We start from the raw sequence: 56,146 nt of genomic DNA on the forward strand, positions 1-56,146 counted from the left end.
GCTGGCGCACCCGCGACCTGGTGCGGCTCTCGCCCCGCCCCTATGACTGTCCCTCGGGGCGGCGCGGCATGCGCAAGATCGGCCGCATCATCGGCCGTACCGATGACATGATCAAATTCAAGGGCGTCATCGTGTTTCCCTCGCAGATCGAGGATGTTATCGCCGGCATTCCCGGTCTCGCCAAGGAGGCTTGGCAGATCTATCTCGACAAGGAGGCCACCACCATCGGCAAGATGACGGTGGCGGTGGAGACCGCCGAAGGTGACACCCGCTCCGGCGCCGAGGCTGCCAGCGAGGTGCGCCGCGAGATCAAAGCGCGCCTCGGCATCAATGTGAATGTGGAGTGCCATCCGCAAGGAGTGTTGCCACGCTACGAGGCGAAGGCGACCCGCGTGCTGCACCGCCCCGAAGCGGCGCACTGAACCCGGCCCATGGAAACGGGCGGATGCCCGCCGACGCGCGCCCGGTGTCGTCCTGCCCGACGCGGGCGGGCGTCATCCGGTGAGGGGCCGCCGCTGGGGCTGCAAGGGGTGACCTGTTGTGACCGAAACCACTCCTTACGCGCAGGTGCGCCAACGGATTGCCGCGCTCACCGCCGCCTGGGCCGGGGGCATGAGCCTTCCGGAGATCCGGGAGAGCTTCGAGCGTTTCCTTGCCGATGCGGTGGCAGCGCCGCAGGTGCGGCGCACGGTGCTGTCCCTTGCCGGCCTGTCCGCGTGCGCCTTCGACCCGCCGGGCGCCACGCCTGACGGCCCGCTGCTCTATTGCCACGGGGGCGGCTTCCAGATCGGCTCCGTGCGCTCCCACGCCGGCCTCATGGCGCGGCTCGCCGCGGCCAGTGGCGCGCGGGTGCTGGGCTTCGACTATCGCCTCGCGCCCGAGCATCGCTTTCCGGCCGCTGCCGATGATGCCTTCGCCGCCTATGCGGCGCTGGTGGAGGCCGGTTCCACGCCGCGCGCGCTGGTGGGGGATTCTGCGGGTGGCGCCCTGGCGCTGGGCACGGCGTTGCGCGCCCGTGATGCCGGCATGCCGCTGCCGCAAGCGCTGGTGCTGCTCTCCCCCTGGCTCGACCTGAGCATGGGCGGGCAGAGCTATGTCACCCTGGCTGAACGGGATATCTTCTCCAAGCCCGCGCAATTGCGGGCCATGGCGCGCACCTATCTGGGGCGAGAGACCGCCGCCACCGATCCTGCCGCTTCGCCGGTGCTGGCGGACCTCGCCGGCCTGCCGCCGATCCTGATCCATGCGGGCGGCGACGACATCACCCTCGACGACAGCCATCTGTTGGCGCACACCCTCCCGCACACGGTGCAGCTCGAGGTGTTTGCCGGAATGTGCCACCATTTCCAGGTGTTCCCCGAGCTGCCGGAGGCCCGGCAATCGCTGGATCGGATCGGGGCTTATCTGCGGAACCTGTGAGGCGGGCCTCGGTCGACTGCCCGGCGTCTTCCCTCCTTCGGCGCTGGTATTGCCGGCTTCCCCGCTCCGGGGGAAGCCGGCCTTTTTCAGGGGCAGCAGCCATCGGGCTGGGGAGAGGGAATGCCCCATTCGGCCAGGATCTGGGCCCCGTGGGCTCCGGGCGCAGCCGCGCTTTGGGTGATGGCGGAGGGCGTGGCCGAAAAGCGGGGCGCCGGGGCCGGCTGCGTTACTCCATCCACGTCCACGAAGGCACTGCGCGCCTGCGCCTGTGGCTGGGCTGTGGCCTCATCCCAGTCGAGGATGGGGGTGACGCAGGCGTCGGTGCCGGCGAACAGGGCGGCCCAATGGGCGCGCGGCTGGCTGCGAAAGATGTCGGCAAGGCGTGTTCGCAGCGCCCCCCAGGCGCCGGGATCGGCCACATGGGTGAAGGCGTCGGCCTCAAGGCCGAGGGTGTCGATCAGGATCTGGTGGAATTTCTTTTCCACTGGCGCCACCGCCAGGAACTTGCCATCGGCGCACGCATAGGTCGCATAGAAATAGGCGCCTCCATCCAGCAGGTTCGTCGCCCGCTCGGTGCCCCACAGGCCGCCGGCGCGGAACCCCCAGAACATGGCGGCCAGCAGGCTGGCGCCGTCGGTCATGGCCGCATCCACCACCTGGCCGCGACCGGAGGCGCGGGCGTGGTGGATGGCGGCCAGCAGGCCGAACGCCATCAGCATGCCGCCACCGCCGAAATCGGCCACCAGATTGAGCGGCACCGGCGGTGGGGCATCGGCGGGGCCGAGGGCGGCGAGGGCGCCGGTGACGCCGAGATAATTCAGGTCATGTCCGGCGGTGTCGGCCAGCGGGCCCTCCTGGCCCCATCCGGTCATGCGGCCATAGGCGAGGCGCGGATTGCGGGCGAGGCACACGTCGGGCCCCAGGCCGAGGCGTTCCATCACCCCCGGACGGAAGCCCTCGATGAGGCCGTCGGCGCGGGCGATCAGCTCCAGCATCACCGCCGTGTCGGCCTCTACCTTCAGGTCCAGGGCGATGGAGCGGCGGCCGCGCGCCAGCACATCGAACCGCGTGTTCATGAGCGGGATCTCGGGCCGCTGCCCCTTCTGGTGGATGCGGATGACCTCGGCGCCGGCATCGGCCAGCATCATGGCGGCGAAAGGGGCCGGCCCGAGGCCGACCATCTCGATGATACGAAGTCCTGCGAGGGGGCCCGACATGGCACGCTCCGGCTGAAAGGGGAAAGGGGGGCGCAGAATGACGGCCGAGCTGACGCTCAGCCCTGCGCCTCGGGCAGGTGGACTGTGAGCCCGTCGAGTTCCGGCACCACCTTCACCTGGCACGAGAGGCGCGAGTTCTCGCGGACATCCTCGGCGAACTCCAGCATGTCGCGTTCCATGCCGGTGGCCTCGCCCACCACGGCGCGCCACGGGGTGTCGATATAGACATGGCAGGTGGCGCACGCGCAGGCGCCGCCGCATTCGGCGACGATGCCGGGGAGATTGGCGCGGCGCGCGCATTCCATCACGCTGAGGCCATCCGGCGCATCGAGGGTGGTGCTCTGGCCATCGGCTGAGACGAAGACAATCCGGGTCATCGGGGCTCCCCGCGGAAACTGTGTTGTGTTGCTGTGGATGGTGTGGGCCGGGGGGTCAGGCGCCGCAGCCCATGCCGCCGGAGACCCCCAGCACTTCGCCGGTGACGAAGGAGGCGCCCTCGGAGGCCAGGAAGGCGACGGCGGCGGCCACTTCCTCCGGCTCGCCCAGGCGCCGCATCAGGGTCAGGTCCGCCATGGCGGTCATGAGCTTGTCGCCCACCCCGGCCACCGCCCGCTGCACCATGGGAGTGCGGATGGGGCCCGGCGCCACCGCATTGGCAGTGATGCCCCACGTGGCGTTTTCCCGGGCGATGGAGCGGGTGAAGCCGATCAGGCCCGCCTTGGCGGCGGCATAGACCGCACCGCCCCTGGAGCCGAGGCGGCCGGCCTCGGAGGCGACGTTGACGATCCGCCCATAGCGGGCCGCCTGCATGGCGGGCAGCGCGCGGTGGGTGAACAGGAACGCGGTCTCGAGGTTGATGGCGAGCAGGGCGCGCCAGTCCTCCGGTCCGGTATCGGTGAAGAAGGCATGCTGATCGGCGCCGATATTGTTCACCAGCACATCGAAGGGGCCGTGGGCGGCGAACAGGGCGTCGGCGGCGGTCGCGTCGCGGCCGTCCATGGGTACGAAGCGCGTGCCGGTCTCCTGCGCCAGCGGCGCACCGGCAGGGGCGTCGCGGTCGCAGAAGACCACGGCGCAGCCGTCGGCGGCGAGTCGGCGGACGATGGCGGCGCCGATGCCGGCGCCGCCCCCGGTAACGAGCGCGCGGCGCGCGCCCGCAGCTGCGGCCGTGGTCATCGGCCGATGAACACCGGCTTGCGCTTCTCGATCACCGCCGCCAGGCCCTCGCGGGAATCCGCGGTGGCCGACAGCTCCGACACGGTGCGCGCCTCTTCCGGCAGGGCCAGTTCCACGTTGAGCGCGTTCCACAGGAGGCGCTTGGTGGCGGCCAGGGCGAGCGGGGCGCCGGCGGCATAGAAGCGGGCCGCCTTGCGCGCCTCCGCCTCCAGCTCCCCATCCGCCACGCAGCGGGTGACGAGACCGATCTCGGCGGCCTCGGCGGCGTCCACGATGCGGTTGGACAGCATCATCTCGCTGGCGCGGCGAAAGCCGATGAGGTGGGGCAGGATGGCGGAGGCCCCGCCATCGGGGGCCATGCCCACCCGGGTTGCCCCGGCCAGGAAGCGGGCGCCGGCGCCGGCGATCACGATGTCGGAGGCGCACACGAGGCCCAGGCCGCCGCCGCCGGCGGCATAGCCGTGCACCTCGGTGACCACCACGGCCTTGAGGCGGATCATCGCGCCGATGGCCACCTGGAGATAGGCCGTCACCTCGCGCAGGAAGTCGCCGAGCCCTTCGCCCTTGGAGGCGAACTCGCGGACATCTCCACCGGCGCAGAAATTGGTGCCGGCGCCCCGCAGATGCACCACCCGTACGTCGGGAGCGCGGTGGCAGCGCATGAGCGCCCGATAGAGCGCCTGCATCAGTTCGATATTCATGCCGTTGGCGGCATCGGGCCGATTGAGCGTGAGGGTGGCGATGCCGTCCGCATAGTCGAGCAGGACCGGTCCTTCGCCGATCCAGACCTCGGGAGCCGGGGGCGAGGACGCCTGGTGGGCGGATACCTGGTGGGCGGGCACCTGGTGGGCGGGCACCTGGGGGGAGGGGGTGCTGTGGGACATTGGGACCTCAGACCAGGAACGAGAGGGTGAAGATGGGTTTGTGGTTGTTCACCAGCGTGATCTTCTTGCGCACCAGGCGGAAGGCGTCGTCGATCATGCGCAGGCGATAGTCGTTGCGGGCGGCCCACAGGGTTTCACCACGCAAATTGTCTTCGTAGATGAGCACGTTGGCGCGCACGTCCACTTCGTTGTCGCGCACTTCCGCCACCTCGATGTTGGACACGACACGGGCGAGGGCGGAGCGGGGCGTCTGGGTATGGCGCCGGCCGGTCTTCAGCTGGCGGATGCGCACGCCGATGCGGGAGCGGTTGTCATAGAGCACGGACATCTGCGTTTCGGGATCGATGTCGGCGCCGTTGGCGGGAACCCAATAGATGGCGTCGTCGGTCCACAGCGCTTCCCAGCCGTCATAATCGTGGCTGTCGGCCAGGCGCGCCTCCATGTAGAGGAATTGGGCCACCTGATGCTGCAGGACGGCCGGGGCGAGGGTGGCGAGATCGGGCGCGGACATCGCCGCGAGATCCTTGGCGAGGGCGGTCATCAGCGGGCCTCGGTCATCAGGTTGAGATAGTGGCGCCAGATGCCGCGTTGCGGCGTCTCGTCGGTGGAATGGGCGACGAGGAAGCCGTTCTCGTCCACGCGCTCGCGGTGCAGCCCACGGGACAGCACCAGCCATTCCGGATCACGGATCTTCGCGCCCCGGTGGTTGCGCTCATACATCTCGGTATCGTCGGCGAGCAGAAGCCCGGCCGGGCCCACCGAGCCCATGGTTTGCTGGCGCAGCCGGCGGTTGATGTCCGGGGCATCTTTGAACTGCACCGCGGTGACGTGCTGAATGGTCTCGTCCACGGCCACCGGCTGCAGCACGAAGATCTGGATTTCAGCGATGAACAGGTTGGGGAAGATCATGATGTGCGGCGAGCCGTCGATCATGATCTGTCGCGCGCGCTCCTCGCCATAAGCGGCGTTCATGGCGCTCACATAGTCCGGCAGGCGCTCGGCGGTGGTGCCGAACCATTGCAGCGGCTTGTCGTGCCGGCGCCATTCCGGGCGCAGGTCGAATTCCGTGTGCCCGTTGCCATAGTCGCGGGTGAGCGCGGTGGAATCGGCGCCGTAGAGGCTGCCGATGCCCGAACTGGTGACCTGGAACACCGAGCCGTGCACGAAGCCGGGGTGATAGCCGTCGGTCTCGTTCTCCAGCATGAATTTCCAGTTGGCCTTGGTGCGGTGCTGCAGAAAGCCGGCGCTGAGGTCCAGTTCGCCGGTGGGCGAATTGTCGAGCAACTGGTCGAGCGCTGCCTTGGCGCCGCCCAGGTGCTCCTCAAGGGAGGGGCCCTCCGCCGCCATGGAGCCGAACACGAAGCCCCGATAGATGGCGATGCGCGGCACCTTGCCGAGATTGAGCCCGGCCTTGCTCTGGCCTTCATAACCTTCCGGCAGCGCATAGCCCATGAGGTCGCCGGTGGTGGAGAAGGTCCAGGAGTGGTAGGGGCAGGTGAAGCTGGTGCGGTTGCCCTTCTGATAAGCGCAGAGCTGGTTGCCCCGATGCGGGCATTTGTTGAGCAGCAGGCGAACCTCGCCGTCCTTGTCGCGCACCATCAGCACCGGCGTGGGGCCGATCGACTTGGTGACATAGTCGTTCTTTTTTGGAATTTCGCTGGTGTGCCCCACATAGACCCATGTGCGGTACCAGATTTTCTCCAGCTCTTCCTGAAAGATCTCCGGATCATAATAAAGGCGGCTGTTGACCCGCGCCGGCTCGATCAGGGCTCGGTAATCGGGGCTGGCTGCGGTTTCGGACACGGCGGCTTGCGGCATGGCGGTTCCCCCTGCGGCGATCTTCGATGTTTGCATAATTAGCCGAACGATCGGTCGAAATAATCATTCCTCAATGGGGCCTGTCAAGCGGTGGTTGTAGGGCGTCTCGCCGAAATCACGCCCGGTGTATTTCCGTCATTCTGCCCGTAGATATCGCGCAATGGCCTGAAAAACCCTGCCGAATGGGTTGTTGAAGGTTGCTGGATGGCGCCGCAGATTTCGGTGGAAATGCCATTTGATCTGAATTAAAAAGATCGAACGATCTTACGAAAATAGATCGGCAACGTGTGCCGCCCTGCATCGGCCATCGGCGTGTTCCCGCAGGGGATCAACGTCGCCGCCCTTGGGGAAGCGTCACCGGATATCTGGGGAGGACCGATGAAGAGAATTGCAGCGGGCGTGCTTGCCCTGGGCCTGATGGCCACCACCGCCAGCGCCGACATCAAGATCGGCGCCATCGTCGCCGAGACCGGCCCCGCCTCGGCACTCGGCGATCCGGAGGCGAAGACCATCCGCATGATGGTGGACGCGCTGAACGCCAAGGGCGGCATCAAGGGCGAGAAGGTTCGGCTCGTCCTCTATGACGACGGGGCAGACCCCAGCAAGGCCAAGACCTTCGCCACCCGCCTGGTGGAGGATGACGAGGTGGTGGCCATGGTCGGCGGCACCACCAGCGGGTCGTCCATGGCCATCCTGGCCGTGGCGGAGGAAGCCAAGGTGCCCTTCATCTCGCTCGCCGGTGCCATCGAGATCATCGATCCGGTGAAGCCCTATGTGTTCAAGACGCCCCACACCGACCGGATGGCCTGCCTCAAGATCTTCGCGGATATGAAGGCGCGCGGCCTCACCAAGGTCGGGCTGATCTCCGGCACCGACGGGTTCGGCGCCTCCATGCGGGTGCAGTGCCTCGCGGTGGCCAAGGCGTCGGGTATCGAGATCGTCGCCGACGAGACCTATGGCCCCAAGGATGCGGACATGACCCCGCAGCTCATCAACATGCGCAACACGCCGGGCATTCAGGCCATCCTGAATTCCGGCTTCGGCCAGGGACCGGCCACCATCACCCGCAACCATCAGCAGATCGGCCTGACGCTGCCGCTCTATCAGTCCCACGGGGTGGCCTCCAACGCCTTCATCGAGCTGGCTGGCGCCAAGACCGCCGAGGGCGTGCGGCTGCCCGGCACCGCATTGCTGGTGGGCGAGCTGCTCAGCCCTGATGATCCGCAGAAGCCGGTGGTGCTGGCCTATAAGGCGAGCTTCGAGGCGGCGGCCGGCGCGCCGGTGTCCACCTTCGGCGGCTACGCCCACGACGCCATGCGCATTCTGATCGATGCCATGGGCCGCGCCAGCTCCAGCAAGCCCGCCGCCCTCCGCGACGCCATCGAGGCGACCAGCGGTCTGGTGGGCACCACCGGCACCTATAGCTATTCGCCGACGGACCATCTCGGCCTCGACCTCTCCGCCTTCCGCATCCTTGAGATCCGTGACGGCGGCTGGAAGCTGGTGAACTAGCCACCGCGCCGGGCCGGCCGGATCCGCGCGATTGCGGGTCCGGCGCCACCGTCAGTCGCTTTCCGCGCCGGCGTTGGTTCGCGCGGCACCCCTCACACAGCTCAGGAGAGCCGCGCCCGTGGCTGCCAGCCGCCCCGCGCAGGCCGTCTCGAACCGCCCGTCAGGACGGAACGCCCATGTCTGATCTTGTGCCGTTTTCTGATCTACTGCAGTTCCTGGTGTCCGGGGTCACGGTGGGCGCGGTCTACGCCCTCGTCGCCCTTGGCTTCACCATCATCTACAACGCTTCTGACGTGGTGAACTTCGCTCAGGGCGAGTTCGTCATGCTCGGCGGCATGATCTCGGTGGCCGCGGTGAGCGCCGGGCTGCCCCTGCCGCTCGCCGCCCTCATCGCCATCGTCATCACGGCCGCCATCGGCGTGGCGCTCAATACCCTGGCCATCGAGCCGGCCCGGGGCGCGCCGGTGGTGTCGCTCATCATCATCACCATTGGCGCCTCCATCTTCATCCGTGGCGTCACGCAGATCGTCTTCGGCAAGGGCACCCATCGCCTGCCACCTTTCTCGGGAGATGCGCCGCTGCACCTGTTTGGCGCGGCCATCCTGCCGCAAAGCCTGTGGGTGGTGGCCGGCGCGGTGGCGATCTTCGTCGGCCTGTGGCTGTTCTTTACCCGCACCCTCACCGGCCGCGCCGTGCTCGCCACCTCCAACAACCGGTTGGCGGCGCAACTGGTGGGCATCAACACCGGCTTTGTGATGACCTTGTCGTTCGCTTTGTCGGCGGGCATCGGCGCCCTGGCGGGTGTGCTCATCACGCCGATCACTCCAACCAGCTTCGAGGTGGGGATCACCCTGGCCCTGAAGGGCTTCGCCGCAGCCATGCTGGGGGGCATGGGCAATCCCAAGGGGGCGCTGGCGGGCGGTCTGCTGCTCGGCCTCTTGGAGGCGCTCACCGCCGGCTATCTCAGCTCCCATTACAAGGATGCGGTGGCCTTCTTCGTCATTCTCGTCGTGCTGTTCGCTTTTCCGCGCGGGCTCTACGGCAGCAATCCCACGGAGCGGGTCTGACCCATGCGCCTCTCCTCCAAGCAAGCCACGCTGCTGGTGCTGGCGGTCCTCATCCTCGTCAGCCCGGCTTTCTTCCCCTCCAATTACTATTATCGGGTCGGCGCGATGGTGTTCGTGAACGCCATCGCGGTGGTGGGCATCGCCATCCTCACCGGTTATGCGGGGCAGATCAGCCTCGGTCACGCCGGCTTCGTGGGCATCGGCGGCTATGCCTGCGCGCTCATGCCCCTCCATTTCGGCGTGCCGCCGCTGCTGGCGGTGGTGCTGGGGGCCACCCTGTCCGGCGTCATCGCCTGGCTGGTGGGCCGGCCGATCCTGCGGCTGAAGGGCTATTATCTGGCGGTGGCGAGCCTCGGCTTCGGCGTGCTGGTGGCTATGGTGCTGGCCAACGAAGGGCAGGTCACCGGCGGGCCGGATGGCATCAAGGTGCCCGATCCCGGTGCGCGCGCCTGGCTCACGGGGCTGGGGCTGGAACTCTCCAACGCGCAATTCTGGTACGTCTTCACCGGGCTGTTCCTGCTAGCGGGCGCCTGGCTGGCCCTGAACCTCAACGACAGTGCCACCGGGCGGGCGCTGCGGGCACTGCACGGCTCCGAGGTGGCAGCCCGCACGGTAGGGGTGGACGTGGCGCGGGCCAAGCTGATGGCCTTCGTCATCTCGGCGGTCTACGCCTCGGTCGCCGGTTCGCTGCTCGCCCTGCAGAACCGGCTGATCACGCCCGATGTGGCCGGCTACATGCATTCCATCGAGCTGGTGACCATGGCCGTGCTGGGCGGGGCGGGCTCGGTGCTGGGCGCCATTCTCGGCGCCGCGCTGCTGACGCTGCTGCCGCAGGTGCTGACGGTGTTGCAGGATTACGAACACGTGGTGCTCGGGCTGGTGATGATGGCGGTGATGATCTTCCTGCCGGCCGGGCTGCTGCCGAGCGCGCAGCGCTTCATGCGGGGGAGGGGCGAATGAGCCTGTTGTCTGTCCAGGGGCTCGGCATCTCCTTCGGCGGGCTGAGCGCGGTGCGCGATGTCTCGTTTGCGGTGAACGCGGGAGAGATCGTGTCGGTCATCGGCCCCAATGGCGCCGGCAAGACCACCCTCTTCAACATGATCTCCGGCGTCTACCTGCCCAAGGCCGGGCAGGTGAGGCTGGATGGCGAGACGGTGACGGGCCTGCGCCCGGACCTCCTGGCCCGTCGCGGATTGTCGCGCACGTTCCAGAACCTGCAGATCTTCCAGCAGATGAGCGTGCTCGACAATGTGGTGGTGGGTTTCCATCTGCACGAGCGTGGGCCGGTGCTGTCCGACCTGCTCGGCCTGCCCGGCGCGCGGCGGCGTTCGCGGGCCTCGACGCAGGGGGCGCGTGAGCTGCTGGAGCGGGTCGGCCTGGCCCGGGCCGCGGAGCGCGAAGCGGGCGCGCTCTCCTATGGCGCGTTGAAGCGGCTGGAGATTGCCCGGGCCTTGGCGGTGCGTCCACGTGTGCTGCTGCTGGATGAGCCGGCGGCCGGATGCAACGCGGTGGAGACGGAGGAAATCGACCGGCTCATCGCCGAGGTCGCGGACAGCGGCGTCGCCATCCTGTTGGTGGAACACGACATGAAGCTGGTCATGCGCCTGTCCCACACCATTGTGGTGCTCGACCACGGCGAGAAGATCGCCGAGGGCGATCCCGCCACGGTCAGCCGGGATCCGCAGGTGATCGAGGCCTATCTGGGCGCCAGCGCGGAGGTGATCGATGCTCACGGTTGAGGGGTTGCGGTCGCGCTATGGCCGTATCGAAGTACTGCACGGGGTCGATCTCTTCGTGGGATCGGGGGAGATCGTCACGGTGGTCGGGGCTAATGGCGCCGGCAAGACGACGCTGCTGCGGTGCCTGTCCGGGGTGCAGCCGGTGAGCGGCGGCGCCATCACCTTCCGCGGCGAGGCGCTGGCCAGTGTCCCGGCCTATCGCCGGGTCCAGCGGGGGCTCGCCCAATCACCGGAAGGACGGCAGATCTTCACCAATCTCAGCGTCGAGGAGAACCTGCGGCTCGGTGCCTTCGTGTTCCGCGACGACCGGGTGGAGCGGGACATGGCCGATGCCTTCGCCATGTTCCCGGTGCTGAAGGAGAAGCGCAACCAGTTGGCTGGCGGGCTCTCCGGCGGTCAGCAGCAGATGCTGGCCATCGCTCGCGCCCTCATGGGCCGGCCGGCCTGCCTGCTGCTGGATGAACCTTCCATGGGGCTGGCGCCGATCCTGGTGGCGCAGATCTTCGATGTGGTGAAGAGTCTGAAGGCGCTGGAGGTGACGGTTCTGCTGGTGGAGCAGAACGCTTTCGGGGCCCTGTCGGTGGCGGACCGCGGCTATGTGATGGAAACCGGCCGCGTCACCATGGTCGGCGCCGCGGCGGACCTCATCGCCGATCCCCGGGTGCGGGAGGCCTATCTCGGAATCTGAGGCCCGCCCGGCGGCGCGGTCGGGTGGGCTTGATCGGCCTGGCGGTGCTGGCCATAACGCCGGCCATGGATGTGTCCCAGGTGGGGGGCGCTAAGGGGGCGTCGTCATGGCCGTGCGGCCGATCATCATGTTTCCGGATCCGCGGCTGCGGATGGCGGCGGAGCCGGTCCGCGTGTTCGATGCGGCGCTGCGGCAACTGGCGGACGATCTTCTGGAGACGCTGCGCGCGGCACCCGGTGTCGGCATCACCGCGCCCCATGTGGGAGTGCCACTGCGCCTCGTGGTTCTCGATCTGTCCGCCGAAGACGGGCCGCAGACCTACGTCAACCCGCAGATCACCTGGGCATCGGCGGACATGCTGCGCGGCACCGAGGGCAGCGTGTCCATGCCCGGCGCCCGCGAGGAGATCGAACGGGCCGCGCGGGTGCGGCTGCGGTTCCAGGATCTCGAGGGGCACGCGCACGAGGAGGCGTCGGAGGGCTTTCGCGCCGTCTGCCATCAACACGAGATCGACCAGCTCGACGGCGTGTTCTGGATTCAGCGGCTGTCGCGGCTGAAGCGGGAGCGCCTCGTTCGCAAATACGAAAAGGCGCGCCCGGCGCGGTGAGTGGGCCGGCTCAGCGGAAGGTGACGGCCACCAGATCCGCCACCCGGTTGAACGCCGCTTCCGCACCTGCCGCCGCGCGGGCTTCGGCCGCGTCATCCAACACCGTTGCGTCGAGGGCGGCGGTGAAGGTCTTCCAATGCAGGCCCCGGCCCTCGGGCGCGGCGGCGAGATGACGGGCACCGAGGGTCTCGGACAGGCCGAGCCCGGCCGCCGCCTTCAGCAGGAACGCCGCGCCGAGGTTCGAGCCTTCCGCCACATAGAGCCAGCCGAGGGCGGTGGGGATGTCCACCGCTTCGCCCACGCCGAAACGGGGGGCGGAGGTGGCCGCCGGCAGCGGCAGGCCGAGATCGGCGAGGTCCTGGGAGATGAGGTCGAAGCGCCGCCGGCCGGGCAGGTCCGGCAGCAGCCGGTCCAGCTCCGGGTTGCTGTAGAGGGCGTCGATCTCGCGGTGGAAGCCCCATTGCACGCTCAGGAACAGCCCATAGCGCTCACGGCTCTCGAACGGCCGGCCGGCCATGATGGCCTTGTCGAGACGCTCATGGGCGGCGTGGGTGAGGGCCTTCAGGGCCTGGGCACGGCTGGGGCGTTCAAGCACGGCGGTCATCGGCGGGCCTCGCAATTGGCAGGGGCGCCGCGGCGGGTGGGGCACGGGGTGCGTCCACGGCCGGCGCCGCCGGGCCGTCCAAGGCCGCGCGGGCTCGCCGCCTCTCCGTCGCGATCACCGGAAAAAGGGGTGTCGAACCTGGCGGAAAGTCCGCCCGATGCGCTCTGTCATGCCAGCTTCGCACCTTTCGCAGAAGCGAAAAAGCACGCCGCCGCAAAGGATAGAGTTGTTTTAGTTCCAAAGAAAAAGCGGGCGGGGCTCAGTGCCGTTCCATCCGGCGGCTGAGGATGGCCCCGGTCATCAGGCCGCCGATGACGGTGATGTGCTCCATGGCCACGTGGAAATGGGCGAGCCGCTCCTCGCCGGCCATGGTCCAGAAGGCGTGGGCGATCGGGATGCACAAGGCGGTGAACACCGCCAGCATGCCGAACCCCAGCCACGCCCAGCGGTTGAAGATGATGAGGGCGCAGCCGATGAGCAGCGTGGCGATGACGGCGGGCGCCCAGGCGGCTGCCGGTTCGAGCCCGAAACGCGAGAGGGTGGCGAGGGTCTCGCCATAATCCGCCAGCATGCCGAGGCCTGCGCTCCAGAACAGGAAGGTCAGCACCAGCCGGGCGAACAGGGCGAACAGCGGGTTGTCGAGAAGGGCTGAGAGCGGGTAGGGCGTCACGATGCGACCTCGGGCAGGTGATGGGACGCCGCGCCGGTGCTGTGGGGCGCGGCGTCTGTTTTTCTGCTGCGGCGCCGATGAACGGGCGCTGAACCGGCAGCGCCTCTGCGGATCAGAAGCCGACCGTGTCGCCGCCCTTCAGGTGCAGCAGGGCGCGGGCTTCGTCAGGGGTGGCGATCTCGTAGCCCAGCTCCTCCACCAGGGTGCGGATCTTGCGCACCTGCTGGGCGTTGCTCTCGGCGAGCTTGCCGCGGCCGATGAACAGGCTGTCCTCCAGCCCCACGCGCACGTTGCCGCCCAGCATGGCGCCCTGGGTGGCGAACGGCATCTGGTGGCGCCCGGCGGCCAGCACGGACCACTGATAATCGGAGCCGAACAGCTTGTCGGCGGTGCGCTTCATGAACATGAGGTTTTCCGGATCCGCGCCGATGCCACCCAGAATGCCGAAGATGAACTGCAGGAACACCGGCGGCTTGAACCAGCCCTGATCGAGGCAATGGGCAAGATTGTAGAGGTGGCTCACATCGTAGCATTCATGCTCGAACTTGGTGCCGTGGCCCTCGCCCAGAAGCCGGTAGATCCGCTCGATATCGGAGAAGGTATTGCGGAAGATGAAGTCCTTGGTGCCCTCCAGATAGGGCTTTTCCCACGCGTGCTTCCACTGGTCGTAGCGCTTCGCCAAAGGATAAAGGGCGAAGTTCATGGAGCCCATGTTCAGCGAGCACATCTCGGGCGCGATCTTGAGGGGCGCCGCCAGGCGCTCCTCCACGCTCATGTTGAGCCCGCCGCCGGTGGTGATGTTCAAGACCGCGTCGGTGGCCTGCTTGATGCGCGGCAAAAACTGCATGAACACCGCGGGGTCGGGCGTCGGCCGGCCGTCCTTGGGGTCGCGGGCATGCAGGTGGAGGATGGCAGCGCCCGCCTCGGCGGCGGCGATGGCTTCGGCGGCGATCTCGTCGGGAGTTACCGGCAGGTGGTCCGACATGGTGGGAGTGTGGATGCCGCCGGTGACGGCGCAGGTGATGATGACCTTGGACATGAAGGCTCCTCGCGTGGCGTTCCCCCGCTCCCCGGCATCGCCGCCCTTCACCGGGACGGTCGGCTGCTGCGAAGCTCCAGATAATATCTGTATCAAGCGCTTGTTCGTTTGTCCAAGCGATGCGGAGGCACAAAAAAGCCCCCGCGGGCGGTGCCTGCGGGGGCCGCGTCGAGCGGGCGCGAGGAGGCGTCAGTAGACGCTTTCGTAGATGCCCTCGATGTCGGCGCGGGTCATGTCCCGCGGGTTGCAGGCGATCAGCCGGCGAATGCCCACGTCCACTTCCTCGGCCATGGAGGGGATGGCATCGTGGGGCACGCCGAGGTCGCGCATGCGGATCTCCAGGCCCATGGAGGGCACCAGCGCCTCGATATCGGCCACCAGCGCCTCGGCCGCCTCCAGATCGGAGCCGAAGCTGCGGCCCGGCAGGGTCTGGCGGGCGAGCTCGGCATAGAGGGGGGCGGCCACCGGCAGGTTGAAGCGCATGATCTGCGCCATCACGATGGCGTTGGAGTGGCCATGGGGCACGTGATAGCGGGCGCCCAGCGGATAGGCCATGGCATGGATGGCCGCCACCGAGGCGTTGACGAACGCCATGCCGGCCAGCAGTGAGCCCTGCAGCATGGCGGCGCGCGCCTCCACATTCTTGCCGTCGGTGACGGCGGTGCGGATGTTGGCGGACAGGAGCTGCAGCGCCTTCACCGCCAGCGCATCGGCCAGGAGGTTCTTGGAGGTGCGGCTGGTGAAGGCCTCGATGGCGTGCACCATGGCGTCGAGGCCGGTGGCGGCGGTGATGCGCGGCGGCAGGCCCAGGGTGAGGTTGGGGTCCAGCAGCGCCACGTCGGGCAGCAGCTGCGGGGCGTAGATGGCCTTCTTGCGCCCTTCCGCATCGGTCACCACCGACACCCAGGTGACTTCCGAGCCGGTGCCGGCGGTGGTGGGTACCTGGATCAGCGGGGCGCGGGTGCCGGTGGCAAGGTTGGTGCCGTACATTTCGGCGATGGGCTGATCGGAGTTGATCATCAGCGCCACCAGCTTGGCGGTGTCGAGGGACGAGCCGCCGCCGATGCCGATCACACCATCGGCCGCGAACGCCTTGGCGCGGGCCACCGCATCCAGCACCACGGCCACCGGCGGATCTGCGGCGACGTCGGAGAACACGTCCACGGCGATGCCGGCTTCGGCGAGGGAGGCCTTGGCGATGTCGGCAAAGCCCAGGGTGACGATACCGGGATCGCACACGATGAGCACCCGGGTGGAGCCGAGGGGCTTCATCAGGCCGCCGAGGCGGGTGAGGCCGCCGGCTTCACACACAATGGTGCGCACGCTTCTGAACGTATAGTCCATGGCACTCTTCCAATGTTTGTCGTTATGTCGTGCGTGTGCGGGGCGCAAAATCAGCGAATGCCGCCCATGCACATGTATTTGATCTCGACGAAGTCATCGATGCCGTACTTCGAGCCCTCGCGGCCGACTCCGGATTCCTTGATGCCGCCGAACGGGGCCACCTCGGTGGAGATGATGCCTTCGTTGATGCCGAGGATGCCGTATTCCAAGGCCTCCGCCACCCGCCAGATGCGGCCGATGTCGCGGGCGTAGAAATAGCCGGCGAGGCCGTATTGGGTGGCGTTGGCCATGCGGATGGCCTCGTCCTCGGTCTCGAACTTGAACAGGGGCGCCACCGGGCCGAAGATCTCCTCGGAGAACAGCTCCATCTCCTCGCCCACGTCGGTGAGCACGGTGGGCTCGTAGAAATTGCCGCCCAGCGCGTGGGGCTCGCCGCCCACCAGCACCTTGGCGCCCTTGGCCACCGCGTCCTTCACCAGCCGGTCCACCTTGGAAAAGCCCTTGGCGTTGATGAGCGGGCCGGTGGTGACGCCGGCCTCGAAGCCGGACCCCACCTTCATGGCCCGCACCGCCTCCGCCAGCTTGGCGGCGAAGGCGTCATAGACGCCGGCCTGCACCATCAGCCGGTTGGCGCACACGCAGGTCTGCCCGGCGTTGCGATACTTGGACATCATGGCGCCGGCCACCGCCGCGTCGAGGTCGGCATCATCGAACACGATGAAGGGGGCGTTGCCGCCCAGCTCCAGGCTCACTTTCTTCACGGTGCCGGCGCACTGGGCCATCAGCAGCTTGCCGATGGGGGTGGAGCCGGTGAAGGAGAGCTTGCGCACGGTGGGGTTGGCGGTCATCTCGCCGCCCACCGCCGCCGCCTGCAGGGTGGTGACCACATTGAACACGCCGGCGGGAATGCCGGCCCGCTCCGCCAGCTCCGCCAGCGCCAGCGCCGACAGGGGGGTGTCCTCGCCCGGCTTCACCACGGCGGTGCAGCCGGCGGCCAGCGCCGGGGCCACCTTGCGGGTGATCATGGCGTTGGGGAAGTTCCAGGGGGTGATGGCCGCCACCACGCCGATGGGCTGCTTGATGACGACGATGCGCTTGTCGGCGCCATGGCTCGGGATCACATCGCCATAGATGCGCTTGCCCTCTTCGGCAAACCACTCGATGAACGAGGCCCCATAGGCCACCTCGCCGCGGGCTTCCGCCAGCGGCTTGCCCTGCTCGGCGGTCATGATCCGCGCTAGGTCCTCCTGGGCGGCCATGATCAGCTCGTACCACTTGCGCAGGATGTTGGCGCGCTCCTTGGCGGTCTTGGCGCGCCAGGCGGGCAGTGCCCGGTCGGCGGCGGCAATGGCGCGACGGGTCTCTTCCGCGCCCATGTCGGGCACGCTGGCCAGCGCCGTGCCATCGGCCGGATCGGTCACGGTGAAGCTGGCGCCGCTGTCGGCGGAGGTCCAGGCGCCGTTGATATAGGCCTTGTCCCGCAGCAGAGCGGCATCGGTCAAAGTGGGAAGCGACATGGGGTCAAGCCTTTTGGGTCAAACCTTTTGGGTCAAGCCTCGAAACGGAGCTGAGCGGCGCCGCTCACAGCACCGACTGATAGATCGCGAAGGCGTCGTCGAGGGTGACGACCCGCGGGTTGTTCATGAGCAGCCGCTCCACCTTCATAGCGTCCACGGCGAGGCGCTGAAGGTCGGCTTCCGTCACCCCCACCTGCGTGAGGCGCTGGGCGAAGGGCATGCGGGCCACCATCTCCTGCATGAAGCCGATGAAGGCATCGGCCCCGGCCTCCACGCTGGCGAAGCGACGGCCCGGCAGCACCACCTCGGCCAGCTCCGCATAAAGCGCGGCCGCCTCGGGCTTGTTGAAGTGCAGCACCGGGGTCAGCACCAAGGCGTTGCTGAGGCCGTGCGGCACATGGAAATGGCCGCCGAGCGGATAGGCGAGGGCGTGCACGGCGGCGACCGGGGCATTGGCGAAGGACATGCCAGCCATCATGGAGCCCTGCAGCATGGCCGCGCGGGCCTCCACATCGGTCCCGTCGGCGATCACCCGATCCATGTTGGCGGTGAGCAGCCGCAGGGCCTTGAGGGCGAGGGCGTCGGAAACGGCGTTTTTCTTGTGCTTGCTGGTGTAGGCCTCGATGGCGTGCACCATGGCGTCGATGCCGGTGGCGGCGGTCACCGCCGGCGGCAGGCCCACGGTGAGGCTCGCATCCAGCACCGCGATGTCGGGATAGAGCAGGGGGCTCACCACCCCCTTCTTCTCATGGGTTGGCGTGGTGACGATGGAAATGGGCGTCACTTCCGATCCGGTGCCGGCGGTGGTGGGCACCTGGATCAGCGGCAGGCGCGGCCCATGGGCGAGGCCGATGCCGTAGATCTCCGGTAGGTTCTGCGGCGCGCCGAGCAGCAGGGCCACCAGCTTGGCCGTATCCATGGAACTGCCGCCGCCGATGCCGATGATGGCATCGGCGCCGGCCGCGCGGGCGGCTTCCACGGTGGCGAGCACCACGGTTTCCGGCGGGTCGGCCTGGACGTCGGTGAACACCTCCACCTTCTGGCCGGCGGCGGCGAAGGCCTCCAGCACCGGGGTGAGGACGCCGAATGTCATCAGGCCCGCGTCGGTGACGATCATGGGCCGGGCGGCGCCGAGCTCGGCACACAGCGCCGGCAGGCGGGTGGCGCCGCCGATCTGCTGGATGACATAGGGCGTGGTTTCAAACGTGAAGTTCTGGGTCATGGTCAGCACCGTGGGCAAGCACCGTGGGCAAGCGCGTGAAGGGGCGGTGGGGGCGGTCCTTAGTGGGCCGTGACCACGCCCCGCTCGATATGGAACACCTGATCCACCAGGTCGGAGGAATGGGTGGCGTCGGATTCCGACAGCAGCACGCACAGGCCCTGGCTGCGCAGCTGGGCGATCACTTCCGTGAGCCGGCGCGACAGCACCGGGGCGACGCCCTCGAACGGCTCATCGAGCAGCAGCAGCCGCCGGCCCGGCATGAGGGCGCGGCCGAGCGCCACCAGCTTCTGCTGGCCGCCGGAGAGCTGCAGGGCCTTGCGATCGCGATACTGGGCAATCTCCGGCATCAGGGAATAGATCCACTCCAGCCGTTCGGGCGCATCCTTCAATTTGTTGGCCCAGGCCGGCATGAGGATGTTCTCCTCCACCGTCAGGGTCGGGATGAGCCGGCGATCCTCGGGCAGATAGCTGATGCCGAGGGCGGCCCGGCAGTGGGCTTCCTTGTCGCTGATGGATGTGCCGTCGAAGGCGATGGAGCCGGAGATGGCGGTGAGCCCCATGATGGAGCGGATGAGGGTGGTCTTGCCGGCGCCATTGCGGCCGATCAGGCCCACCATGCTGCCGGAGGGCACCTCCATGGAAACCCCGCGCAGAATGGGAATGCCGGCGATGGAGACGTCGAGATTGGCGATGGACAAGGTCATGCGACCGAACTCCCCTCCCGCGCGCCCGCGTTGGCCGCGGGCTTGTGATCTGAATGGCCCGTGACCAGCTCACGCACCCGCTCATCGGCGAGCACCGCATCCGGCGGGCCGTCGGCGATGATCTCGCCGCTGTAGAACGCCAGAATACGCGACACGTAGCGGCGCACCACATCCATGTCGTGTTCCACGAACAGCACGGTGAGGCCATGGTGGCGTACCGCCGCCATCACCGTGTCCATCAGGTCGCCCTTCTCGTCGACGCTGACGCCGGAGGTGGGCTCGTCGAGCAGCAGCATCTTCGGGTTGCCGATCATCGCCATGGCGATGTCGATCAGCTTGCGCGAGCCCTGGGGCACGGCGGTGACCCGGGCGTCGCGATAGGCCGCCACCTTGAACTCGGCCAGGATCTCCTCGGCCTTGGCCACCCGCGCCTTGGTGCGCAGCGGCTTCAGGAACGAGGGATGGGGGCTTTCCGCCGCCGCCAGGGCAATGACGAGATTGTCCAGAACGGTGAGCTCCGGGAACAGCTGCGCCACCTGGAACGAGCGGGCGAGGCCGGCGCGGGTGATGGCCCGCGGCGCAAGGCCCAGGATGGCCTTGCCATCCATCAGGATCTCGCCCGAGGTGGGCGGCAGATAGCCCGTCACCATGTTGATGAAGGTGGTCTTGCCCGCCCCGTTGGCGCCGATAACGCCGACGATCTCGCCCTTGTTGATCCTGACGTTGAGGTCCTTGGCGGCGGTGACGGCGCCGAACGTCTTGTTCAGCCCGCGGGTTTCGAGGATCGGTGTCATGCGCCGGCGCCTCCGGTGCTGGTCTTCTGGGGGGCGGCGGGGACGACGGGCGCCTCCGGCCGATGGCGGGTGAACAGGCTCCACAGGCCCTTGGGCAGGAACACCACGATGCCGAGCAGGGTGAAGCCCAGGATCATCTGCCAGGCGTGGGGCACGAACTCGATGGCATAGGTGCGCACCAGCGAGAACACGATGGCGGCGAGGAACGGCGCCAGCACGCTGCCGGTGCCGCCCAGCAGGGCGATGAAGATGAACTCGCCCGAGGTGGTCCAATAGGCCATGTCGGGGTCCACATGGCCGGCGGCAAGCGCCGTGAGGCCGCCGCCGAGGGCGGAGACGCCCGCCGCGGCCACGTAGTTCGCATACTGGATCCAGCGCGGCGACAGGCCGAGATATTCCACCCGGACCTCGTTCTCGCGGATGGCCTCGCAGGTCATGCCCACCGAGGAGCGGTAGTAGCGGTGGAGCAGGAAGGCCACCACCGCCGCCGCCACGACGGTGAGCAGGAACACCACGTGGGTGGCGGTCTCGCCGCCGGCGATGGTCTGGCCCAGCAGGGTCCAGTTGTTGACGTTGAAGCCGTCGGTGGAGCCCAGCTCCTGGCTCTTCACCAGCACCCCGTAGAGGATCATGGAGAAGGCCAGGGACAGCATGGCGAAGAAGATTTCGCGATAGCGCGTCAGCAGCAGGCCCAGCACCATGGCGAGCCCGACCGCCGCCACCACGCCGATGGCCAGCAGCACCAGCCCAGCGGAAATGCCGAGGAACGGGCCGCCCATGCCGACCGCATAGCCGCCGACGCAATAGAACAGGCCCTGCCCGAAGGAGACGAGGCCGGCCTTCATCTGCATCACCACGCCCTGCACCACCAGCGCCTTGGCGAGGGCGATGGTGACCAGGAAGATGAGCCAGCCGGGGGCGACCATGCCGCCCAGGAGCAGGAGGACCGCGAGGCCGACCAGCGCGAGTTCAGTCTTGTCGAGGCGCATCTCAGATCTTCCGTGCCAGAGTGCGGCCGAACAGGCCCTGGGGCCGGATGGCCAGCACCAGGGACATGACGCCGTAAATGACGAACAGCTCGAACTGCGGCGCGAAATGCACCGCCATGGCGCGCGACAGGCCCAAGAGCAGGGCGCCGACGGCGGCCCCCTCGATGGAGCCGAGGCCGCCCACCACCACCACGGCGAAGGCGAGCACGATGACTTCCACGCCGATGCCCGGCACCACCGAGATGGAGGGCGCGGTGAGCGCGCCGGCCAGGGTGCCGAGGGTGGTGCCGATGATGAAGGTGAGGAAGAACATGCGGCGCACGTTCACGCCCATGGCGCTCGCCACCTCGCGGTCATGGATCACCGCGCGCAGGATCTTGCCGAGGTTGGTGCGCTCCAGCCAGCCCCACAGGGCGAGGCCCACCACCACCGCCACGCCGATCAGGGCGAGGTCGTAATTGGAGACCTTGAGCCCGGCGATGGTGGAGCGGCCCAGCGCCGTATAGGGCTGGTAGGCGAAATAGGGATTGACGCCCCAGATCAGCTTCATGGCGTCTTCGAGGATGAGCAGCAGCGCGTAGGTGATGATCACCATCAGGATTTCGTCGCGCCCGTACATGAAGCGGAGCAGGCCGCGCTCCACCAGCGTGCCCACCACCAGGCCGGCGGCGATGGCGCAGCCGATGAGCAGCAGGAAGCTCATGCCGGCTGAGCCGGTGCCGTCCGAGAAATACCAGCCGATGGCGGAAGCGGCCGCATAGGCGCCGATGGCGTAGAAGCTGCCATGGGCCATGTTGAGGATCCGCATGACGCCGTAGATCACGGTCAGGCCCGCGGCGACCAGGAACAGCCAGGAGGCATAGATGGTGCCGTCGATCAGCACGGCGATGAAGCTCAGCATGGGAGCGGTTCCGTCATTGGGGCGAACGGGGGGCCGGAGGGGCCGGCAGCTTGATGCCGGTCCCTCCGGAAGGCCGGTCGGTTGAGGATCAGTTGCAGACGGCGCCGGGGAAGCCGGCCTTGATCCAGGCGTCGGAGGTGGTGCCGTCCGGCGGGGTCACGCACTCGCCCGAGAAGGTGATGATGTTCTCGATGGAGGCCTTGCCGGTCTTCGGATCATACTTGTAGGTGCCGTAGGAGATGGGCTGCACCGCCTGGTGGCCATCGGCGCGCGCCATCTTGGCGGTGCCGGAGACGGACTCGAAGGTGGCGCCCTTGAAGGCGGCGGCGGTGGCCTCGGCGGTGGGCACGGAGCCGTTGTTGCCGCCGGCCTTCTCCGCCGCGGCCTTCAGGCCGAGGATGGCATGGGCCATCTTGGTGGCCGGATAGGTGGGAGCCATGCCGTAGGCATCGGTATAGGCCTTCACGAACCAGGTGTTCAGCTCATTGTCGGGCGCGAAGGCGCCGAACGGGCCGCGGGCGCCGATGATGGTGCCGTTGGGGGCCTGGTCCTTGAAGCGGTCGAGGGCGGATTCGCCGCAGGTGAGCAGGGCCACCGCGTCATCCAAGAGGCCGCGGGCGTTGGCCTGCAGCACGAAGGCTTCCATGTCGCCGCCCCAGAAGGAGGAGTGCACCACCTGCGGGCGCTTCACGGAAAGGGCCGAGATCTCGGCGCCGTACTGGCCCTGGAACACCTTTGGCATCTGGCTTTCCACCACCTTCGCCTTGGGCATCAGCTTGGCGAGGCTTTCGGTGAAGTCGGTCCAGGAATCCTGGCCCCAGGCATAATTCTGCTGGATGCCGGCGATCTTGGTGACGTCCGGCTTGGTGGCGGCGAGGTAGCGGACCGCGCCGATGTTGTCGACGGCGGCGTCGAGGCCGGTGCGGAAGGTGTAGGTGGGCTTGGTGTTGTCGGTGAACAGGCGCGAGGTGCCGCAATCATAGAACACGGTGAGCGCCTTCAGCTCCTCCGCCACCGGGGCGATGGCGAGGCAGTCGCCGGAGGAGATGTAGCCGACCACGGCATCCACCTTCTGGCGCTGCACCAGGTTGCGGAACTCTTCCACCTGCTTGGTGGCGCCGCCGGCCTCGTCGATCACCACCGCCTCGATCTCGGCGCCGTTGATGCCCTTGGTGTTGTAGGGGGCGGGCAGGGCGCCCTTGTTGAGGCCGTCCACGATCACCTTGGCGGCGTTGGCGGAGGGAATACCGAACGGACCGGCGGCCGGGCCCGACAGGAAGGTGACGATGCCGACGCGATACTTGCCGTTGTCGGCGGCGTTCGCGGCGGTCGCCATGGCGCCCAATGCGAGAGCGGCGACGCCAGCGGCGAGTTGGCGCTTGATGGTGTTGGTTTTCACTTGAGGTTCTCCCTTGTCAACTTGGTTGTCACTGAACCGGCACGGCATCGGCCGGATGGCGGGCGGCGGCGCGGCGCTTGCGCACCAGCTCGGGCGGCGGGCGCAGGTCCTCGGCGCTGTAGGCGTGGATGTTGCCGAGCATCACCTTGGCGGGTGGGAACTGGTCGTTGGGCACGGGGGTGCCCACCGCCTGGGCCTGCAGGATCTGGTGGGTGACCGGATCGATGGTGGAGGCGAAGCCCTCCGGGTCCTCCGGCAGGGCGAGGGACATGTTCTCCAGCGCCGTGATGAGGGCTTTGTCGTCGGTGGCGTTGCCCACCTTGTCGACCGCCTTGGCGATGGCGACGATGCCGCTATAGGCGCCTTCCGCCGCATAGGTGGGGTAGCGGCCGGTCATGGCGTGGAAGGCCTCCACGAAGCGCCGGTTGGCCGGGGTCTCAGGCCAATTGTTGTGGTGGCGGGCGGAAAGGATGAGGCCGGGCGGCGGGTTGGCGCCCAATTGCACCAGAACGTCGTAATTGGCCCCGGTGTCGAAATTGGCGATCCGCATCTGCGAGAACAGATCCACCGCCTGGGCCTGCTTGAGGAAGGCCAGGAAATCACCGCCCCACAGCGCGGTCACCACGATGTCGGGCTTGGCGTCCTTCAGGGCCTGGATATAAGCGGAATAGTCCGGCTCATAGAGCTTGGGCCACAGCTCGGCCACCACCTCATAATCGAGCCCGAGGCCATCCATGGCGGCCAGCAGGTCGTCGCGGGAGACGTGGCCGTAATCGTAGTCGGGATTGAGGATGGCGATACGCCGCCAGGGCTGCTTGGCGCGGATGTCGCGCAGGTAGCGTGCGCCGGCGGCGTTGGAGGTCCAGCTGTCGTTGCTGACCCGGAAATAATGGGGATGGCCGGCCTCGATGCTCAGGCGCGAGGAGGCGTGATCCGTGCCCACCAGGATCACCGAGCGGCGCTTGGCGAGGTCGCTCACCACATGGGCGACGCCCGAGGAGACCATGCCGCACAGGAAGTTGGCGTGGTCCTTGTCGATGAAGTCCTCGGCCAGCCGCAGCCCGTAGGACGCCTTGGAGAGATCGTCGTCGAGCACCACCCGCAGCCGCGGCCCGGGATGGCCGGTGATGCGCCCTTCGGCGATGTCCTGCAGCGCGAGGCGGATGCCCTGGACGCTGTCGGCGCCATAGATGGCGGCGCGCCCGGCCATGGGATAGAGGCAGCCGACCACGGCATCCGCTTCGTCGGCGGTGGCGCCGAGCACGATGCGTTCAGCCTTCGCCGCGAACGTGGTGGCGAGCAGGAGCGCGGCGGCGACGGCCGCACGCTTCCATATGCCAAGCCCTTTGCAGGTGTTCACGGCCAATCCTCCCAGACGAGCGCTCGCTCGCATTTTATTTTGGGAGGGAAACCGCAAGAGCCGTGCCAGCAGGAACCGATCTAGCAGGTCATTGATGAATCAAGCGTTTCGGTGAATGGCGATGTATACCGGGTGAGCGGTATCCGCTCAGATGAGCGGTCCGGGTGAGCGCAAGGCGCTCAACCTGGCCGCTCACAGGCCGAGGCGCTGCAGCCGGCGCTTGAGGGCGTGGCGGGAGATGCCGAGGGTTTCCGCCGCGCGCCCCTTGTGGCCGCTGGCCCGGCTCAGGGCCTCCAGCAGCAGGGTGCGTTCGGTCTCGTCGAGATGGTCGCCAATGCTGGCCTTCACCGCCGCCGCGCTGGTGGCCGGGGCCGGGGTGCCGCCCCGCAGTTCCTGGGGCAGCCGGTCGGGGGCCACCGCCTCGCCGGGATAGAGGATGGTGAGGCGTTCGATGAGGTTTTTCAGTTCCCGCACGTTGCCGGGCCAGGGGTGGGCTTCCAGCAGGGCCGCCGCATCGGGGGTGAGACGGATGCGGGCGCACCCCTCCTGCTTGGCATAGTGGCCGGCGAAATGATCGGCGAGGATCAGCACGTCGCCGGCGCGCTCGCGCAGCGCCGGCACGGCCACGTTGATGACGTTGAGGCGGTAATAGAGATCCTCGCGGAAGCGGCCTTCGGCCACCAGCGCGGCCAGGTCGCGGTTGGTGGCCGCCACCACCCGCACATCACCCACGTGGATGCCGGCGGCGCCGACCGGGCGATAGGTGCCGTCTTCCAGGAAATGCAGCAGCTTGGCTTGCAATTGCAGCGGCACCTCGCCGATCTCGTCGAGGAACAGGGTGCCGCCTTCGGCCAGGGCGACGAGGCCCACCCGCTTCTGATGGGCGCCGGTGTAGGCCCCCTTCTCGGCGCCGAACAGCTCCGCCTCGATCAACTGCTCGGGCAGCGCCGCGCAATTGACTTCCACGAACGGCTGCTCGGCCCGGCGGGAGCCGGCATGGATGGCGCGCGCCACCAGCGCCTTGCCGGTTCCGGATTCGCCATGCACCAGAATGCGGGAGGTGCCGCTGCCGGCGACCCGCTCCACCGCCTCGCGCAGCGCCGCCATGGCGCGGCTGGCGCCGATGAGGCTGGAGGTGGAGAGCTCCCGGCTGCGGTGATACTCGATCTCGTCATGCATGCGCTGCCGGTCGAGGGCCTGGCGGATGCAGTGCAGCAGCTCATCGAGCTCGAACGGCTTGGTCAGATAGTCCACCGCCCCGGCCTTCACCGCCTGCACCGCGGCGCGGGTGTCGCCATGGGCCGAGATCATGATGATGGGCAGCTCGGGCATCATCGCCTGCAGCCGCGCCAGGGTTTCCATGCCATCCACCTCGGGCATGCGCAGATCCACCAGGGCAAGGTCGATGTCCTGGGCCTTCAGGGCCTCAAGGGCGGCGGCGCAGCCATTGACGCCGGTGGGCTTGAAGCCCTCCTTCTTCAGTGCATAGACCAGCGAGCGCACGAACGGCGCTTCGTCGTCCACCACCAGGATCGATGCCGGGGTCATGGGTGTGGCGCTCCTGCCGAGGGTCCCTCGTGGCTGGGGTCCGAGGCCGGAAAGCTCAGGCTGATCAGAGTCCCCACCCCGCGGGTGCTGTCGATGTGCATGCTGCCGTCGTTGGCTTCCACCATCTGCTGGCTGATGGTGAGGCCGAGGCCCGAGCCGGTGGCCTTGGTGGTGAAGAAGGGATCGCGCACATGGGCGAGGTCCTCGGGCGCGATGCCGTGTCCATCGTCGCTGATCTCGATCACCGTGCGGGCCCCCTCGCGCCGCGAGCGGAAGGTGACGGTGCCGCCCGGGCCGCACGCCTGCAGGGCATTGAGGCCCAGATTGACCAGGATCTGCTGCATATGGTCCTCGTCGGCCAGCAGGCTGGCGCTGGAATCCCCGGTGGAGGCGAGGTGCACGTTGCGTTCCGAGGCCACCGGCTTCAGCAGCGCGGCGGTGCGGCGCAGCAGCTCGCGCACCGCCAGGTTCCGCCGCGCCGCGGGGTGCGGCCGGCCGTAGGTGAGCAGGTCGTTCACCACCCGGTTCAGCCGGTCCACCTCGGTTTCAAGATCCAGCAGCAGCTCGCGCCGGTCATCATCGGGCTCGTCGCGGCTGAGGGTCTGCACCGTGGTCTTCATGGTGGCGAGCGGATTGCGGACCTCATGGGCGACGCCGGTGGCGAACTCGCCCAGAACCGCCATCTTCTCGGTGCGCACGGTGCGGTCGATAATGTCTTTCAGGCGCTCCGCCATGGTGTTGAAGGCGGAGGACAAGGCGTTGATCTCATCGGCCTGGCGGGTCAGCGGCAGGCGGTAAGTGAGGTTGCCGCTGGCCACCGCGTGAGCGCCTTCCACCAGCATGTCCACCCGCCGGCGCATGCGCAGGCCCAGGTGCACGAACAGCGCGACCACCACCATCATGATCAGCGCGCCGCCGGCATAGAGCCAGCCGCGCGCCGAGCGCAGCGAGGACACCACCTCCGGTGAGCGGGTGTCGCGCATCAGGCGCCATCCCGGCAGCACGTCCGGCCCCGGCGCCAGCGCGGTGGCATCGGCGATGGGCCGGCCGGTGGGGTCGAGGATGACCCCGGCGGGGGTGGCGAGCAGCATGCGGGGAATGCCGCCGGCATTGGATTTCTCCAGCTGCTCGGTCATGGAGGCAAGGCGCACGTGCAGGGCGACGCTGCCGGCCGGGCCGGGGCCGCTGTCGCGCATGGGGCGGCGCAGCAGCATCCAGCCGGCGCGCCCCGGCTGGGGCAAGGCGGGGCCGATGATGTCCACCCCGTCCTTCTGCACCACCGGCAGCCCTTCGGTGCTCCATCCGGCCGTGGTCCAATAGGGCGGGCCCGATGCCGCCTGGCCGGCGATGGCATATTTGAGATGTCCGGCCGCATCGAAGAACAGCAGGCCATACAGGTCGGGAACATCGGCCTCGAGCCGCAGCAGGGCGGCGATGTCGGCGGTGCCGGGCGCTTCCGGATCGGCCAGGAAGGCGCTGAGGCCAGGATAATTGGAGATCTTGGCGAGCTGGTATTGCATGGTCTCCAGAAAGGCCACCATGCGGTTGGCGGTGGCCGCTTCCTGGGCCGACTGGCGCTCGCCCACCAGGGTGGTTTCCAGCTCCTTGGTGAAGCGATCATAGAGCGCGCCGACGCTGACCAGGGCGATGGCGAGAATGGAAACGGTGACCACCACATAGCGCCCGACCACGCTGGTGAGGCCGAAGCTGCGGTCGCGCAGCCGGGCGCTCAGGCGGCGGGCACCGCCGGCGGGGGGGACTGCGGGCATTGGGATCGGGTCGGGTTTGTCGGCTGGCACGGTGGCGCGCACCTAACCACAGCTTCCGCGAAAACGAAAATAAGCACCCGCAATGGAGGTGGTGTCGTAAAATGCGCGCAATGGTGTTTTGTCGGGTGCCCGCTGTTCACGGCGCGGTTCGCGCGGCCTTTGCGCGCCCGGTCTTTGCCCGCACGGTCTTGGTGCCGCGCCGCCCGGCCTTTGCCGCTGCGGCCGGCGCGGGCTGTTCCGTGGTGGCGGCCATTGCGGGGCCGGCCGGGGCCTGGGTGGAGGCGCTCATGGACCAGAGCGTTTCGAACAGCACGGTCTGCAGCCGGGCGAAATCCTCGCTCTCGATGACGAGGCCGTAGTTCTCCCGCTTGGAGGAGATGATGGCGACCTTGTCGTCATACACATATTGGGTCACGCCCAGCACCATGGTGTCGGGGGCGTAGCGCAGGTCGCGCAGGTCCTGCGGGGTGCAGGGCCAGATGCGCTCGGTGTCCTTGCTGCGCGAGCGCACCACCCGCAGCGTGATGCCCCGCTTCACACGCTCGGCGATGTAGGTGTCCATCTCCGCGAGGCCGGGGGTCTCGATCAGTTCGCCCATGGAGAGGATGCCGCGCAGCACCTTGCTCTGGCAGGTCAGGGTGTCCCACAGCACCGTGTGGACGCCCTCCTCGCCCTCATAGAAGCGGATCTGCGGCTTACCCTTGGCGCGATTGTAGAGGGAGCGCAGCTGCGGCATCAGATCGCCGATCACCTGGCGGCGATGGTCGAGCCGTTGCAGCATGCCCACAGGGTCCTCGGCGATCACATAGCGCCGGCCCTGGCGTTCCTCGACGCGGATCAGTTCTTCCTGCTCCAGGCGCTCCAGCACGTCATAGGCGGTGGTGCGGGCCAGGCCGGCGCGGGCCGCCACCTCCTGCACCGGCGCTTCGCCCAGCTCCACCGCTGCGAGGTAGAGCTTCAGGAGCTTGCCGGTGATGCCGATCTTCGCGAGCTTTTCTTCCATGCTCATGATGTGCCGGTTGAAGGGAAGGAACCGGCCGATGTATCGGCCGCGAGGTGCGCTGACGCAAGTACCGGCGACGCAAGTACCGGCGACACAAGTACCGGCGACACAAGTACCGCTGCCCCGCGCAAAGGAGGTCCGCGCGGGGCAGCAGCCGGTCCGCCCCGGTCAGGGCTTGAGGCGGACGGCGTCCTGCGGCGCTTCGTTCACCGTCAGGGTGAACACGTCGGGGCGGGCATAATGGCCGGCCACGTCGAAATCGAACTTGCCGCGGGCGAGGTCGTCGAGGTCGAGGGTGGCGGTGATGAGCCCTTCCTCATCGAACAGGGGCCCGGCCAGCACCTGGCCCAGCGGATCGATGATGGCCGAGCCGCCGTGCATCAGCAGGGTGTCCGGATCATCCGACACCGTGCAGCGATAATCCTCCGGGAAGTCGGCCCGGCGCACCACCTGGCAGGAGGTGAGCACGAAGCAGCGGCCTTCCATGGCGATATGGCGCATGGTGGGCAGCCAGGTCTCGCGATCATCGGCGGTGGGGGCGCAATAGAGGGAGACGCCCTTGGCATACATGGTCATGCGCAGCATGGGCATGTAGTTCTCCCAGCAGATCACCGCGCCGATCTTGCCGATGGGCGTGTCGATGACCGGCAAAGTGGAGCCGTCGCCGAAGCCCCAGGCGAGCCGCTCGCCGGCGGTGGGCATCAGCTTTCTGTGCTTGCCCAGCAGGGCGCCGTCCGGGCCGAAATAGAGCGCGGTGCAATATTGGGTGCCGAGCTCGCGCTCCATAACCCCGATCACCACATAGGTGCCGGCCGCCGCCGCCGCGGCGCCCAGGCGCTCGGTTTCCGGGCCGGGCACGGAGATGGCGGCGTCGAGATAGCGGCGGAACTCGTCGCGCCCGCGGGCGGTGCGCACGCCGATGGAAATGTCGAAATCCGAGCCCTTGGGATAGCCGGAGAGGAACGCCTCCGGAAACACCACGATCTGGCAGCCCGCCGCGCCCGCCTTGGCGATCCAGGCTTCGGCCTTGGCAAGGCTCGCTTCCACGTCATAGGGCACCGCACCCACCTGGGCGACGCCGGCTGTGATCTTCATCGATTTTCTCCTTGGAAACGCTTCGGGCGGCTTTCGCGCTACACGCCGAGATAGGCGCGGCGCACCGCCGGATCGGCCTTGAGGCTCTGCGCGCTGCCGGACAGCACCACGTGGCCGGCCTCCAGCACGTAGCCGCGATGGGCGACATCGAGGGCCAGCACCGCATTCTGCTCCACCAGCAGCACCGCCACGCCCTGGCGGTTGATCTCGCCGATGGCCGCATGCAGCTCGTCCACCACGATGGGTGCGAGGCCGTGGCTCGGCTCGTCGAGCAGCAAGAGCTTGGGATTGCCCATGAGCGCGCGGCCGATGGACACCATCTGCTGCTCGCCGCCGGACATGGAGCCGGCCATCTGGGTGCGCCGCTCGCCGAGGCGCGGGAACAGGGTCAGCACCCGGTCGATGCGGGCCTGCAGGTCGCTGGCGCGGCGGTCGCCGTAGGCACCCATCATCAGGTTGTCCATGGTGGACATGCGGGGGAACACGTGCCGGCCTTCCGGCACATGGCCGATGCCCAGGGCCGGGATGGTGTGGGCCGGCCGGCCGAGCAGGGGCGCCCCCTCGAACAGGATGGTGCCGCGCGCCTTGGCGACGAGGCCGGAGATGGTGCGCAGAAGCGTCGTTTTGCCGGCGGTGTTGGCGCCCAGCACCGCCACCGTTTCGCCCGCCTTCACCTCCAGCTCCACATGCTCCAGCACGTTGGGGCCGCCATAGGAGACGCTGAGATCACGCACCTCAAGCATGGCTGCCCTCCTGACCGGCGGCGCCGTGGCCCAGATAGGCCTCGATGACGGTGGGGTGGGAGGCGACCTCCGCCGGGGTGCCGGCGGCGATGAGGCGGCCGAAATTCACGGCGATGAGCCGGTCGCACAGGGCCATGATGGCCCGCATGTGATGCTCCACCACCAGGAAGGTCAGCCCCTCGCCTTTCAGCGCGCGGATCACGTCCATCACCTCGTCCATCTCGCTGGGGGTCAGCGCCGCCATCACCTCGTCCAGCAGCACCACGCGGGGCTCGGTGGCGAGCGCCCGGGCCATTTCCACCATGGCCTTCTGGGGGAAGGTGAGGTCGGCCACGTCCGCATCGGCGATGGGGCTGAGGTCGAGCTGCGCCAGCACCGCCGCCGCCTTGGCCCGGGCACCCTTCAAATCATGCCGCAGCAGGGCGGCGGTGGTGACGTTCTCCAGCACGCTCATGTCGGGGAACAAAGCGGCGTTCTGGAAGGTCTTGGTCATGCCCTTCGTGGCGATACGGTGGGGCTTGAGGCCGGACACCGTCTCGCCATCCAGGCGCACCGCGCCACCGGAGAGTTTTTGCAAGCCCACCAGCGCGTTGAACAGGGTGGTCTTGCCGGCGCCGTTGGGGCCGATGAGGCCGGCGATCTCGCCCTGATGCAGGCTGAAGGACACGCCATCCACCGCCTTCAGGCCGCCGAAGGTGACGCAGATGTCGGCGGCTTCCAGTACCACTTTGGAGTTGGTGGGGGTCATCCGCGCGCTCCCTCGGTGGCCGGTTGCGCCTTGGGCTGCGTTTTTCCTTTGGTCTTGGGGAAGAAAGCCATGATGCCGCGCGGCTGGATCAGGATGGCGGCGATGAGGATGAGGCCGAACACCAGCTGCGACAGGCCCGCCGCCCGCGACGACAGATAGGCGTTGGCCACTTCCTCCAGCGGGATCAGGAACAGGGCGCCGATGATGGGGCCGCCCAGGGTGCCGAGGCCGCCGACGATGGCGATCATGGCCATGCGCACCGAGATGCCGGACAAGGAGAAGATGGAGTCCGGATCGAAGAAGAAGGTGAACTGGGCGAACACCGTGCCGCACATGGCGGTGAGCGCCGCCGAGATCACGCTCGCCACCAGCTTTACCCGGAAGGTATTGACGCCGGCCACTTCCGCCGCCGCCTCATTCTCCCGCACCGCCCGCAGGCGATAGCCCATGGCGCCGTGGGCGAGCACGTAGAACACCACGCACACGATCACCAGCAAGGCGAGGATGATCCAGTAATAAGACGACACCGCGCGGAAGGCGAAGCTGAGCGGCTGGGTGCCGAGGAAGGGCACGGTGAGCCCCACCGGGCCGCCGGACAGATCCGCCCAGCTGTTGGCGATCACCCGCAGCACCTCGGCGAAGGCGAGCGTGGCCAGTGCGAAATAATGGCCCTTCAGGCGGAAGGTGGGCACCGACAGCAGCGCCGCAGCCAAGCCGGCCACCACCGCCCCGGCCAGCATGCCGATCCACGGCGAGATGCCGAGCCGCAGGAACAGCAAGGTGGAGGTGTAGGCGCCGAGGCCGAAGAAGGCGGCGTGGCCCAGCGAGATCTGGTTGGCGAGGCCGCCGATGATGTTCCACGACTGGGCCATGGCGGCGAACAGCAGGGCCATGGCCGCCACCCGCAGCAGATGCCCGCGCGGATCCACGAACAGCGGCAGGAGCGCCGCGGCGATGAAGAAGAGGAGCAGCACCACGTGCCCCGGCTTGAGTGCGAAGCGCAACGTTCAGGCCCCCTTGATGAGGCCCTGCGGGCGCAGGGCGAGCACGGCGATGAAGATGACGAACAGGAACAAGTTCTGCAGCTGGATGGGGAAGAACAGCGCCGACAGCGACTGGACGATGCCCACCACCAGGCCGCCCACCAGGGCGCCGGTGACGCTGCCGAGCCCGCCCAGCACCACCACCGTGAACATCAGCACCACGAACTGGCCGCCCACCGTGGGGCTCACCGTGATGTAGGGCAGGATGACGGCGCCGCCGAAGGCGGTGAGGCCGACGCCGAGGCCGAAGGCGAAGCCATAGGTGCGCTTGGTGTCCACCCCCACCAGGGTCGAGGCCATGGGGTCCTGCGCCACGGCGCGGATGGCCCGCCCGCTCCAGCTGCGCTCCAGGAACAGCCACAAAGCGAGGGAGAGCACCACGGCGGCGATGAAGGCATAGAGATAGGGCGCGCTGATGAAGATGTCGCCGAGGCGATAGCCTTCCACCTGATAGGGCACGCTCACCGAGCGGAAATCAGAGCCGAAGGCGATGAGGGCGGCATTCTCGATGACGATCATGAGCCCCACGGTGAGAAACACCTGGGCGGCCGGCGGCGCTTTCAACACCCGCTGGATGAGCAGGCGCTGCACGCCGTAGCCCACGGCGAACACGATGATGAAGGAGAGCACCGAGCCCAGCAGCGGATCGAGCCCCAGCATGCGCCAGGCGAACCACGCCACATACATGCCCAGCATGAGGAATTCCGCGTGGGCGAAGTTGACCACTCCGAGCACGCCGAACACCAGCGACAGTCCGGTGGAGATCACACCATAGACGCCGCCGAGCAGGATGCCGTCGACGAGAGCCTGAATCATGCCTTGATCCGTTCCGTGATCCGGTCTTGGAGAAGGAACCCTTCCCGCACGGCGGGAAGGGTCGGGCGTTTCGATGGGGGGATCAGATCCGCCCGCTCACTCGACGGTCTTGCCGCGCCAGATGGGCTTCTGCTTGGCGGCCTTGGGCGGGTAGACGGTGACCGGCTCGTCGCCGCGCCACTGCACGAACACCGGGAACGACGATGCATTGAGCCCGTTGGCGTCGAACTTGATGCAGCCGCCCGGCACGCCCTGGGCGAAGCCCTTGCAATAGTCGAGGGAGGCGAGCTCGGCGCGCACCTTCTCGGGGTCGGCGGACTTCGCCTTCTCCATGGCCTGTACCACCGCGTCCAGGGCGGCGGCGTGGATCAGCGCCTCATGGGTGATGAAGGTGCCGTACTTCTTCTTGTATTCGGCGGCCACCTCGGGGATCAGGTCGCCGGAAGCGGCGGCCACCGAGAGCACGCCTTCGGCATAGTCGCCGAGGCCCTTCTTGAAATCGGGAATGATGTAGCCGGCGGCGCCGCCCACCACCGGAATGTCGATATTTTGCTGGCGCAGGGCGCGGATGATCTGCAGGCCGTCATTGAGGTAGGAGACCGGGAACGCCATCTGCGCGCCGGAGGCCTTCAGCTTGTTCACCAGCGGGGACACGTCGGTGATGCCGAGGGGATAGGCCTCGTCCATCACCACCTCGACGCCGGCCGCCTTGGCCGCGTCGCGCAGGCCCTTGGCCTGGGCGGTGCCATAGGCGGTGTCTTCATAAAGGATGGCGATCTTGTCGATCTTCTCGCCGGCGGCCTTAGCGATCTCGGTGGCGTAGTTGAACTGCGCCGCGCCGAACACCGTGCCCTTGGGGGAGACCTGGAACACGTATTTGTAGCCGCGCCCGGTGATCTGGTCGGCGAAGGCGAAGGTCACCAGCGGAATGCCGGCGCGCTCGGTCACTTCCGAGGCGGCGAGGGTGGTGGAGGAAACGAAGGCGCCGATCACCGCGCTCACGCCGTTCTGCGAAATCAGCCGCTGGGTGGCGGCGGCGGCGGTGTTGGGGGTCGGCACGTCGGCTGTCACCAGCTTGATCTTGGCGCCGCCCAGCGCCTTGATGCCGCCGGCGGCATTGATGGTGTCGGCGGCGAGCTCGATGCCGCGCAGGGAGCCGATGCCGAACTGGGCGTTCGGCCCGCTCAGGGGCTGGATGACGCCGATCACCACATCATCCGCCGCCCGCGCCGCCAGCGGCGCGCCGGCCGCGAGAAGGCCCGCTCCCAGAAGCGCCGCCACAGCGCCGCGCCGGCCGAGGGTTGCCACAGTCATCTTTCCGCCTTTCCGCTCATTATCCCACTGGATCGCCGAACGCTACGGCGTGTCACGATATTCCGTCAACATATGCCGTGAGCGATATTTTGTGCAGAGGCGCGTCGGCTTGCATTGAAAGTAGCTAACTATTTGAAAAATAATAAATTTATACGCATAATTTTACGGCATAACGGGTCCATGAATGGCCGGTTATGAAGTGTCGGAAATATTCGACATATATTTTTCTGGTTGAGTCTCTGTGTGTCGCCGCTCCTTTGGTTGCATGAGGCTGATACGTCGGACGTTGCCGACGGCATTGATAGGGCCAGGTTTCGATGATGATAGGGATATGGACAGAGAGAATGGGGAGACAGGCGCCGGAAATGTCGGAAAATATGGACGATTGTCCTGCCGCGCCATGCTTCTGGCGTGCGCCGGAGGTGCGGCGCAGAACGCGCAGCCCCTGGGTCCGGTTGGCCTCTGCAGGGGGCGGGCCTGGTTCTGCCGCTGGTGAGGGAAGGCGGTGGAGCGGGCGGCGCCGCCTGTTGGCGTGGGTCTCAGGACGCGCGCGTCGGGGCGCGCGGCCGGAGGCTTCCGGCGCGGCGCGCGATCATTCAGATGGCGGGTCTTGTGGGCGGCGCCGGCTGGGAGACGCAGGGCGCGGGCCTCGGCTCTCCGTCCCGTCATCGCCATGAACCGGTGGGGGCGGTGAGAGCGCTGCCGGGGTGCGCGGTGAAGCGGGCGCGAAGGGCTCTCCGCCGGTCGGGCCTGGCCCATCATGGGGCGGGACCGGCCGGCGGATGCTCAGGTGAGCGCGGCCATCACATGGCTCAGGAAGACATCGGGCGCCGTCTGCGAGAGGGCGTGGCCGCCCCAGGGCACCAGCGCCAGCTCGGCGCCGGGGATGGCTTGGGCCATTTCCCGGGAGAGGTGGGGCGGGGTCAGCGTGTCGTCGCTGGCGCACAGCACCAGGGTGCGCGCGCGCACCTTGGGTAACCAGGCGCGGCGATCGAAGTTCAGCAGCATGTCCACCCGCCCCGCCATGGTTTCGGAAGGTGGGCTCGATGCGATCATGCCCCCCACCAGCGCCTCCAGCCGGGCGGCGTCGGCGGCGATCCAGTCGGGCGGGTAGAGGAACAGCGGCGTCGCCCGGTGATAGGCGGCGGTGCCTGCGCCCAGCAGCAGCTCCTTGCGCACCTTGAAGCACTGGTCGAAATAGGGGTCGGGGCCCGCCCAGCCGGCGTAGAGCACCAGCCCGTCGAGCCGCTCCGGCGCCTCCGCACCCAGGATCTGCCCCACCGCGGCGCCGGTGGAATGGCCCACCAGATGGGCCTTGGGAATGGCGAGATGATCCATCAGTGCCACCACGTCCGCCGCCAGCGCCTCCACCGTGTGGGAGCTGCGGCGGCTCACCGTGTCGCCGGTGCCCATATGGTCGTGGGTGACGACGGTGAAGTGGGGCGTGAGCCGATCGCGGACGCTGGCCCAATAATGGCGCGAGCCGCCAAGGCCGGTGACCAGCAGCAGCGGCGGGCCGGCGCCCGCCACCTCATAGACGAGGGTGCCGTCGGGGCGTGGGAGGGTGTCCATTCCGCCCTCACGCCGCCTGCCGGGCCGCGCCCGAAAGGGCGGTGGCCACCGCATCCGCCGGTGCCGTCCAGCCGAGGAAGTTCTCCACGTTGAACACGCTTGCCTCATAGATGTGGGCGGGGCCGGCCTGCAGGGTGGCGTCGGGCACCATCAGGGCGAAGAATTCGCGGTGGTAGGCATCGCGCAACGTGGATTCCACGCACACGTTGGTGTTCACCCCCACCAGCAACAAAGTGGTGATGCCACGGGCCCGCAGCAATTGCTCCAGATGGGTGCCGGCAAAGCCGCTGTAGCGCGCCTTCGGCACCACCGCTTCCCCCGGCCTGGGGGTGAGCTCGGCGACGATCTCATGATCCCAGGTGCCATGGGTGATGAGCTTGCCCCGCTCCTGCGGATGGGCGCGCATGTATTTGAGGGCGTTGGACTTGTACCACACCGGCGCGGTCGGCCCGCCGGCCTCGGTCTGCTCCGGCGAGAAGCCGTTCTGCAGGTGGGCGATGAACAGGCCGGCGGCGCGCGCGGCCTCCAGCACCCGGGCGGCTGCGGCGATCACCGGGGCGCTGGTGGAGACATCGAAGCCCACCCGGTCGAGATAGCCGCCCTTGGAAAGGTACGCGTTCTGCATGTCCACCACCACCAAGGCCGTGGTGGCGGGGTGGATGGCGATGGGCTCCGGCCGGGCGGGAATGACGAGATCGGCGCCGGCGGCGGTGGGAATGGGGGTCATCCAATCAATCTCCGTAACGCTTCAGGGCGAGGGCCTCGGCCAGCACCACCAGGGCATAGAGGGCGAGGCCGATGACGCACAGAAGCACGATGGCGGCGAAGATGAGAGCCATCTCCGCCTGGGAGGCGGCAAACAGGATCATGTAGCCGAGGCCGGCTTGGGCGGTGATGAACTCGCCCACGATGACGCCGATCATCGCAAAGGTGATGGCGATTTTCAGCCCGGAGAAGATGTGCGGCACCGCGGCGGGGAAACGCACCTCAGTATAGACCTTCCACGGCCGTGCCCCCACCGCCTTGCAGAGCCGGAGCAGGTCGCGGTCGACGCTGGTGAGGCCGGTCAGGGTCGCCACCACCACCGGGAAGAAGGAGATGAACACCGAGAAGGTGATGCGCGACGAGCTGCCGATGCCGAGCCAGACGATGAACAAGGGCGCCAAAGCGATCTTGGGGATGAGCTGGAAGAAGACGATGTTGGGGTAGAGCGCCTCCCGCGCCAGCCGCGAGGCGCTCACCAGCACCGCGAGCGCGATGCCGAGCACGGTGGAGATGGCAAAGCCGGCGATGGTCTCCAGGGTGGTGGGCACCGCCTGCTGCAGCAGGAAGGGCAGGGTTTCCCATAGCCGCACCGCCACCGCCGAAGGGGCCGGCAGCAGCACGTCTGGAATGTTGCGCACCCGCACCAGGGCTTCCCAGGCGGCGATCACCAGGGCGGCGGTGACGAGGGGCAGAACGATGGGGCGGGCATGGGCGCGAACGCCCGCCAGCACCCGCGAGAGGGCTTCCGGCGGCTTGCCGGCCCGGGGCGGGTCGTGGCTATCTGTGGTCATGTGGGTGGCCGTCATGAGCGTCAGCGTTCCGGGCGGCTCAATGCATCGCCGGTGTGGTGCGATGGATCGAGGCCTTGAGGTGGAGATAGAGGTCGTTGAACTCCGGTTCGGCTTCCACCGCCGGCGTGCGCGGCCGCGGAAAGGGCACCCGGATGTCCTCGATGATGGTGGAGGGGCGCCGGCCCATCACCAAGATCCGGTCCGAGAGGAAGATGGCCTCGCGGATGGAGTGGGTGATGAAGATGGCGGTCTTGCGCGTGGTGTCCCAGATGCGGGCGAGCGCCAAGCCCATCTCGTCGCGGGTGATGGCGTCGAGGGCGGAAAAGGGCTCGTCCATCAACAGGATGCGCGGGTCGGTCACCAGCGCGCGGGCGAGTGCTACCCGCTGGCGCATGCCACCGGAGAGCTCGCGCGGCCGCTTGTCGCGGAACTGCCAGAGATCCACCATGCGCAGCAGGTGCTCGGCCCGGGCGAGGTCGTCCGCCTCCACCGGGCGGCGCATGCTCACCGGCACCAGCACGTTGTCGAGCACGCTGCGCCAGGGCATCAAAGTGGGATCCTGGAACATCATGCCGGCGGAGATCTGCGGCCCGGCCACCGGCAGGCCGTCGAGGGTGAGGGCGCCGGAGGTGGCGGGCTCGAGGCCCGCCACCATCAGCATGAGTGTGCTCTTGCCGCAGCCCGAGGGGCCGAGGATGGAGACGAAATCGCCGCGGGCGATCTCGAAACTGGCCTCGGCCACCGCCTCCACCGCCCCGGAGGGGGTGGAATAGACCTTGCGCACGCCGCGCGCGGTGATGGCCTGGAACGGCGCTTCGTCGGTGATCATCCGAGGATCGCCGCGTATTCGGCCACGTTCTTCTTCACCGTCGCCCATTGGGCGGGGGTGAGCTTGCCCACGTCGCTCACGAACTCATTGGTGAACAGGGTGGCGGGATCGGGCCGCTTGGCATCCTTCGGGGCGCCGAACTCCATCACCATGTCCACCATGCCGGCGGCCTTGGTGAGGTCGGTGTAGCCGATGGCGTGCTGCTCGGCCTCGGGGGAGATCACCGTGTAGTGCATGAGGCCCTGGGAGATGGTGGCGTTCTCCTTGCCGCCCTTGGCGATGCCCACCTCGGGCACTTCCTTCAGGAAGATGTCGACGCCGGCTTCCGGGTCCTTCAGGGCAAACACCAGGCCCTCCACCAGGGCATCGGTGACCGCCTTGCACAGGCCCTTGTCCGTGGCCAGGGTCTCGGCGCGGGTCACCACCTGGCCGGCATAGAGCGAAACGTCGTCCTTGCTCCAGAGCATGAAGCGGCAGGGCTGCTTCAGCGCCATCATCACCGGCACCGAGGAAGTGGCGATGGCGGTGATGGCGTCCACCTGATTGTTGATGAGGCTCTGTTCCAGCACCCGGTTGTCCATCTGCACCATGGTGATGGACGAGGTGTCGATGCCGGCCTTGCGGGCGAAGGCGGGCCAATAGGGCGCCTCGGCGGAGGTGGGCACGATGCCGATCTTCTTGCCGGCCAAGTCCTTGGGGGTCTTGATGGGGCTGTCGGCCTTGAGGGCGATGCCCATGGTGGCGTCGTAGCCGAGCGTGCCCATGGCCACCAACGGCAGGCCGCGGGCGGCCCCCAGGATCACGCCGCCGGCGAATACGAAGCCGAAATCGAATTCGCCGGCGCCCACCGCCTGGGCGGCCGCCACCGAGCCGAAGCCGCGGGAGATGGAGACATCAAGCCCGCGCTGGCGGAAGAAGCCCTGATGCTTGGCCACATAGGTGAAGAGCGTGGAGCCGTTGGCGAGCCAGGGCAGGGTGAGCTTGAGCGCGCGGGTCTGGGCCAGCGCCGGGGTGGGAAAGCGAAAGCCCGCCGCGGCACCCAGGGCGAGGGCGGAGCCCGCCTTCAGCAGGGTGCGACGGGAGGGATTGCGGGGCGGTGTCGTGTCGTTCGGCATAGCTGTGTGGGCCCTATCTCTGGAAGCGATTTATGGGTTTATGCAGAAAACACTTACTTTAGGCGCCGCTCTCCTAGCCAGATTCGTGCCAGCAGGAGAGGGGCGCGTTCGCGGGGGAATGGGGGGCTCAGGCCACCTCGAAGATGGCGTCCACCTCCACGCTGGCGCCGGCCGGCAACGTGGAGACGCCGACGGCGGTGCGGGCATGGCGCCCGGCCTCGCCAAATAAAGCGTACATGAGGTCGGAGGCGCCGTTCACCACCCGCGGCACGTCGGGATAGCCCGGCGTCGCGAACACGAAGCCGCCCATGCGATGACACGCCACCACCCGGTCGAGATCGCCCTCGAGAGCCAGGGAAAGAGACGCCAACAGGTTGAGCGCACACAATTGTGCGGCCTTCTGGGCGGTCGCGAGGTCATGCACCGCGCCCACCGGGCCGGCATAGCGGACCTCGCCGTTCCATTCGCAGATCTGGCCGGCGAGATAGACGAGGCTGCCGGCCCGCGAATAAGGCTTGAACGCCCCGCGCGGGGGCGGGACCGGCGGCAGTTCCAGGCCGAGCGCGGCCAGGCGGGAGGCGACGCTGCCGCTCATGATCCCGCTCCCGAACACCGTCGCCAGGGGCCGCTCTGGGTGCGCGTTGTACGCATATATTGCTTACTTAATGGGCGGGTTTGGATCTGGTTCTGCATATTTTTGGCCGTGTTAGTGCTTTGAAATACCGCGAGATTGAAGGTGTCACTGGCTTTGATCTGTTTCCTCTCGCCATTTCAGAAATGGTGCCTAAACACCGTTATGCATCATCTGCGGGCGGGGTTGGCGGATTTTGTCTATGGGATGGGCACGCGCAGTGCTGTGCGCATCCCTTTGGCGGGCTCAGTGTTCCGCCAGCAGGGTGCCGCGTCCGAGAATTTTATCGGTAATTCCGCACCGTCGCAGAGCGAGCCAATAGGTGGCTGCGTTGATGGCGATGACCGGCAGGCCGAGCCAGCGCTCCGCCTCGTCGGCGATGTCGGTAACGGCGAGGTCGGTGCCGGCCTGGACGATGGCGTCCACCCCCGATGCGGCCAGGGTTTTCAGGCCGTCGCGGATGTCGTCGGCGGTGGCGTGGGCGATCTGCACCTCGCTCGGCCGCTTCAGGCTGTGCACCAGCGCCACCTCATAGCCGTGATCGGCAAAATAGCGTGCCACATGGGCGTCGCCCACCGGCTGATAGGGCGTGAGAATGCCGATGCGACGCACCTTCGGGAAGCGCTGGAGGCCGGCGACGCAGGCCTCCGAACCCATGGTGACGCCAACGCCGGCGCGCTGTTCCAGGCGCGCGTGCAGGGCATCACCCCCCGCCTTGCCGCCCCAGAAGGTGGGAATGGACATGCCCATGAGCAGGTGTCCCGGCTTGGCCGTCATCACCCGGTCCACGGCGCCGAACAGGTCTGGCCCAATGGCTTCCACCATGGCCTCGAACTCGGTGTCGTTGCTGAGCGGAAGATCAGGAATATGGATGCGCCCCACATGGTTGGTGACACCTAAGGGGCGCATGGCGTCGGTTTCGGGCTGCACGGATGTGTTGGTGGAGGGAATGATGATGCCCATCTTCAGCCGGTAGCCGAGGCGGTCGGTCATGGGAGCTCCTGAAAGTCCGGTTCGAGGGTGACGTGGGGGGCTGGCAAAGCCCTTGCAGGGAAGCGGTGCGTGCTTCGCAGCACGCTGGACTTAGCAAGTTGGATGCCGGTTTCCGGCAGCCCCCCTCTCAAGTCGGATGTCATGCCCCAAGCGTCTCTGTTTTCCGCGCCGCCGCCCGTGTCGCCAGAAGGTGCGCCGCGCCTCGTGGCCCATCGCACCCGCCACCGCATCGCGCCGTTCCGCTTCCTGCGCGCGGAGAGTTTCGAGGCCGCCGACATCCTGCTGCGGGCGAACCCCGGCGCCGTGCCCATGGCCGGCGGGCTCGATGTGGTGAACCGCATGAAGGAGGGCGTGACGCCGCCGGCGGTGGTGTGGCTCGGTGCCATTCCCGGGGCGGACGCCATCACCCACGAGGGCGACGATCTGGTGATCGGTGCCGCCTGCCGCCATGACCAGCTGGCGACCAGCCCCCTGGTGCAGGCCCTGCTGCCGGATCTCGCCGCCGTGTGGGGCCGCATCGCTTCCAGCCGCATCCGCGCCCAGGGCGCGGTGGTGGGCAATGTGATGGCCGATGTGCCGGCCTATGAGGGCCCGGCGCTGCTCGCCGCCCTCGGCGCGCAATTGACCGTGCTGGCGAATGGCCGCTCCGAGACCCTCGCGCTGGCGGACCGACAGGAGGAGGCGACGGCGCCGGTGCTGGTCACCGCCCTGCGGGTGCCGCTGGCCGCGCCCAGCGGGGTGCGCCGGCTGGTCTACGACCGCAGCCTGCGGCCGGCACTGGCGGTGGCCCTCAGCCTCGATGTGGCGGACGGGCAGGTGCTGGCGGCGCGCGCCGTGCTTGGCGCCGGCCATGCGCGGCCGGTGGTGCGGGCGGTGCCGGCAACGGGCCGCACCCTCGGGGAGATGGCGGCGCAGGCGCCCGACCTTGCCGCGCAGGCTTTCGCCGATCTGCCGGATTTCACCACGCCCTGGGCGGGCCGGACGGCGTATCGCCGCCGCGTTGCCCCGCAGCTTTTGTCCCGGCTCCTGAAGGAGGCCGCCCGATGATTGACACCGCCTTCACCCTCGATGGCGCGGCCATCGCCGTGGATGCCGCCGCCGCCCCCATCCTTGCCGATGCTTTGTCCGGCCCGTGCGGGTGCAGCGGCGTGCGCGTCGCCTGCGATCATGGAGCCTGCGGGGCCTGCATGGTGTTGGTGGATGGGGTGCCCGCCACCTCCTGCAGCACCCTCACCGCCACGGTCGCGGGGCGTGCCGTCACCACCGTCGCCGGCCTGCGCCCGGCCCAGGGGCCGCCCAGCGCCGTGCAGCGGGCGTTCGTGGAGGGCGCGGCGTTCCAATGCGGCATGTGCACACCGGGCATGGTGCTGCTGGCGGAGGCGCTGCTCGATCGCAACCCCGCACCCGAGCGGGCCGAGGTGCGGGCCTGGATGGGTGCCAATGTCTGCCGCTGCACCGGCTATCGCGCCATCGAGGATGCGGTGTTGCGCGCCGCCGCTTTGCGGAGCGGCGAGGAGGAGGCCCCGCCCCGGTCCTGGCGGCCGGAAGAGGCGGCGAAGGTGACGGGCACCGCCTTCTTCACCACCGATGTCACCGTGCCGGGGCTTTTGGAAGCCAAGATCCTGCGCAGCCCCCACGCTCACGCCCGCATCCGCGCCATCCACACGGCGGCGGCCGCGCGCCTGCCGGGGGTGGTGGCGGTGGTGACGGGGGCGGATCTCGCCGATCTCGCCGAACCCTGCTACGGCCTGTGGGTGAAGGACCAGCCGGTCATCGCCCAGGACAAGGTGCGCCATGTGGGCGATCCGGTGGCGGCGGTGGCGGCGCGGGATGCGGCCACCGCGCTTGCCGCTTTGGCGCTGATCGAGGTGGAGTATGAGCCGCTGCCGGCGGTTGCCACCGTGGAGGAGGCCCTGGCGCCCGGCGCGCCGCTGCTGTTCGAGGCGCCGAGCGCCGGCCGCCTCGGCCCCCATGGGGCGGGCGTCACCAGCCTCAAGGAGCCGGAACCCAACGTGCTCTATGAGTTCCGCCATCGCATGGGCGATGTGGATGCGGTGTTCGCCACCGCCGACCATGTGTTCTGCGACAGTTTCGATTTCTCGCGCATGAGCCACGCCTGCCTTGAATCCATCGTCACCATCGCCCGGCCCATGGGGGAGGGATTTGAGCTGTGGTCGTCCAATCAGGATCCCTTCTTCCTGCGCCAGGACCTCAGCGACATCTTCGGCCTGCCCGAGCATCTCATCCGCATCCACACGCTGCATCTGGGCTCCGCCTTCGGGCTGAAGAGCTATTGCAAGCTGGAGCCGCTCACCGTGCTGCTGGCGCGCAAGGCCGGGCGGCCGGTGCGGCTGGCCCTCACCATGGACGAGGGCTTCCTCACCCTCTCCCAGCACGCCGCGCGGCTGCAATTGCAGACGGCGGTGGCCGCCGACGGGCGGCTGCTGGCCCGCCGTTCCCTCATCCATCTCGATGCGGGCGCCTATGCGGACGGCAGCGCTCTGGTGGCGGACAAGGTGGGCTACCGCGTGGGCGGGCCCTATCTCTGGGAGGCCCTCGACAATCGGGCGCTGGCGGTGCGCACCAACACCGTGCCGGCCGGCTCCTATCGCGGCTTCGGCGGCACCCAGGCGGCGTTCGCCTCCGAAAGCCAATTGGACATGATCGCCCGCCGCCTGGGGCTTGATCCGGTGGCCCTGCGCCTGCGCAACCTGCTGCCGCCGGGGGTGCCCTACCGCCCGGGAGACAGCGCCATCGACAGCGACCTGCATGCGGGGCTGGAGGCGGTGGCGGCGCGCATCGGCTGGGGCCGGCGGGAGCCGCCGCGCGCGCCGCATCTCGCCCGCGGCAAGGGCATCGCCATCGGCTTCAAGGATGCCGGCGGCCAGGGTCGCTTCGCGCAGGCGCAGGTGAAGGTGGTGGGCGATGGCCGGGCCATCATCAGCTGCGCCACCGTGGACATGGGGCAGGGGGCGAGCGAGGCCTTCCGGCGGATCGTCGCCGAGGTGCTCAAGATGAGCCCCGCCAACGTCTCCCGTGCCGAGGTGGATACCGACCAGACCGCCTTCGACCAGGGCACGCACGCGTCGTCGGCCACGGCGGTCACCGGCGAGGCGGTGCGGCGGGCGGCGGAAGCGGTGCGCGGGCGCATCCTCGCCTTTGCCGCCGGGCAGCTCGATGTGCCGGCCGACGCCCTCGACTACCGGGATGGCGCGGTGCGCCACGGCAATGAGAGCGTGCCGCTGAAGGATCTGGTGCGCGGCTATTATGGCGGCCTCGGCGCCGAGTTCACCGGGCAGGGGGAGATCAAGATCGAAACCTGCAAGGAAGCGGCATTGTTCGCCCAGATCGTGTATTGGATGCCCAATTGGGTCGGGGTCGAGGTGGAGGTGGATATGGAGACGGGCAAGGTCGCCCTGCTCCATCTGGTGAGCGCCGCCGATGCGGGGCGGGCGCTGGTGCCGGAGGCGGTGCGTGGCCAGATCGAGGGGGCATCCATGCAGGCGGTGGGGCAGACGCTGTTCGAACAATTGGTGTTCGACGGCACCGAATTGCTCACCGACACGCCCCAGCGCTATCGCATGCCGTTGTCCACCGATCTGCCGGAGCGCTTCGAGAGCGTGATTTTCGAGCAGGGCATGGGCCGGGGCCCGTTCGGCGCCAAGGGGGTGGGCGAGGCGGGCATCCTCGGCGTCTCCAGCGCCATCGCCAATGCCATCGAGGATGCGGTGGGCGTGCGCCTCACCGCATTGCCCTTCACCCCGGACAAGGTGCTGGCGGCGCTCGACGCGAAGGCGCTGGATGAAGCCGGCAGCGGGCCGGTGGCCGTATGAGCGCGCCCGCCCTCGCCAAGGCGCCCCGCACGCGCCGCAAGCTCGCGCCCGCCAAGGTGGCATCGGCGCAGCCGGTCGCGGAGACCGCGGAACTGCCGCTGCAGGTGGCGCTCGAAGCACCGGTGAAGCCGGTGCGTCGCGGTCGCAAGGCGGTCGATCCGCTGCCCGAGGTTTTGCCGGAAGACGACACGGCGCCGGCTTCGGCCGCCGGTGCCCGTCGCCGGCGGCCGCGCGATGCGGCGGCCACCGCCGATCGGATCCTCCAGGCGGCCATCGCCGAGTTTGCCGACAACGGCTTCAACGGCGCGCGCATGGATGCCATCGCCCGCCGGGCTGATGCCAACATGCGCATGCTGTATCATTATTTCGGCAGCAAGAATGCGCTCTATCTGGCGGTGCTGGAAACGGTGTTCGGTGACATCCGCACCCAGGAGCAGCGACTCAATCTGAGTGATCTTGCTCCGCTGCCGGCGATGATGAAGCTGTTCGACTTCACCTTTGCCCATTTTGCCGCCAACCCGCTGTTCATCCGCATCCTCGCCAGCGAGAATCTGCTGGGCGGCAAGCATCTGAAGAAATCGAAGCGGGTCTCCATCCTTTCTTCGCCGCTCATGGTCGCCATGCGCGAGGTGCTGGCGCGTGGCGTCGCCGAGGGGGTGTTCCGCGCCAGCATTGATCCGCTGCAGCTCTATGTGACCATGGTGGCGCTGAGCTATTTCCACATCTCCAACGCCCCCACTTTGTCCCACCTGTTCAGCGCCAATCTCACCAGCGCCCGCTGGCGGGCGGAGCGGCGGGCTCATGCCCGCGAGATGGTGCTGGCCTATCTGCTGCACCATCCCGAGGCTGCCCAGATACCCTGATCCCAGACGACGACGCCCCCGTCCGGGCAGGCCGGACGGGGGCGCGTGTCGGGGCAGACGGGAAGAGGCGGTCATCCCATCGGTCCCGGTCTTCGACCGGTCCCAACTGGTTTGCTCGCGGACTTTTCGCGTCAGACGGCGGGGGATTGGCCGAGCTTGGCGATGGTGTCGCGCAGGATGGCTTCCACCTGGGCGCGCTCGGCGCCTTCCAGCGGCAGGCGCGGGGCCCGCACCCACTCGGGCGCGCCATAGACCAGGTGCTCGGCAAACTTGATGTATTGCACCAGCTTCACATGGGTATCGAGGTGGAAGGCCGGGGTCATCAGCCGGTAGAGCGGGCGGGCCTCCTCGAAGCGGCCGGCGCGGCACAGTTCGAACAGGCGCACGCATTCCGCCGGCCAGGCATTGGTCATGCCGGAGACCCAGCCGGTGACGCCGAGGGCGGCGCTTTCCACGATCAGGTCATCGACGCCGCAGAACACCGCGAAGCGCTCGCCGCAGGCATTGTAGATGTCGGTGACACGGCGGATGTCGCCGCTCTCTTCCTTGATGCAGACGATCTGCGGGGTGTCCGCCAACTGCTCCAGAATGTCCGGCGTGCAGTCCACGCCATAGGCGATGGGGTTGTTGTAGATCATGATCGGCAGCCCGGACGCGGCCGCCAGATCCTTGTACCAGCGCACGGTTTCCCGCTTGTCGCTCTTGTAGGCGATGGAGGGGAAGGCCATGAGCCCTTCGGCGCCCAGCTTCTCATAGGCCCGCGCCGCCTCGGCGGCGGCGACCGCCGACACTTCGGCCAAGCCGCTCAGCATGGGGACGCGGCCGGCCACCGCTTCCTTGGCGGCGGTGAGCACCTGGGCCCGCTCAGCCATGGTGAGGGAGGCGTTCTCGCCCAGCATGGGCAGCAGGATGACGCCAGACACCCCATTGGTGATGAGCCGATCAAGGCTCGCCTGAAGGGCCGGCAGATCGAGCGCGCCGTCCGCCTTCAGCTTGGTGGTCACCGCGGGAAACACGCCACGCCAAGGGGTGGAACCGGGTGTCGCGGGGCTCGTCATGGGGGATCTCTGCCTCAGCTAAAATTGAATACAATATTCCATCTAGCAGTGCGACCAGATGCGAGCAAGTCGCGAAAATGCGCAAAATTCGAGCGTGTTTGGGTGAAATTCTGGGCTTGTCAGCCGCAAAAAGCGATGTCTTGAATATCGTATTCAATTTTGGAGCAGCCAGTGGCCAAGCTGGGTAGGCAGTCCCTGACCGATCAGATCGTGAGCGAGGTGCGCCAGCGCATCATCACCGGCCAGTTGCCGGAGGGCACGCCCCTGCGCCAGGAGAAGCTCGCCGCCGAGCTGGGGGTCTCCCGCGTGCCGCTGCGCGAAGCCATCCGCCAGCTGGAGGCGGAAGGGCTGGTGGTCACCGAGCTGCACAAGGGCACGGTGGTGTCATCCCTGTCCCTGGCCGAGCTGACCGAGATGTTCGAGATCCGCGTGCAGCTGGAAACCTGGCTGTTCGCCCTCGCCATTCCCCGGATGGGCGAGGCCGATTTCGCTCTGGCCGACGCGGTGATCGCCGAAAGCGCGGCCAGCGACGTCAACAGCTGGGGCGATTTCAACTGGCGCTTCCATTCCGCGCTCTACGCCCCTTCGGGACGCACCATCGCCCTGAAGATGCTGAAGGGCGTGCACGACAATGCCAACCGCTACGTGAACCTGCAGCTCGCCGTGGTGGCGGATGTGGAGCACGAGCTGGTGGACCACCGCAATCTCGTGGCCTTCGCCCGCCTCGGCGATGTGGAAGGCGGCGTGAAGCTGCTGCGCAAGCATATCGAGACGGTGGCGGACAACCTGGTCCGGTCCCTCGGCGATGGCCGCAAGGACCAAGAGGACGGCCAGGAAGACGTCGCCTGACACGGTCCGCCCAACCCCTGCGTGCCCGGGAGAGCGAAGGTGAAAGCCCTGTTTCGCATCGTTGATGGCCTGAACCTCGTGCTGCGCCACGCGGTGGGCGCCATGCTCGGCATCATGGTGCTGGTGGTGGCGCTGCAGATCGTGGTGCGGTTCGTGCTGCCCAAGCTCGGCCTCGTGGTCTCCGCCGCCTGGACCGAGGAACTGGCCCGCTATCTCATGGTGTGGAGCATCTTCCTCGGCTCCGCGGTGGCCACCCGCGCCGGCGCCCTCATCGCCATGGACAGCCTGCCCGACGCGCTGCCCGAGGCCGCCGCCCACTTGGTGCGCACCCTGGCGCTGCTCATCACCATCGCCTTCTATGGCGTGCTGTTCTGGCTGGGCCTGAAATGGATGGAGTTCGGCCTGGCCGAAAGCTCCACCGTCATGGCCTTGCCCATGGCCTGGGTCTACGCGGCGCTGCCGGTGGGCGCGGCCCTCTCCATCCTCAACCTCGTCGTGCTCCTCATCGAGCGCCGCCATGCCCGCCGGCGGCGGCATGAGGGGCTCGACGTGGAAGCCTCCGCCTCCATCGTCTGACCGGAACGTCCCATGGCCCTGCTCTTTGGCTGCATGATCCTGACCCTCGCTTTGTCGGTGCCGATCTTCGCAGTCATGGGGCTGTCGGCGGTGGTGGCCTTGACCGAGCGCGGCATCAACCTCATCGCCGTGCCGCAGAACGTGTTCGAATCCCTGGATTCCTTCGCGCTGCTGGCGATCCCCTTCTATGTGCTCGCCGGCAACATCATGAAGGTGGGCGGCATCTCCGCCCGGCTCATCGGCCTCGCCAGCGCGCTGCTGGGCTGGGTGCGCGGCGGAGTGGGGGCGGCGGCCATCCTCACCTGCATGTTCTTTTCCACCATCTCCGGCTCGTCTTCCGCCACCACGGCGGCGGTGGGCTCCACCATGGTGCCGGCCATGGTGAAGGCGGGCTATCCCCGCCGTTTCGCCGCCGCCACCATCGCGGTGGGCGGGGAATTGGGCGCCATCATCCCGCCCTCGCTGCCCATGGTCATCTATGGCCTTGTCGCCAATGTCTCCATCGGCGGCCTGTTCATCGCCGGCATCCTGCCGGGCCTGTTCGTGGGCCTCTCGCTCATCGTCACCATCGCCATCGTGGCGAAGCTCAATGATTTCGACCGCACCAAGCCGGTGTCGTTTTCCGCCTGGGCTGGCAACGTGTGGCGCACCGGCAAGGAATCCCTGCTGGCGCTGCTGATGCCGGTGATCATCCTGGGCGGCATCTATTCCGGCGCGTTCACGGCCACCGAGGCCTCGGTGGTGGCGGTGGTGTACGGCTTCATCGTCGGCTATTTCGTCTATCGCGAGCTGCGGCTGTCCGACATCGTCACCATCCTCAACGACAGCGCGGTCATGACCGGCATGGTGATGATGATCGTCGCCTTCGCCGCGCTGTTCGGCTACGCCATGACCATCAACCGCATCCCCCATGCCTTCGCCCAGCTGGTGGCGCAGGTGGCGGATGGGCCGATCATGTTCCTGCTGCTGGTGAACGTGCTGCTGTTCGTGGTGGGCACCTTCATGGAAGCGCTGGCCACCATCCTCATCCTGGGGCCCATCCTCGCCCCCATCGCCGTCAAATACGGCATCGATCCGGTGCATTTCGGCCTGGTGATGATCGTCAACATCGCCATCGGCATGGTGACGCCGCCGGTGGCCGTAAATCTCAACATCGCATCCGAGATTTCCGGCGTGCCCATGTCGCAGCTGACGCGGCCGGTGCTGGTGTTCCTGGCGGTGCTCATCTTCGACGTGCTGGTGATCAGCTACGTGCCCGCCCTCTCCTTGGCGCTGCTGTGAGCCGCCGATCCCTTTCCCCGCAACGACAACAAGCCCCGACCAGAGAAGGACCCCTCATGCTGCGCACCACACGACACCTTGCCTCCGCCGCCGTGCTGCTGGCGGCCGGCCTCGCCGGCGCGCCGGCGCTGGCCGAGACCATCGAGCTCAACGCCGGCCATGTGCTCACCACCGCCAGCCACTATCACGCGGCGGCGGCCAAGCTCGCCGAACTGGTGGAAAAGAAGTCCAACGGCACCATCAAGATCAACGTCTTCCCGGCGGCCCAGCTGGGCGGCGAGGTCAAGATGATTCAGGCGGTGCGTACCGGCACCCAGGATATCGTCGTCACCGGCGAGGCGCCCCTCGAGAACACGGTGAAGGACTATACGGTCTTCTCCTTCCCCTATCTGTTCTCCTCCGTCGACGAAGCCAACAAGACCCTGCAGGGCCCGGTGGGTAAGGAGATGCTGGAGCTGCTGCCGAAGTACGGCATGGTCGGCCTCGGCTTCATCTCTGCGCTGGAGCGCGACACCTTCACCAACGGCCGCGTCATCAAGACCGCTGCCGACATGAAGGGGCTGAAGATCCGCGTCATCCCCGGCCCCGGCTATGTCACCGCCTATAAGGCGCTGGGCGCCCAGCCCACGCCCATGGCCTATACCGAGCTCTACATGGCGCTGCAGAACGGCGCGGTGGATGCGGCGGAGAACTCGCCGGACCTGTTCCTGCAGGATCGCTTCATCGAGGTGTCGAAGACCTTCTCGCTCACCAAGATCATGTATATGCCGGCGCTGATCATCATCTCCAAGTCGAAGTTCGACAGCTTCACGCCGGAGCAGCAGAAGATCTTCCGCGAGGCGGCGGCCGAAGCGGTGGACTATGCCATCGCCCATTACAAGAAGGACTATGCCGAGGCGCTGGCCACCATGAAGGCCGGCGGCAAGGTGGAAGTGATCGAGCCCGATCTCGCCTCTTTCCGCGCCACCGCGCCGGAGGTCTACGAGGCGCTGCTGAAGGAGTTCCCGCAGGCCAAGCCCTGGCTGGACAAGATCAAGGCTCAGTGAGACCGGGCCTTCTGATGTGCGCGATGCCCGGCCCTGTGCCGGGCATCGTCGTTTCGCGAGGGTTCACGCCTTGCGGAGACGTGGGCGCCGGCATCGCCGGCGAGCCGCACGCTGTCCCATACGCCCAGCAGCGCCACCGCCGCCACGATGAGGAAGGCGATGCGGAACGGGGTGGCCGGATCGGCGCCGGGGGAGAGCGCATCCCCCAGCCGCCAGGCGATGGCGCCCAGCGCGATGCCGAGGCCCATGGCCAGCTGGAAGGCGGTGGAGAACAGGGTGTTGGCGCTCGCCATGCCCGCCTTCGGCACATCGGCGAAGGCGAGGGTGTTGAGGGCGGTGAACTGCATGGAGCGCGACATGCCACCCACGAACAGCACCGTGCAGGTGATCCACAGGGGCAGGCCGGCGGTGAAGGCGGCGCAGGCGCCGATCGCCGCGGCATTGAGCACGCCGTTGACCACCAGCACCGGGCGGAAGCCGAACCGGCGCAGCACGCCGGTAGTGCCGGCCTTCATCACCAGATTGCCGGCGAACACCGCCATCAGCATCATGCCCGCCTCGAAGGCACTGGCGCCGAAGCCGAGCTGGAACATCAAGGGCAGCAGGAACGGCACCGCGCTGACCCCCATACGGAACAATGAGCCGCCCCAGATGGCCACCGCGAAGGTGGGCGCCTTCAGCGCCTGAAGGCTGAGCATGGGATGGGCGGCGCGATTGAGGTGGCGCACGCCGAAGCCGAGCAGCACCAGGCCGATGGCAAGGGCCGCCACCGCATCGCGCCAGCTCACGTCCGGTCGGGCCAGGATCTCGGTGCAGGCCATCAGGCCGAACAGGCCGCCCCCCATGAGCAGGAAGCCGGGCCAGTCGAAGCTGCGGGCGCTGGACGTCTCGCTCGGCGGCAGCACGCGCAGGGCGGCGACAAGGGCGATGAGGCCGAGCGGCAGGTTGAGGTAGAAGATCCATCGCCAGTCCGCATGATCGACGATGAAGCCGCCCAGCGGCGGGCCCAGCACCGGGGCGATGAGGGCCGGCCAGGTGAGGGTGGCGATGGCGGCGATGAGCCGTTCCTTGGGGGTGACGTTCAGCACCACCAGCCGCCCCACCGGCACCATCAGCGCGCCGCCGATGCCCTGCAGCACCCGCGTCGCCACGAACTGGGGCAGGCTCGTCGACAAGGCGCACAGCAGCGAGGCAAGGGTGAACAAGGCGATGGCGAAGATGAACACCCGCCGCGCCCCGAACCGCTCCGCCACCCAGCCGGACACCGGGATGAACACGCCCAGGGTGAGCATGTAGGCGGAGACGCCGGAATTGAGATCCACCGGCGCCACTGCGAAGCTCTGCGCCATGGTGGGCAGGGCCGGGGTGATCACCGTGGCGTCGAGATTCTCCATGAAGAAGGTGCCGGCCACCAGCAAAGCGGTGGCGGTGCGACGATCGGCAAGGCCACTCATGGCCGTGGCTCCGCCGGCAGGTCTGCGCCCGGCCTAGCACCGGTGGAAGGCCGGAGACAGGAAGCGTGGTCGCTCATACGCTTTCACCCTCAGATCAGGCGCCGGGCGGCGCGCGCGATGGCGGGGAGAAGCGTCCGGAGGGACCGGGTCACGACGCACCGCCAGCCGGGCGCGGGCGCGGCTGGGAGTGCGTTGGATCACGTGAACGCTTACGGCGATGGCGCGAAGCCACCCACCCCGCCCCTATAGGCCATCGCGCGCGCGAAGCCAATGGGCGGGCGCTGGCGTTCAGCGCAGGGGTTCACCGCATGGCGAACAGCTCCTGGTGGAAGTGCTGTTCGGCGGGGAAGCCATGGGCGGCGAAGTCGGCCTTCAGGGCAGTGCCAAAGCCGGCCGGACCGCAGAACCAGATGCTGGCCTCGCGCCACTCGGGGACTTCGGTGCGGATCCGCTCACCGGTGAGCCGGCCGTCGCGCCCGCTCACCAGCACGTGCAGGCGCACATCGGCGCAGCGGGCATCCTCGGCCAGCTTTTCCAGCGCCCCCTCATCCACATCGCTGGTGGCATGGAACAGGTGGATGTTCTGGCCTGCTGGCCAATCGGGCTGCCCGGCATTCAGCGCCATGTGCTTCATGCGCGCGATGAAGGGGGTGATGCCGATGCCGCCGCCGATCCAGATCTGGCAGGGGCGCTCATCATCGAAGGTGAAGCAGCCATAGGGCCCCTCGATGCGCACCTCCTGGCCCACGGCCAGCGCCCGCGGCAGCCGGCGGGTGTGATCGCCGAGCGCCTTGGTGATGAAGGTGATGGCCGGTTCCTTCGGGTTCCAGCTGGAGGCGATGGTGTAGGGATGCGGCCCCTCGGACCGGTCGGACATGGCGAAGGCGAACTGGCCGGGCCGGTGTCCGGGCCAGCCCTGCGGCACGCAGATCACCGTTTCCAAGGTGTCGACGCCGGGGTAGCGGGTGAGCGCGGTGATGCGGCCGAGCACTTGCCGCCCCGCCCCCACGCGGCGCAGCAGCACCACCACGGCGGAGATGGTGCCGCCGGCCATCAGCGCCGCCATCGCCCAGCCGATGGGGCTCGCCCAATAGGGGAAGGAGACCAGCACCACCGCGTGGAACACCAGCACCAGATAGGCGAGGGCGAGCAGCCGGTGGGTCTTGTAGAACAGGCGATAGGGAAAGGCGTGAATGAGGGCCAGGAGGATGAGCACGACGGCGGCGTAGAAAGCCCATTCGCCGATGCCCTCGGCGGTGCCGCGCAGGCTGTTGAGAAACGCCTGGATGGGATCGGTGATGACCGGCCGGGGGTCGCGCTCCGGCCGCACCAGCAGCCCGGCGCCCACCGCCCATTTCGGACCCTGCGACCATAGCCAGTGGACCACCGCGACCACCAGCGCCGTGATGCCCAGCCATTTGTGCAGGCGATACATTTTGTCGAGCCCGCCGAACCAGCGTTCGGGCCAGCGCGGGCGCAGCGCCAGCATCATGGCGAGGCTCATGGCGCCCATGGCGAGAAGGCCGGTGTACTGCACCGCCAGGGTGCGGACGGGGAACAGGCCGGAGACCGCGCTTAGGCCCGGCTCGGCTAGCACCCAGAGCAGCGACAGGAGAAGAAGCAGGCCCCACAGGGCGATCTTGATATTGCGCATGGTGGCGTGTCGGTCGGTTCCGGCTGGGGCGCGGCGCGCCGTGGCTGCTGTGGATGGGCATGATGGCGGGCGCCGGCAGCCATGTCCTTGCGTCCGCTCAACGGGGGGTCACTTCAGGGAAGGGGCGCGGCACCGGCGCCGCCCACGCCGGTGCCGGCTGGTCACAGCCGCAGCAGCCCGGGGCCGGCGTCGCCGCGCGCCATGCCGGGATGTCCCCCGTTGCGATGGCCGTCGCGGTGGGCCTGATGGCGGCCGTAGTCATGGTCACCGTGGCGGTGATCGCGGTGGGCCGCCTTGGGGCCCTGGTGCGCGCGAGGGCCATGGTGCCCGGCGGCGTGCGGGGCGCCCTTGTGCCGGGGCGCGGTCGCATGCCCGGGCGCGCGGTGGTGGTCACCGGCGTGCGGCGCCCGATGCTCCATCTGGTGACGCTCCGCGCGGGGCGGGGCATCGCCGGGGGCGGCGGAGGCGGCGCCGGCCACCGACACGACGGTGGCGGAGGCGAGAAGCGCGAGGACCTTGAGGGTGAGGGGGCGCATGGGCGGCTCCTGTTCGTTGTGGACGGCCCGACCATGGGGCCCGCACCTGACAGGGAGCTGAACCGCCGGCATTCCGCCGTTCATCTGGCTGTCAGCTTGTCGCCGGCGGGGGGAAGTGCACGGTGGCCTGGAACCCGTCGGCGTGGCCCGGCGCCGGGGAGGCGAGCTCCAGCCGGAGGCCGGCGCCGCGGCAGATGGCGGCGGCGATGGCCAGCCCCAGCCCCGAGCCCTCGGCGCTGGTGGCGCCGCGCTCGAACGGGCGCAGCAGCTGCGCCAGCCGGTCCGCCGGCACCGGCGGGCCGCCATTGGTCACCTCCAGCCGGTCAGCGGCGAGCCGCACGCGCACGGTGTCCTCCGCCGGCCCGTGCTTCAGCGCGTTCTCGATCAGGTTGCGGGCGAGAATGGCGAAGGCATCGGGATCAAGGTCGGAGACCACATCGGCGGCGATGTCGAGGCTGAGATCCTCCGCGCTGGAGGGCACGCCGCGCTCACCCATGGGATCGAGATCGGCGATCACCAGCCGCAGCACGGGTGCGAGCGGGGCCGGATGCGGCGCCAGCAGGCTGCCCCCCTCGGCCTTGGCCAATTGCAGCAGTTTCTCCGACAGGCGCGACAGGCGCCGCAGGGCGCCGGCGATGGTGCGGGCCCGGTGTCGCACCGCGTCCTGGGCCGGCCCCTCCGGCACCTCGGCCATGAGGCGCTGGGTCTGCGCCAAAGCGGCGGCGATGGGGGTGCGCAGCTCATGGGCGCTGTTGGCGGTGAAGGCCCGCTCCGCGTCCAGCGCGCCGCGCAGGCGCTCCAGGAGCGCGTTCACCGCCGCCGCCACCGGCGCGATCTCATCGGGCAGGCCGCCGCCCGCCACCGGGGTGAGATTGCCCCTGTCGCGGGCTTCGATGGCCTCGCGGAACGCCACCACCGGCTTCACCGCGCGCCGGATGAGCAGCCAGACCGCCACCAGGGCGATGGGCACCAGCGCCACCAGGGGCCAGATCAGGGCCATCACCGCATTGCGCACCGCGTGCTTGCGGTCGGCCATGCGTTCGGCGGTGGTGACCACGATGGTGCCTTGCACCGCCGCTTCCGTATAGGTGCGCAGGTGACGGGTGAAGGCGAAGCCGGGGGGCAGGTCACGCGGGATGTTCATGAGGTCGGCGTCGGAGGAGGCCAGCAGCTCGCGCCCCTCGGCGTCGCGCACAACGTAGGAGATATGCTCCTGACGGGAGCTGACGGGCGCCAGATGCTGGGTGGTGGTGCCGTCTTCCCGTGCCAGCAGCTCCGCATAAGCCAGCGGCAGCACCCGCTGCGCCACCTCCTGCAGGGCGCTGTCGAACACCTCGTCGATCTCCCGCCGCAGCACATCACCGGCCACGATGGCCGCCGCCAGCCACAGGGCGCTGACCGTGACCGCCAGGGACAGCGACAGCCGCCGGCGCAGGCTCCAGCCGCCCCGGGGCCTGTCGGCGCCGGAGGGGCTCACGCGCCGGCTTCCGGCGCGCCGAGGCGGTAGCCCATGCCGCGCACGGTCTCGATCACGTCGGCCCCCAGCTTCTT

Annotated in this window: 55 protein-coding genes (2 of these 55 running past the window's edge); 15 read left to right on the forward strand and 40 right to left on the reverse strand. The window is 68.3% G+C overall.

The window, feature by feature from the left end; genetic code table 11:
- Both MEU52_RS09345 and MEU52_RS09350 read left to right on the forward strand, forming a co-directional pair.
- Positions 1–422 carry the 3' portion of a phenylacetate--CoA ligase family protein gene (locus MEU52_RS09345; RefSeq protein WP_238121011.1) on the forward strand. Its footprint begins 904 nt before the window's first position, so the window shows 422 of its 1,326 coding nt (coding positions 905–1,326); its start codon lies off the left edge, out of view; its stop codon occupies positions 420–422.
- A gap of 118 nt (positions 423–540) precedes the next feature.
- A complete protein-coding gene (locus tag MEU52_RS09350; RefSeq protein ID WP_238121012.1) occupies positions 541–1,419 on the forward strand; it encodes an alpha/beta hydrolase in 879 nt (292 codons plus the stop codon).
- 86 nt (positions 1,420–1,505) lie between these two features.
- Here MEU52_RS09350 and MEU52_RS09355 read toward each other — a convergent pair whose 3' ends face one another.
- The 6 genes from MEU52_RS09355 to MEU52_RS09380 are packed head-to-tail and all read right to left on the reverse strand — an operon-like array spanning position 1,506 to position 6,514.
- Positions 1,506–2,636 carry a CaiB/BaiF CoA transferase family protein gene (locus MEU52_RS09355; RefSeq protein ID WP_238121013.1) on the reverse strand — a complete coding sequence of 377 codons (1,131 nt, stop codon included), beginning with the start codon at positions 2,634–2,636 and terminating at the stop codon, positions 1,506–1,508.
- A 56-nt stretch (positions 2,637–2,692) separates the two neighbouring features.
- The gene (locus MEU52_RS09360; protein ID WP_238121014.1) at positions 2,693–3,013 is read right to left on the reverse strand and encodes a 2Fe-2S iron-sulfur cluster-binding protein; all 321 of its coding nucleotides are present in this window, start codon (positions 3,011–3,013) and stop codon (positions 2,693–2,695) included.
- A gap of 55 nt (positions 3,014–3,068) precedes the next feature.
- Positions 3,069–3,812 carry an SDR family NAD(P)-dependent oxidoreductase gene (locus tag MEU52_RS09365; RefSeq protein WP_238121015.1) on the reverse strand — a complete coding sequence of 248 codons (744 nt, stop codon included), beginning with the start codon at positions 3,810–3,812 and terminating at the stop codon, positions 3,069–3,071.
- Positions 3,809–4,696, reverse strand: coding sequence for an enoyl-CoA hydratase/isomerase family protein (locus MEU52_RS09370; RefSeq protein WP_238121016.1), 888 nt, complete (start codon positions 4,694–4,696; stop codon positions 3,809–3,811). The genes MEU52_RS09365 and MEU52_RS09370 overlap by 4 nt, the downstream gene beginning before the upstream one ends.
- A gap of 7 nt (positions 4,697–4,703) precedes the next feature.
- Complete coding sequence (locus tag MEU52_RS09375; protein WP_238121017.1) at positions 4,704–5,237, reverse strand: aromatic-ring-hydroxylating dioxygenase subunit beta; 534 nt, start codon at positions 5,235–5,237, stop codon at positions 4,704–4,706.
- Positions 5,237–6,514 carry an aromatic ring-hydroxylating oxygenase subunit alpha gene (locus MEU52_RS09380; RefSeq protein ID WP_238121018.1) on the reverse strand — a complete coding sequence of 426 codons (1,278 nt, stop codon included), beginning with the start codon at positions 6,512–6,514 and terminating at the stop codon, positions 5,237–5,239. Before MEU52_RS09380 ends, MEU52_RS09375 begins: the two co-directional genes overlap by 1 nt.
- Before the next feature lie 378 nt (positions 6,515–6,892).
- Between MEU52_RS09380 and MEU52_RS09385 the strand changes: the two genes are divergently transcribed.
- The 6 genes from MEU52_RS09385 (at position 6,893) to MEU52_RS09410 (ending at position 12,127) form a co-directional block, all read left to right on the forward strand.
- Positions 6,893–8,026 (forward strand): ABC transporter substrate-binding protein, encoded by a 1,134-nt coding sequence (locus MEU52_RS09385; protein WP_238121019.1) that lies wholly within the window; start codon positions 6,893–6,895, stop codon positions 8,024–8,026.
- 176 nt (positions 8,027–8,202) lie between these two features.
- Entirely contained in the window at positions 8,203–9,093 is an 891-nt protein-coding gene (locus MEU52_RS09390) for a branched-chain amino acid ABC transporter permease (protein ID WP_238121020.1), read from the forward strand.
- A gap of 3 nt (positions 9,094–9,096) precedes the next feature.
- Entirely contained in the window at positions 9,097–10,053 is a 957-nt protein-coding gene (locus MEU52_RS09395) for a branched-chain amino acid ABC transporter permease (RefSeq protein ID WP_238121021.1), read from the forward strand.
- Positions 10,050–10,832 carry an ABC transporter ATP-binding protein gene (locus MEU52_RS09400; protein ID WP_238121022.1) on the forward strand — a complete coding sequence of 261 codons (783 nt, stop codon included), beginning with the start codon at positions 10,050–10,052 and terminating at the stop codon, positions 10,830–10,832. Before MEU52_RS09395 ends, MEU52_RS09400 begins: the two co-directional genes overlap by 4 nt.
- Complete coding sequence (locus tag MEU52_RS09405) at positions 10,819–11,520, forward strand: ABC transporter ATP-binding protein (RefSeq protein WP_238121023.1); 702 nt, start codon at positions 10,819–10,821, stop codon at positions 11,518–11,520. The genes MEU52_RS09400 and MEU52_RS09405 overlap by 14 nt, the downstream gene beginning before the upstream one ends.
- Positions 11,521–11,626: 106 nt before the next feature.
- Positions 11,627–12,127: a peptide deformylase gene (locus tag MEU52_RS09410; RefSeq protein WP_238121024.1), complete on the forward strand. Its 501-nt coding sequence runs from the start codon at positions 11,627–11,629 to the stop codon at positions 12,125–12,127.
- Positions 12,128–12,137: 10 nt separating this feature from the next.
- Here MEU52_RS09410 and MEU52_RS09415 read toward each other — a convergent pair whose 3' ends face one another.
- From MEU52_RS09415 to MEU52_RS09550, 28 genes are all read right to left on the reverse strand, one after another.
- The gene (locus tag MEU52_RS09415; RefSeq protein ID WP_238121025.1) at positions 12,138–12,731 is read right to left on the reverse strand and encodes a biliverdin-producing heme oxygenase; all 594 of its coding nucleotides are present in this window, start codon (positions 12,729–12,731) and stop codon (positions 12,138–12,140) included.
- Between the two features lie 259 nt (positions 12,732–12,990).
- Complete coding sequence (locus MEU52_RS09420) at positions 12,991–13,401, reverse strand: DoxX family protein (protein ID WP_238121026.1); 411 nt, start codon at positions 13,399–13,401, stop codon at positions 12,991–12,993.
- A gap of 112 nt (positions 13,402–13,513) precedes the next feature.
- The gene (locus MEU52_RS09425) at positions 13,514–14,440 is read right to left on the reverse strand and encodes a 3-keto-5-aminohexanoate cleavage protein (RefSeq protein WP_238121027.1); all 927 of its coding nucleotides are present in this window, start codon (positions 14,438–14,440) and stop codon (positions 13,514–13,516) included.
- Between the two features lie 189 nt (positions 14,441–14,629).
- Positions 14,630–15,784, reverse strand: a complete 1,155-nt coding sequence (locus tag MEU52_RS09430; protein ID WP_238121028.1) for an iron-containing alcohol dehydrogenase — start codon at positions 15,782–15,784, stop codon at positions 14,630–14,632.
- A gap of 50 nt (positions 15,785–15,834) precedes the next feature.
- Complete coding sequence (locus tag MEU52_RS09435; protein WP_238121029.1) at positions 15,835–17,301, reverse strand: NAD-dependent succinate-semialdehyde dehydrogenase; 1,467 nt, start codon at positions 17,299–17,301, stop codon at positions 15,835–15,837.
- 64 nt (positions 17,302–17,365) lie between these two features.
- Positions 17,366–18,523: an iron-containing alcohol dehydrogenase gene (locus MEU52_RS09440; RefSeq protein WP_238121030.1), complete on the reverse strand. Its 1,158-nt coding sequence runs from the start codon at positions 18,521–18,523 to the stop codon at positions 17,366–17,368.
- Positions 18,524–18,582: 59 nt separating this feature from the next.
- The gene (locus MEU52_RS09445; protein WP_238121031.1) at positions 18,583–19,227 is read right to left on the reverse strand and encodes a branched-chain amino acid ABC transporter ATP-binding protein; all 645 of its coding nucleotides are present in this window, start codon (positions 19,225–19,227) and stop codon (positions 18,583–18,585) included.
- Positions 19,224–20,021: an ABC transporter ATP-binding protein gene (locus MEU52_RS09450; RefSeq protein WP_238121032.1), complete on the reverse strand. Its 798-nt coding sequence runs from the start codon at positions 20,019–20,021 to the stop codon at positions 19,224–19,226. Before MEU52_RS09450 ends, MEU52_RS09445 begins: the two co-directional genes overlap by 4 nt.
- Complete coding sequence (locus tag MEU52_RS09455; RefSeq protein WP_238121033.1) at positions 20,018–21,010, reverse strand: branched-chain amino acid ABC transporter permease; 993 nt, start codon at positions 21,008–21,010, stop codon at positions 20,018–20,020. The genes MEU52_RS09450 and MEU52_RS09455 overlap by 4 nt, the downstream gene beginning before the upstream one ends.
- 1 nt (position 21,011) lies before the next feature.
- Positions 21,012–21,911: a branched-chain amino acid ABC transporter permease gene (locus MEU52_RS09460; protein WP_238121034.1), complete on the reverse strand. Its 900-nt coding sequence runs from the start codon at positions 21,909–21,911 to the stop codon at positions 21,012–21,014.
- Positions 21,912–21,999: 88 nt separating this feature from the next.
- On the reverse strand, positions 22,000–23,310 hold the full coding sequence (locus tag MEU52_RS09465; RefSeq protein WP_238121035.1) for an ABC transporter substrate-binding protein: 1,311 nt from the start codon (positions 23,308–23,310) through the stop codon (positions 22,000–22,002).
- 28 nt (positions 23,311–23,338) lie between these two features.
- Positions 23,339–24,670, reverse strand: a complete 1,332-nt coding sequence (locus MEU52_RS09470; protein ID WP_238121036.1) for an ABC transporter substrate-binding protein — start codon at positions 24,668–24,670, stop codon at positions 23,339–23,341.
- A 192-nt stretch (positions 24,671–24,862) separates the two neighbouring features.
- A complete protein-coding gene (locus tag MEU52_RS09475) occupies positions 24,863–26,218 on the reverse strand; it encodes a sigma-54-dependent transcriptional regulator (protein ID WP_238121037.1) in 1,356 nt (451 codons plus the stop codon).
- Complete coding sequence (locus tag MEU52_RS09480; protein WP_238121038.1) at positions 26,215–27,987, reverse strand: sensor histidine kinase; 1,773 nt, start codon at positions 27,985–27,987, stop codon at positions 26,215–26,217. The genes MEU52_RS09475 and MEU52_RS09480 overlap by 4 nt, the downstream gene beginning before the upstream one ends.
- 136 nt (positions 27,988–28,123) lie before the next feature.
- Positions 28,124–28,996, reverse strand: coding sequence for a TrmB family transcriptional regulator (locus MEU52_RS09485; protein ID WP_238121039.1), 873 nt, complete (start codon positions 28,994–28,996; stop codon positions 28,124–28,126).
- Positions 28,997–29,158: 162 nt separating this feature from the next.
- On the reverse strand, positions 29,159–30,085 hold the full coding sequence (locus MEU52_RS09490; protein WP_238121040.1) for a carbon-nitrogen hydrolase family protein: 927 nt from the start codon (positions 30,083–30,085) through the stop codon (positions 29,159–29,161).
- A 38-nt stretch (positions 30,086–30,123) separates the two neighbouring features.
- Positions 30,124–30,828, reverse strand: a complete 705-nt coding sequence (locus MEU52_RS09495) for an ABC transporter ATP-binding protein (RefSeq protein ID WP_238121041.1) — start codon at positions 30,826–30,828, stop codon at positions 30,124–30,126.
- Complete coding sequence (locus MEU52_RS09500) at positions 30,821–31,576, reverse strand: ABC transporter ATP-binding protein (protein ID WP_238121042.1); 756 nt, start codon at positions 31,574–31,576, stop codon at positions 30,821–30,823. Before MEU52_RS09500 ends, MEU52_RS09495 begins: the two co-directional genes overlap by 8 nt.
- Complete coding sequence (locus MEU52_RS09505) at positions 31,573–32,580, reverse strand: branched-chain amino acid ABC transporter permease (protein WP_238121043.1); 1,008 nt, start codon at positions 32,578–32,580, stop codon at positions 31,573–31,575. The genes MEU52_RS09500 and MEU52_RS09505 overlap by 4 nt, the downstream gene beginning before the upstream one ends.
- 3 nt (positions 32,581–32,583) lie before the next feature.
- On the reverse strand, positions 32,584–33,435 hold the full coding sequence (locus MEU52_RS09510) for a branched-chain amino acid ABC transporter permease (RefSeq protein WP_238121044.1): 852 nt from the start codon (positions 33,433–33,435) through the stop codon (positions 32,584–32,586).
- Between the two features lie 96 nt (positions 33,436–33,531).
- Positions 33,532–34,749 carry an ABC transporter substrate-binding protein gene (locus tag MEU52_RS09515; RefSeq protein WP_238121045.1) on the reverse strand — a complete coding sequence of 406 codons (1,218 nt, stop codon included), beginning with the start codon at positions 34,747–34,749 and terminating at the stop codon, positions 33,532–33,534.
- 786 nt (positions 34,750–35,535) lie between these two features.
- Positions 35,536–36,321, reverse strand: coding sequence for an alpha/beta fold hydrolase (locus tag MEU52_RS09520; protein WP_238121046.1), 786 nt, complete (start codon positions 36,319–36,321; stop codon positions 35,536–35,538).
- A gap of 7 nt (positions 36,322–36,328) precedes the next feature.
- The gene (locus MEU52_RS09525) at positions 36,329–37,048 is read right to left on the reverse strand and encodes a cysteine hydrolase (protein ID WP_238121047.1); all 720 of its coding nucleotides are present in this window, start codon (positions 37,046–37,048) and stop codon (positions 36,329–36,331) included.
- A gap of 4 nt (positions 37,049–37,052) precedes the next feature.
- On the reverse strand, positions 37,053–37,877 hold the full coding sequence (locus tag MEU52_RS09530) for an ABC transporter permease (protein WP_238121048.1): 825 nt from the start codon (positions 37,875–37,877) through the stop codon (positions 37,053–37,055).
- 37 nt (positions 37,878–37,914) lie between these two features.
- Positions 37,915–38,706: an ABC transporter ATP-binding protein gene (locus tag MEU52_RS09535; protein WP_238121049.1), complete on the reverse strand. Its 792-nt coding sequence runs from the start codon at positions 38,704–38,706 to the stop codon at positions 37,915–37,917.
- Entirely contained in the window at positions 38,703–39,821 is a 1,119-nt protein-coding gene (locus tag MEU52_RS09540) for an ABC transporter substrate-binding protein (protein ID WP_238121050.1), read from the reverse strand. Before MEU52_RS09540 ends, MEU52_RS09535 begins: the two co-directional genes overlap by 4 nt.
- A 127-nt stretch (positions 39,822–39,948) precedes the next feature.
- Entirely contained in the window at positions 39,949–40,416 is a 468-nt protein-coding gene (locus MEU52_RS09545) for a RidA family protein (protein WP_238121051.1), read from the reverse strand.
- A gap of 282 nt (positions 40,417–40,698) precedes the next feature.
- Positions 40,699–41,445 carry a maleate cis-trans isomerase family protein gene (locus MEU52_RS09550; protein WP_238121052.1) on the reverse strand — a complete coding sequence of 249 codons (747 nt, stop codon included), beginning with the start codon at positions 41,443–41,445 and terminating at the stop codon, positions 40,699–40,701.
- Between the two features lie 141 nt (positions 41,446–41,586).
- Here MEU52_RS09550 and MEU52_RS09555 point away from each other — a divergent pair, with 141 nt between their 5' ends.
- Genes MEU52_RS09555 through MEU52_RS09565 form a run of 3 tightly spaced genes read left to right on the forward strand, consistent with a single transcriptional unit; the run spans position 41,587 to position 46,141 of the window.
- Complete coding sequence (locus MEU52_RS09555) at positions 41,587–42,492, forward strand: FAD binding domain-containing protein (protein WP_238121053.1); 906 nt, start codon at positions 41,587–41,589, stop codon at positions 42,490–42,492.
- The gene (locus tag MEU52_RS09560) at positions 42,489–45,278 is read left to right on the forward strand and encodes a molybdopterin-dependent oxidoreductase (RefSeq protein WP_238121054.1); all 2,790 of its coding nucleotides are present in this window, start codon (positions 42,489–42,491) and stop codon (positions 45,276–45,278) included. The genes MEU52_RS09555 and MEU52_RS09560 overlap by 4 nt, the downstream gene beginning before the upstream one ends.
- Positions 45,275–46,141 (forward strand): TetR/AcrR family transcriptional regulator, encoded by an 867-nt coding sequence (locus MEU52_RS09565; RefSeq protein ID WP_238121055.1) that lies wholly within the window; start codon positions 45,275–45,277, stop codon positions 46,139–46,141. The genes MEU52_RS09560 and MEU52_RS09565 overlap by 4 nt, the downstream gene beginning before the upstream one ends.
- Before the next feature lie 131 nt (positions 46,142–46,272).
- Here MEU52_RS09565 and MEU52_RS09570 read toward each other — a convergent pair whose 3' ends face one another.
- Positions 46,273–47,199, reverse strand: coding sequence for a dihydrodipicolinate synthase family protein (locus tag MEU52_RS09570; protein ID WP_238121056.1), 927 nt, complete (start codon positions 47,197–47,199; stop codon positions 46,273–46,275).
- Between the two features lie 171 nt (positions 47,200–47,370).
- Here MEU52_RS09570 and MEU52_RS09575 point away from each other — a divergent pair, with 171 nt between their 5' ends.
- Genes MEU52_RS09575 through MEU52_RS09590 form a run of 4 tightly spaced genes read left to right on the forward strand, consistent with a single transcriptional unit; the run spans position 47,371 to position 50,951 of the window.
- A complete protein-coding gene (locus MEU52_RS09575) occupies positions 47,371–48,048 on the forward strand; it encodes a GntR family transcriptional regulator (RefSeq protein WP_238121057.1) in 678 nt (225 codons plus the stop codon).
- 39 nt (positions 48,049–48,087) lie between these two features.
- Positions 48,088–48,624 carry a TRAP transporter small permease gene (locus MEU52_RS09580; RefSeq protein ID WP_238121058.1) on the forward strand — a complete coding sequence of 179 codons (537 nt, stop codon included), beginning with the start codon at positions 48,088–48,090 and terminating at the stop codon, positions 48,622–48,624.
- A 12-nt stretch (positions 48,625–48,636) separates the two neighbouring features.
- Complete coding sequence (locus MEU52_RS09585) at positions 48,637–49,905, forward strand: TRAP transporter large permease (protein ID WP_238121059.1); 1,269 nt, start codon at positions 48,637–48,639, stop codon at positions 49,903–49,905.
- Between the two features lie 56 nt (positions 49,906–49,961).
- The gene (locus tag MEU52_RS09590) at positions 49,962–50,951 is read left to right on the forward strand and encodes a TRAP transporter substrate-binding protein (RefSeq protein WP_238121060.1); all 990 of its coding nucleotides are present in this window, start codon (positions 49,962–49,964) and stop codon (positions 50,949–50,951) included.
- Here MEU52_RS09590 and MEU52_RS09595 read toward each other — a convergent pair.
- The 5 genes from MEU52_RS09595 to MEU52_RS09615 all read right to left on the reverse strand — a co-directional run.
- Complete coding sequence (locus MEU52_RS09595; protein WP_238121061.1) at positions 50,945–52,405, reverse strand: MFS transporter; 1,461 nt, start codon at positions 52,403–52,405, stop codon at positions 50,945–50,947. The two genes, MEU52_RS09590 and MEU52_RS09595, sit on opposite strands and share 7 nt — an antisense overlap.
- Positions 52,406–52,706: 301 nt before the next feature.
- On the reverse strand, positions 52,707–54,059 hold the full coding sequence (locus MEU52_RS09600; RefSeq protein ID WP_238121062.1) for a ferredoxin reductase family protein: 1,353 nt from the start codon (positions 54,057–54,059) through the stop codon (positions 52,707–52,709).
- Positions 54,060–54,220: 161 nt separating this feature from the next.
- Positions 54,221–54,595, reverse strand: a complete 375-nt coding sequence (locus tag MEU52_RS09605) for a hypothetical protein (RefSeq protein ID WP_238121063.1) — start codon at positions 54,593–54,595, stop codon at positions 54,221–54,223.
- A gap of 91 nt (positions 54,596–54,686) precedes the next feature.
- Entirely contained in the window at positions 54,687–56,072 is a 1,386-nt protein-coding gene (locus tag MEU52_RS09610; RefSeq protein WP_238121064.1) for a sensor histidine kinase, read from the reverse strand.
- A protein-coding gene (locus tag MEU52_RS09615; RefSeq protein ID WP_238121065.1) for a response regulator transcription factor crosses the window boundary here: on the reverse strand, positions 56,069–56,146 show its final stretch. Its footprint extends 594 nt past the window's final position; 78 of the gene's 672 nt are visible here — the last part of the coding sequence; its start codon lies off the right edge, out of view; it ends in the stop codon at positions 56,069–56,071. Before MEU52_RS09615 ends, MEU52_RS09610 begins: the two co-directional genes overlap by 4 nt.

This window comes from Xanthobacter sp. NM-25, assembly GCF_022138605.1.
In the GTDB taxonomy this organism is placed as follows: domain Bacteria; phylum Pseudomonadota; class Alphaproteobacteria; order Rhizobiales; family Xanthobacteraceae; genus Xanthobacter.

Bases quoted from the DNA above. Each gene is read 5' to 3' on its own strand.
- MEU52_RS09355 (WP_238121013.1), bottom strand. From the start codon at position 2,636: ATGTCGGGCCCCCTCGCAGGACTTCGTATCATCGAGATGGTCGGCCTC.
- MEU52_RS09360 (WP_238121014.1), bottom strand. From the start codon at position 3,013: ATGACCCGGATTGTCTTCGTCTCAGCCGATGGCCAGAGCACCACCCTC.
- MEU52_RS09365 (WP_238121015.1), bottom strand. From the start codon at position 3,812: ATGACCACGGCCGCAGCTGCGGGCGCGCGCCGCGCGCTCGTTACCGGG.
- MEU52_RS09370 (WP_238121016.1), bottom strand. From the start codon at position 4,696: ATGTCCCACAGCACCCCCTCCCCCCAGGTGCCCGCCCACCAGGTGCCC.
- MEU52_RS09375 (WP_238121017.1), bottom strand. From the start codon at position 5,237: ATGACCGCCCTCGCCAAGGATCTCGCGGCGATGTCCGCGCCCGATCTC.
- MEU52_RS09380 (WP_238121018.1), bottom strand. From the start codon at position 6,514: ATGCCGCAAGCCGCCGTGTCCGAAACCGCAGCCAGCCCCGATTACCGA.
- MEU52_RS09385 (WP_238121019.1), top strand. From the start codon at position 6,893: ATGAAGAGAATTGCAGCGGGCGTGCTTGCCCTGGGCCTGATGGCCACC.
- MEU52_RS09390 (WP_238121020.1), top strand. From the start codon at position 8,203: ATGTCTGATCTTGTGCCGTTTTCTGATCTACTGCAGTTCCTGGTGTCC.
- MEU52_RS09395 (WP_238121021.1), top strand. From the start codon at position 9,097: ATGCGCCTCTCCTCCAAGCAAGCCACGCTGCTGGTGCTGGCGGTCCTC.
- MEU52_RS09400 (WP_238121022.1), top strand. From the start codon at position 10,050: ATGAGCCTGTTGTCTGTCCAGGGGCTCGGCATCTCCTTCGGCGGGCTG.
- MEU52_RS09405 (WP_238121023.1), top strand. From the start codon at position 10,819: ATGCTCACGGTTGAGGGGTTGCGGTCGCGCTATGGCCGTATCGAAGTA.
- MEU52_RS09410 (WP_238121024.1), top strand. From the start codon at position 11,627: ATGGCCGTGCGGCCGATCATCATGTTTCCGGATCCGCGGCTGCGGATG.
- MEU52_RS09415 (WP_238121025.1), bottom strand. From the start codon at position 12,731: ATGACCGCCGTGCTTGAACGCCCCAGCCGTGCCCAGGCCCTGAAGGCC.
- MEU52_RS09425 (WP_238121027.1), bottom strand. From the start codon at position 14,440: ATGTCCAAGGTCATCATCACCTGCGCCGTCACCGGCGGCATCCACACT.
- MEU52_RS09430 (WP_238121028.1), bottom strand. From the start codon at position 15,784: ATGGACTATACGTTCAGAAGCGTGCGCACCATTGTGTGTGAAGCCGGC.
- MEU52_RS09435 (WP_238121029.1), bottom strand. From the start codon at position 17,301: ATGTCGCTTCCCACTTTGACCGATGCCGCTCTGCTGCGGGACAAGGCC.
- MEU52_RS09440 (WP_238121030.1), bottom strand. From the start codon at position 18,523: ATGACCCAGAACTTCACGTTTGAAACCACGCCCTATGTCATCCAGCAG.
- MEU52_RS09445 (WP_238121031.1), bottom strand. From the start codon at position 19,227: ATGACCTTGTCCATCGCCAATCTCGACGTCTCCATCGCCGGCATTCCC.
- MEU52_RS09450 (WP_238121032.1), bottom strand. From the start codon at position 20,021: ATGACACCGATCCTCGAAACCCGCGGGCTGAACAAGACGTTCGGCGCC.
- MEU52_RS09455 (WP_238121033.1), bottom strand. From the start codon at position 21,010: ATGCGCCTCGACAAGACTGAACTCGCGCTGGTCGGCCTCGCGGTCCTC.
- MEU52_RS09460 (WP_238121034.1), bottom strand. From the start codon at position 21,911: ATGCTGAGCTTCATCGCCGTGCTGATCGACGGCACCATCTATGCCTCC.
- MEU52_RS09475 (WP_238121037.1), bottom strand. From the start codon at position 26,218: ATGACCCCGGCATCGATCCTGGTGGTGGACGACGAAGCGCCGTTCGTG.
- MEU52_RS09480 (WP_238121038.1), bottom strand. From the start codon at position 27,987: ATGCCCGCAGTCCCCCCCGCCGGCGGTGCCCGCCGCCTGAGCGCCCGG.
- MEU52_RS09485 (WP_238121039.1), bottom strand. From the start codon at position 28,996: ATGAGCATGGAAGAAAAGCTCGCGAAGATCGGCATCACCGGCAAGCTC.
- MEU52_RS09490 (WP_238121040.1), bottom strand. From the start codon at position 30,085: ATGAAGATCACAGCCGGCGTCGCCCAGGTGGGTGCGGTGCCCTATGAC.
- MEU52_RS09495 (WP_238121041.1), bottom strand. From the start codon at position 30,828: ATGCTTGAGGTGCGTGATCTCAGCGTCTCCTATGGCGGCCCCAACGTG.
- MEU52_RS09500 (WP_238121042.1), bottom strand. From the start codon at position 31,576: ATGACCCCCACCAACTCCAAAGTGGTACTGGAAGCCGCCGACATCTGC.
- MEU52_RS09510 (WP_238121044.1), bottom strand. From the start codon at position 33,435: ATGATTCAGGCTCTCGTCGACGGCATCCTGCTCGGCGGCGTCTATGGT.
- MEU52_RS09515 (WP_238121045.1), bottom strand. From the start codon at position 34,749: ATGACTGTGGCAACCCTCGGCCGGCGCGGCGCTGTGGCGGCGCTTCTG.
- MEU52_RS09520 (WP_238121046.1), bottom strand. From the start codon at position 36,321: ATGGACACCCTCCCACGCCCCGACGGCACCCTCGTCTATGAGGTGGCG.
- MEU52_RS09525 (WP_238121047.1), bottom strand. From the start codon at position 37,048: ATGACCCCCATTCCCACCGCCGCCGGCGCCGATCTCGTCATTCCCGCC.
- MEU52_RS09530 (WP_238121048.1), bottom strand. From the start codon at position 37,877: ATGACCACAGATAGCCACGACCCGCCCCGGGCCGGCAAGCCGCCGGAA.
- MEU52_RS09535 (WP_238121049.1), bottom strand. From the start codon at position 38,706: ATGATCACCGACGAAGCGCCGTTCCAGGCCATCACCGCGCGCGGCGTG.
- MEU52_RS09540 (WP_238121050.1), bottom strand. From the start codon at position 39,821: ATGCCGAACGACACGACACCGCCCCGCAATCCCTCCCGTCGCACCCTG.
- MEU52_RS09545 (WP_238121051.1), bottom strand. From the start codon at position 40,416: ATGAGCGGCAGCGTCGCCTCCCGCCTGGCCGCGCTCGGCCTGGAACTG.
- MEU52_RS09550 (WP_238121052.1), bottom strand. From the start codon at position 41,445: ATGACCGACCGCCTCGGCTACCGGCTGAAGATGGGCATCATCATTCCC.
- MEU52_RS09555 (WP_238121053.1), top strand. From the start codon at position 41,587: ATGCCCCAAGCGTCTCTGTTTTCCGCGCCGCCGCCCGTGTCGCCAGAA.
- MEU52_RS09560 (WP_238121054.1), top strand. From the start codon at position 42,489: ATGATTGACACCGCCTTCACCCTCGATGGCGCGGCCATCGCCGTGGAT.
- MEU52_RS09565 (WP_238121055.1), top strand. From the start codon at position 45,275: ATGAGCGCGCCCGCCCTCGCCAAGGCGCCCCGCACGCGCCGCAAGCTC.
- MEU52_RS09570 (WP_238121056.1), bottom strand. From the start codon at position 47,199: ATGACGAGCCCCGCGACACCCGGTTCCACCCCTTGGCGTGGCGTGTTT.
- MEU52_RS09585 (WP_238121059.1), top strand. From the start codon at position 48,637: ATGGCCCTGCTCTTTGGCTGCATGATCCTGACCCTCGCTTTGTCGGTG.
- MEU52_RS09590 (WP_238121060.1), top strand. From the start codon at position 49,962: ATGCTGCGCACCACACGACACCTTGCCTCCGCCGCCGTGCTGCTGGCG.
- MEU52_RS09595 (WP_238121061.1), bottom strand. From the start codon at position 52,405: ATGAGTGGCCTTGCCGATCGTCGCACCGCCACCGCTTTGCTGGTGGCC.
- MEU52_RS09600 (WP_238121062.1), bottom strand. From the start codon at position 54,059: ATGCGCAATATCAAGATCGCCCTGTGGGGCCTGCTTCTTCTCCTGTCG.
- MEU52_RS09605 (WP_238121063.1), bottom strand. From the start codon at position 54,595: ATGCGCCCCCTCACCCTCAAGGTCCTCGCGCTTCTCGCCTCCGCCACC.